Below are 56,900 nucleotides of genomic sequence, written 5' to 3'. Positions count from 1 at the left end.
TCGCGCCGAGCCCGGCCAGGGTCTCCACGACCAGGTCTCCGCCGCCTCGCCCGGCGGGAGGGTTCAGCGCGGCGGCGGTCTGCGCCTCCGTCGGGCGGAGCACCAGGTCGTGGTCGTGAGTCACTGCGCGCGAGCCTCGGCAATCTGTCGGGACATGATCGTGGTCAGTTCGTACGCCGTGTGGGACGCGGCCACCGACGTGATCTCCGCGTGATCGTACGCGGGGGCCACCTCGACGACGTCCGCCGAGACCAGGTTGCACGAGGCCAGGCCGCGCAGGATCTCCAGGAGCTCGCGCGAGGTCATGCCGCCCGCCTCCGGGGTCCCGGTGCCGGGGGCGTGCGCCGGGTCCAGGCAGTCGATGTCGATGGAGATGTAGAGGGGGCGGTCTCCGATGCGCTGCCGCAGCTGGTCGGCGATCTCGTCGGCGCCACGCCGGTACACGTCCGCCGAGGTGACGATGCCGAAGCCCATCTTCTCGTCGTCGGTCAGGTCCTGCTTGCCGTACAGCGGGCCGCGGGTGCCGACGTGGGAGAGGGCCTCGGTGTCGAGGATGCCCTCCTCCACGGCCCGGCGGAACGGCGTGCCGTGCGTGTACTCCGCGCCGAAGTAGGTGTCCCAGGTGTCGAGGTGCGCGTCGAAGTGGAGCAGGGCCACGGGTCCGTGCTTGCGCGCCACCGAGCGCAGCAGCGGCAGCGCGATGGTGTGGTCGCCGCCCAGGGTCATCAGGCGGGCTCCGGTGCCCAGCAGGTCGTCGGCCGCCGCCTCGATGGTCTCCACGGCCTCGTGGATGTCGAACGGGTTCACCGCGATGTCGCCGCCGTCCGCCACCTGGGCGAGGGCGAACGGGGAGGCGTCCTGCGCCGGGTTGTACGGCCGCAGCAGCCGGGACGCCTCGCGGATCGCGTTGCCGCCGAAGCGGGCGCCCGGGCGGTAGGAGACACCCGAGTCGAACGGCACGCCCACGACGGCGACGTCGGCGCGGCCGACCTCGTCGAGGCGGGGCAGCCGGGCGAAGGTCGCGGGGCCGGCGTACCGCGGGATGCGCGAGGAGTCGACGGGGCCGCGGGGCGTCTCGTTGCCGCTCATGGTTCGTATGCCTTCTTTCCTACGCTTCGTCGCGTATGTACCGCTTCCTGTCCGACTCTACCGGGGAGCCGGATCGGGTCCGGACGCGCGTTCGGGTCGCGGGGCCGGAGATGCGCCAACGACCCTAGGCGTCAGGCGAGCGGCTGCGAAGTGTACGTTTCATCCATCCGACGAGGCACGAGTGGAGGGAACGCACACCCCATGCCCGAACCGACCACCCCCGCCGACCCCGCCACCCCTCCCGTCCCGACCACCCCCGCCCCACCCACCGCCCCTTTCGTTCCGAACACGCCTCCCACCCCGCCGGTCCCGCTCGCCGCCCTGCTCGCCCGCGAGGATCTCGCCCTGCGGCAGATCGCGGGGCCCGCCGGTCCCGGCATCGTGCTGCACGCGGCCCACACCTCGGAGATGGCCGACCCGTACCCGTATCTGCTGGGCGGCGAGCTGCTGCTGACGGCGGGCGTGCACATCCCGGAGGCGGCGGCGGGGCCGGAAGGGGACGCCCACGGCCGGGCGAAGGCGGGTCCCGGGAGCTTTTTCGAGGACTACGTCTCACGGATCGTCGCGTCGGGCGGCGCGGCCCTCGGGTTCGGGGTCGCGCCGGTGCACGACACCGTGCCCAGGGCGCTGGTCGCCGCCTGCGAGGCGTACGGGCTGCCGCTCCTGGAGGTGCCGCCGCAGACGACGTTCTCGGCCGTGGCCCGCGCGGTGTGGCAGCTGATGGAGCGGGCCCGCACCGCCGAGCTGCGCCGGGTGACCGAGGCCCAGCAGAGCCTCGCGGCCGCCGCCTCCCGGCCGGACCCGGTCCCGTCCGTCCTGCGCCGGCTCGCCCAGCGGGTCGGGGGGCGCGCGGTGCTCTACGGGCCGGAGGGGACGGAGATCGCGGCGGCGGGACAGGCCTCCGCGGCGGACGTGCCCCTCGCCGGGCTCGCCCGGCTCCTGCTCTCCCGGGCGTCCGCCACCGCCGGCGACACCGCCCCCGACGGGACCCACCTCGCCGCCTACGCGCTCGGAGCCGGCCGGGGATTCGTGCTCGGGGTGGCGACGCCCCGGCGCGACCCCGGGGACCACACCATCGCCTCCGTCGCCGCCGTCCTGCTCTCCCTCCTCACCGGCGAGCAGCAGAGCGGCTCGGGGGCGGCCCGTTCCTCGGCGCTCGTACGGCTGCTGCTGGGGGCCGCGCCCGCCGAGGTGGCCCCGCTGCTGGGCGGCGAGCGGTGGCTCGTCGTGCACGGCAGGCCGGACGCGCCGGCTCCCGGCCCGGTGGCGGCCTCCGCGCTCGGCGCCGGTCTCGGATCGCCGCTGGTCGACCTCGCGGACGACGTCGTGCGGGTCCTCGTCCCGGCCGACGGCGCGCCGCAACCGCAGCCGCAGCCGGGCTGGACGCTCGGCGTCAGCGCGGACGCGGTCCCCGCCGACTGGCCGGCCGCCGACGCGCAGGCGGCCCGCGCGCTGGCCCGGGCCCGCGCCACCCGCACGGCACTCGTCCGCCACGGCTCGGGGTCCGCTCTGCTGGACCTGGTGCCCGACGACGCGGCCCGGGCCCACGCCCGGGCGCTGCTCGCCCCGCTCCGGGCGGGCACAGCGAGCGCCGCGCTCGTCGAGACGCTGCGCACCTGGCTCTCCCTGCACGGCAGTTGGGACCGTACGGCGGTGGCCCTGGCCGTGCACCGCAACACCGTGCGGCAGCGGATCACCCGCTGCGCGGCCCTGTTGGGCACGGACCTGGACGATCCGGACGTCCGGATGGAGCTGTGGTTCTCGCTGAAACACACGGAGTGACGCGTGTCCCAGCGTCCGGAACAGCACGGACGCGCACAGCCCGCTGCCTCACAATGGAGACCATGCCGATACCCGGGACGCCCAGCCGCGCCGAACTCGTCGACCACCTCGTCAGAACCCGTATCGCCGGGGACGTCGCCACTCCCCGCGAGAACAACCTCTCCCACTACCGCCAGCTCGCGAACGGTGTGCGCAACTTCTGGCTCGGCCTGGAACTCGGCGACCGCTGGACCGACGAGCAGGACGTGCTCGCGGTGATGGCGGAGCGGGTGGGCGTGAACGACGATCCCGAGTTCCGCTACGGCCAGGACACCATCGACCCCGAGCTGACGGTCGACGGCCTGGACCGGCTCGCGGCCCGGCTGCGCAAGGCGGCCGAAGGACGGCAGCGGGTCCTCTTCGCCACCGGCCACCCGGGCGGTCTCCTCGACGTGCACCGTGCCACCGCCGCCGCCCTGCGCGAGGCCGGCTGCGAGATCGTCGTCATCCCGGAGGGGCTCCAGACGGACGAGGGGTACGTCTGGCAGCTGGCCGACGTGGCGGTCCTCGAACACGGCGCCACGCTCTGGCACACCCACTCGGGCGAACCGATGAAGGCCATCCTCACCGCGCTCGAACGCGAGGGCAGGCCGCTGCCCGACCTGGTCGTCGCCGACCACGGCTGGGCGGGCTACGCCGGGCAGCACGGCGTCGACTCCGTCGGCTACGCCGACTGCAACGACCCGGCGCTGTTCATCGCCGAGTCGGAGGGCACCGTCCAGGTGGCGGTCCCCCTCGACGACCACGTGGTCAGCCCGCGCCACTACGACGTGATGACGGCGTACCTGCTGGCGGCGGCGGGACTGACCGAGTAGGCGACGGACGAACCCCGAAAGGGGCGCCGCACTCGCGGGTGCGGCGCCGGGCGCTCAGCCGCGCCGGGGGGCGCGGACCACACCCTCCTGGATCACCGAGACGGCGAGCCGCCCGTCCTGCGTGTAGATGCGGGCCTGGCCGAGGCCGCGGCCGCCGTGCGCGGACGGCGACTCCTGGTCGTAGAGCAGCCACTCGTCGGCGCGGAACGGACGGTGGAACCACATCGCGTGGTCCAGGGACGCTCCCACCACGTCGCCGACCGCCCAGCCACCGCGCCCGTGCGCGAGGAGCACCGAGTCGAGGAGCGTCATGTCGGAGACGTACGTGGCGAGGACGACGTGCAGCAGCGGATCGTCGGCCAGCTTGCCGTTGGCGCGGAACCAGACCTGGGAGTGCGGCTCGCGCGGCGCGCCGTAGCTGCCGTACGGCGGCTCGTCGACATAGCGCAGGTCGACCGCCTCGCGGGCCTCCAGGAACCGCTCGACGACCTCGGGGTCGAGGTGGGCGTAGCCGCGCAGCCGTTCCTCGGAGGTGGGCAGCGTGGCCGGGTCCGGGGCGGGCGGCATGGGCGCCTGGTGGTCGAAGCCCTCCTCGTACCGCTGGAAGGAGGCGGACAGCGCGAAGATCGGCTGTCCGTGCTGGACGGCGACGACCCGGCGCGCGGTGAACGACCGGCCGTCGTTCATCCGGTCGACCGTGTAGACGATGGGCGCGCCCGGGTCGCCCATGCGCAGGAAGTACGCGTGCAGGGAGTGGGCGAGACGGTCCTCGGGGACCGTCCGTCCGGCGGCGACCAGCGCCTGCGCCGCCACCTGCCCGCCGAAGACGCGCGGGACGACGGCGGAGCGGGACGCGCCGCGGAAGATGTTCTCCTCGATCTGCTCGATGTCGAGCAGATCGAGGAGATCCTGTAGTGCCTGGCTCATGGCATCCGGTTGTAGCGGCCCGTCGTTGCGGACTGCTTACAGACCCATGTCCTTCGCGATGATCGACTTCATGATCTCGCTGGTACCGCCGTAGATGCGGTTCACGCGGTTGTCCGCGTACAGGCGGGCGATCGGGTACTCGTTCATGAAGCCGTAGCCGCCGTGCAGCTGGAGGCAGCGGTCGATCACCCGGTGGGCGACCTCGGTGCAGAACAGCTTGGCGCTGGCGGCCTCGGCCGGGGTCAGCTCGCCCGCGTCCAGGGCCTCCGTGGCGCGGTCGGCGACGGCCTCGGCCGCGTCCACCTCGGCCTGGCAGGCGGCCAGCTCGAACTTGGTGTTCTGGAAGTGCGCGACCGGCTTGCCGAAGACGACGCGCTCCTGCACGTACTGCTTGGCGAACCGGACGGCGGCCTTGGCCTGCGCGTACGCGCCGTAGGCGATGCCCCAGCGCTCGGAGGCGAGGTTGTGGCCGAGGTAGTAGAAGCCCTTGTTCTCCTCGCCGAGCAGGTCCTCGACGGGCACCTTGACGTCGACGAACGCCAGCTCGGCGGTGTCGGAGGTCTTCAGGCCCAGCTTGTCCAGCTTGCGGCCGACCGAGTAGCCCTCGGCCTTGGTGTCCACCACGAAGAGGGAGATGCCGTGGCGGCGGTCCTCGGCGGTGGGGGCGGAGGTGCGGGCGCAGACGATCATGCGGTCCGCGTGGACACCGCCAGTGATGAAGGTCTTGGAGCCGTTGAGGACGTAGTGCGTGCCGTCCTCGGAGAGCTTGGCGGTGCTCTTCATGCCCGCGAGGTCGGAGCCGGTGCCCGGCTCGGTCATCGCGATCGCCCACATCTCCTCGCCGGAGACGAACTTCGGCAGGAAGCGCTTCTTCTGCTCGTCGGTGGCGAGCAGCTTGAGGTACGGCAGACCGAGCAGCACGTGCACACCGGAGCCGCCGAAGGAGACACCCGCGCGGGCGGTCTCCTCGTAGAGCACGGCCTCGAACTTGTACGAGTCGATGCCGGCGCCGCCGTACTCCTCGTCGACGCGGATACCGAAGACGCCGAGCTCGGCGAGCTTGTAGTAGAAGTCGCGCGGCGCCTGGCCGGCCGCGAACCACTCGTCGTAGACGGGAACGACCTCGGCCTCGATGAAGGCCCGGAGGGTCTCCCGGAACGCCTCGTGGTCCTCGTTGAACACCGTACGGCGCACCGCCGGCCCCTCTCTGCGCCTAAGCCGGCGCCGCTCTCGCGGATGTGGTTGCTCGCCGTCGGGGTTGCGCGATGCGTGGTGGGCATGGTCGCGGGCCGATGGCTAAGCGCTTGCTCAGAGAACAACCGTACCGGCGAGTACGAAGAGCGTCCAGGGTGGGGCGGGGGTAACGCTCGTCACTCCGCGGCCGCCGCGAAGGCGCCCCTGGCCATCCGGTGCAGCAGCGCCGCGGTGGCCGCGCGGCCCGGCAGGGAACCCGGTCGGCCGAGGTGCGGCGTGGAGTTCAACAGACCGAAGACGGAGTGCACCGCCGAGCGGGCGGCCGGCTCGGCGAGGCCCGGATACACGGCACGCAGGGCCTCCACCCACAGCTCGACGTACTGCCGCTGGAGCTGGCGGACCATCTTGCGGTCGCTGTCACGGAGGCGGTCCAGCTCACGGTCGTGCAGGGTGATCAGGGGACGGTCGTCGAGGGCGAAGTCGATGTGCCCCTCGACGAGCGAGTCGAGGAACGCCTCGGGCGGCACGCCGTCGGCCTCCGCCAGGCGCCGTTTCGCACCGGTCAGCAGCCGGCCGCTGATGCCCACCAGCAACTCGGCGAGCATCGCGTCCTTGCCCGGGAAGTGCCGGTAGAGCCCCGGCCCGCTGATGCCGACGGCGGCGCCTATCTCGTCCACCCCCACGCCGTGGAACCCGCGCTCGGCGAACAGCCGCGCGGCCTCCCTGAGGATCTGCTCGCGACGGGTGGGGGCGTCGGTTCTGGTGGCCATGAAGTCGATTCTAGACAGGGAGGTTAGCGGTCGTTAACCTGATGGAAATGGTTAACGCTCATTAACAGTCGATCACTGGGCGAGGGGACCGCAAGGATGGAGCAGGCACCGGAGCTGACGAGCGCGGCTGATCCCGCGTCGGAGGCCTGGCGGGCCAACGAGGCGGCACACCACGCACTCGTCGAGGAGCTGCGCGGCAAGCTGGCCGCGGCCCGGCTGGGGGGTGGGGAGAAGGCGAGGGCACGCCACACCGCGCGCGGGAAGCTGTTGCCCCGGGACCGGGTCGACGCCCTCCTGGATCCGGGGTCGCCCTTCCTGGAGCTCGCCCCTCTCGCCGCCGACGGCATGTACGAGGGGCAGGCCCCGGCGGCCGGGGTCATCGCCGGGATCGGACGGGTCGGCGGGCGCACCTGCGTGATCGTCGCCAACGACGCCACCGTCAAGGGCGGCACGTACTACCCGATGACGGTGAAGAAGCATCTGCGGGCCCAGGAGGTCGCCCTCGAGAACCGGCTGCCCTGCCTGTACCTCGTGGACTCGGGCGGGGCCTTCCTGCCCATGCAGGACGAGGTGTTCCCGGACCGGGAGCACTTCGGGCGGATCTTCTACAACCAGGCCCGGATGTCCGGGGCCGGGATCCCGCAGATCGCCGCGGTGCTGGGCTCGTGCACGGCCGGCGGGGCCTACGTCCCGGCCATGAGCGACGAGGCCGTCATCGTCCGCGGCCAGGGCACGATCTTCCTGGGCGGGCCCCCGCTGGTGAAGGCCGCCACCGGCGAGGTCGTCACCGCCGAGGAGCTGGGCGGCGGCGAGGTGCACGCGCGGGTGTCGGGCGTGACCGACCACCTCGCGGAGGACGACGCGCACGCGCTGCGCATCGTCCGCAACATCGTCGGGACACTCCCCGCGCGCGGGCCCCTGCCCTGGGAGGTGCGGCCGTCCGCCGAGCCCAAGGTCGACCCCTACGGGCTGTACGGCGCGGTGCCCGTCGACTCCCGCACCCCCTACGACGCGCGCGAGGTCATCGCGCGCGTGGTCGACCGCTCGCGCTTCCAGGAGTTCAAGGCCGAGTTCGGGCAGACCCTGGTCACCGGCTTCGCCCGGATCCACGGCCACCCGGTCGGCATCGTCGCCAACAACGGCATCCTGTTCTCCGAGTCGGCCCAGAAGGGCGCCCACTTCATCGAGCTGTGCGACCAGCGCGGGATCCCGCTGGTGTTCCTCCAGAACATCTCCGGGTTCATGGTCGGCCGCGACTACGAGGCCGGCGGCATCGCCAAGCACGGCGCCAAGATGGTGACGGCCGTCGCGTGCACGCGCGTGCCGAAGCTGACGGTCGTCGTCGGCGGGTCGTACGGCGCCGGGAACTACTCCATGTGCGGCCGGGCCTACTCGCCCCGCTTCCTGTGGATGTGGCCGGGCGCGAAGATCTCCGTCATGGGCGGCGAGCAGGCCGCCTCCGTCCTCGCGACCGTCAAGCGGGACCAGCTCGAGGCGCGGGGCGAGGAGTGGCCCGCGGACGAGGAAGAGGCGTTCAAGGCGCCGGTCCGGCAGCAGTACGAACGCCAGGGCAACGCCTACTACGCCACCGCCCGCCTCTGGGACGACGGCGTCATCGACCCGCTGGAGACCCGGCAGGTACTGGGCCTCGCCCTGACCGCCTGTGCCCATGCGCCGCTGGGTGACCCCCAGTTCGGCGTCTTCCGGATGTGAGGAGGGGAGCCTTGATGTTCGACACCGTGCTTGTGGCCAACCGGGGCGAGATCGCCGTCCGCGTCATCCGCACCCTGCGCGCGCTGGGCGTGCGCTCGGTCGCCGTCTTCTCCGACGCCGACGCGGACGCCCGGCACGTCCGGGAGGCGGACACGGCCGTACGCCTCGGTCCGCCGCCGGCGGCCGAGAGCTATCTGTCGGTGGAGCGGCTGCTGGCGGCCGCCGCCCGGGCCGGCGCCCGGGCGGTCCACCCCGGATACGGCTTCCTCGCGGAGAACGCCGGCTTCGCGCGCGCCTGCGCCGACGCCGGACTGGTCTTCATCGGGCCGTCCGCGGACGCCATCTCCCTGATGGGGGACAAGATCCGGGCCAAGGAGACCGTGCAGACGGCCGGGGTGCCGGTCGTCCCCGGGTCGAGCGGCAGCGGGCTCGGCGACGCCGAACTCGCCGACGCGGCCCGCGAGATCGGCGCGCCCGTCCTGCTCAAGCCGTCGGCCGGCGGCGGCGGCAAGGGCATGCGCCTGGTACGGGACCTGGCCGTGCTGGGCGAGGAGATCGCCGCCGCCCGCCGCGAGGCCCGCGCCTCTTTCGGGGACGACACGCTGCTCGTCGAGCGATGGGTGGACCGGCCCCGGCACATCGAGATCCAGGTGCTGGCCGACGGCCACGGGAACGTGGTGCACCTGGGCGAGCGCGAGTGCTCCCTCCAGCGCCGGCACCAGAAGATCGTCGAGGAGGCGCCCTCGGTCCTGCTGGACGAGAAGACCCGCGCGGCCATGGGCGAGGCGGCGGTCCAGGCGGCACGCTCGTGCGGGTACCGGGGCGCGGGCACGGTGGAGTTCATCGTGCCGGGCAACGACCCGTCGTCGTACTACTTCATGGAGATGAACACCCGTCTCCAGGTGGAGCACCCGGTCACCGAACTGGTCACCGGCCTGGACCTGGTGGAGTGGCAGCTGCGGGTCGCGGCCGGTGAGCGGCTGTCCTTCGGCCAGGAGGACGTCCGGCTGACCGGGCACGCGGTCGAGGCGCGGATCTGCGCCGAGGACCCCGCGCGCGGCTTCCTGCCCTCCGGCGGGACGGTGCTCCGGCTGCGCGAACCCCAGGGCGACGGTGTCCGCACCGACTCCGGGCTGAGCGAGGGCACCGAGGTCGGCAGCCTCTACGACCCGATGCTGTCCAAGGTGATCGCCTACGGACCGGACCGGGAGACCGCGCTGCGCAGACTCCGGGCGGCGCTCGCGGAGACGGTCACGCTGGGCGTGCAGACCAACGCCGGGTTCCTGCGGCGGCTGCTGGCCCATCCGGCGGTGGTGGCCGGCGAGCTGGACACCGGCCTGGTGGAGCGGGAGGCGGTGACGCTCGTCGCGGCCGACGTCCCGCGGGACGTCTACGCGGCGGCGGCGCTGCTGCGCCAGGCCGCGCTCGCCCCCGCGCCCGGCGAGGCCGGCTGGGTGGACCCGTTCTCGGCCGCGGACGGCTGGCGGCTGGGCGGCGAGCCCGCCTGGACGGCACACCATCTGCACGTGCCGGGACACGACCCGGTGACCGTCCGCGTGCGCGGCACGGCGGACGGCACGGCCGAGGTGCTGCTCGACGGGGCGGACGCCCCGCTGCGGGGCGCCGCGGGTCCGCTCCCGGCGGGAGCGCGGTCCCGGTTCGGCTGCCGCCTCGACGGCGTCGCACAGTCCTTCGCCGCACTGCCGGACGGCAGCTGGCTCGGCCGTGACGGCGACGCCTGGAACGTCCGCGACCACGATCCGGTCGCCGACTCCCTGTCCCGCAGCGCCCACGCGGGTGCCGACTCGCTCACCGCGCCCATGCCCGGCACGGTCACGGTGGTCAAGGTCGCCGTCGGCGACGAGGTGACCGCGGGCCAGAGCCTGCTGGTCGTCGAGGCGATGAAGATGGAGCACGTCATCTCCGCCCCGCACGCCGGCACGGTCGCCGAACTGGACGTGACGCCGGGCACGACGGTCGCCATGGACCAGGTGCTGGCCGTCATCGCACCGGCGGAGGAGGACCAGTGACGCTTCCCATGGCGGTACCGGCCCCGGGCCTGCCCACGCGGGTGCGTATCCACGAGGTGGGCGCGCGCGACGGCCTCCAGAACGAGAAGTCGACCGTACCGACGGCCGTCAAGGCGGAGTTCGTGCACCGCCTCGCCGACGCGGGGTTGACCACCATCGAGGCCACCAGCTTCGTCCACCCCGAGTGGGTGCCCCAACTCGCGGACGCCGAGGAGCTGTTCCCGCTGGTGAGCGGTCTCGGGGTGGCGCTCCCGGTGCTGGTGCCGAACGAGCGCGGCCTCGACCGCGCCCTCTCCCTGGGCGCCCGCCGGGTCGCCGTCTTCGTCAGCGCCACCGAGTCCTTCGCCAAGGCCAACCTCAACCGCACGGTGGACGAGGTGCTGGCGATGTCCGAGCCGGTGGTGGCCCGGGCCAAGGCACAGGGCGTGCATGTGCGCGGCTACCTCTCCATGTGCTTCGGCGACCCGTGGGAGGGCGCGGTCCCGGTCGACCAGGTCGTCCGGGTCTGCCGGGCCCTGCTCGACCTGGGCTGCGACGAACTGAGCCTGGGCGACACGATCGGCGTGGCCACCCCGGGTCACGTCCGGGCACTGCTGACCGCGCTGAACGAACAGGGTGTGCCCACGGACGTGCTGGGCGTGCACTTCCACGACACGTACGGCCAGGCGCTCGCCAACACCTTCGCCGCGCTCCAGCACGGCGTCACCACCGTCGACGCCTCGGCGGGCGGCCTCGGCGGCTGCCCGTTCGCCAAGTCCGCCACCGGCAATCTCGCCACCGAAGACCTCGTGTGGATGCTGCGGGGCCTCGGCATCGACACCGGGGTCGACCTCGGCCGTCTCGTCGCCACGAGCGAGTGGATGGCCGCCCGACTGGGCCGACCCAGCCCTTCCCGCACCGTCCGAGCACTCGGCACGGCACAGCCCCACAAGGAGCAGTGACCCGACATGGACCACCGTCTCTCCCCCGAACTGGAAGAACTCCGCCGCACCGTCGCGGAGTTCGCGCACGACGTGGTCGCGCCCAAGATCGGTGACTTCTACGAGCGGCACGAGTTCCCGTACGAGATCGTCCGCGAGATGGGCCGCATGGGCCTGTTCGGGCTGCCGTTCCCCGAGGAGTACGGCGGCATGGGCGGCGACTACCTCGCCCTCGGCATCGCCCTGGAGGAACTCGCGCGCGTCGACTCGTCCGTGGCGATCACCCTGGAGGCGGGCGTCTCGCTGGGCGCCATGCCGATCCATCTCTTCGGGACGCCGGAGCAGAAGCGTCAGTGGCTGCCGAGGCTGTGCTCCGGCGAGATCCTCGGCGCTTTCGGGCTGACCGAGCCGGACGGCGGCTCCGACGCGGGCGGGACGCGCACGACGGCCCGGCTCGACCCCGAGACGGACGAGTGGGTGATCAACGGCAGCAAGTGCTTCATCACCAACTCGGGCACGGACATCACGGCGCTGGTCACGGTCACGGCGGTGACCGGCCGCAAGCCGGACGGCCGGCCGCTGATCTCCGCGATCATCGTCCCGTCCGGCACGCCGGGCTTCACGGTCGCGGCGCCCTACTCGAAGGTCGGCTGGAACGCCTCCGACACCCGTGAGCTGTCCTTCTCCGACGTGCGCGTCCCGGCGGCGAACCTGCTGGGCGAGGAGGGCCGCGGGTACGCGCAGTTCCTGCGGATCCTCGACGAGGGGCGGGTCGCCATCGCGGCACTCGCGACGGGCCTCGCGCAGGGCTGTGTGGACGAGTCGGTGAGGTACGCGAAGGAGCGGCACGCGTTCGGCCGTCCGATCGGCGCCAACCAGGCCATCCAGTTCAAGCTCGCCGACATGGAGATGAAGGCCCACACGGCCCGCCTCGCCTGGCGGGACGCGGCCTCGCGGCTGGTGGCCGGGGACCCCTTCAAGAAGGAGGCGGCCCTCGCCAAGCTCTACTCGTCGACGATCGCCGTCGACAACGCCCGCGACGCCACCCAGGTGCACGGCGGCTACGGCTTCATGAACGAGTACCCGGTGGCCCGGATGTGGCGCGACTCCAAGATCCTGGAGATCGGGGAGGGCACGAGCGAGGTGCAACGGATGCTGATCGCCCGCGAGTTGGGGCTGCCCGGGTGAGCCCGGCGGCGCGCCCGTCGGCCGTGGCCGCGGCGGCGCGCTCACACGATGGCCGGAAGTCGGCCTGACATCAGGGGCCGCCGCGCACAGGAGGTCGCCGCACCGCTCGATCCGGGCCGTACGGCGGCCTCACCGGCATGCCCCGGGGCCGTCCGACGGCCCCGCACGCGCTCTTCGCATCCTCGGAGCGAGTGGCAACTCCGGTTGTGATGCGCCCTCCTGACGTTCCGTACACCTTCGATCCACAGGAGGGGCACAGAAGGCGGGCATGCGTCGCCGTGGGCGCTCCGGGACCCGGAACCACCCTCTGGACACGAGCTGAGGTTAGGCTAACCTACGTTCGAACCGTCCTCGGGTGATCCGCCCCGTCCGAAAGTAGCCAGAGACATGTCCAACGTCAGAGCCGCCCGTCCCACCCGCCGCGGCATCCTCGCCGCCGGTGGCGCCCTGGGCCTCGGTGCCGCCCTCGCCGCCTGCGGGGACGACGACGCGAGCAGCAGTGGCTCCTCGTCGTCGGAGAGCGCCTCGGCCAAGTCCGGTTCCTGGACCTTCAAGGACGACCGCGGCACCACGGTGAAGCTCGACAAGATCCCCGCGAACATCGTCGCCTTCACCGGCGTCGGCGCCGCCCTGTACGACTACGGCATCCAGGTCAAGGGCGTCTTCGGCCCGACCAAGACCGCCGCGGGCAAGGCCGACGTCCAGGCCGGCGACATGGACATCACCAAGGTGACGGTCCTCGGCAACGTCTGGGACGAGTTCAACGTCGAGAAGTACGCGGCCCTCGCGCCCGACGTGCTCCTCTCCACGATGTTCGACAACGCCGGCACCCTCTGGTACGTCCCCGAGGCCTCCAAGGACAAGATCGCCAAGCTCGCCCCGAGCGTCGGCATCTCCGTCTACGACCGTCAGCTGACCGCTCCCCTCCAGCGCATGTGGGAGCTGGCCGAGTCGCTCGGCGCCGACATGACGGCGGCCGCGGTCACCGACGCCAAGAAGAAGTTCGAGGACGCGGCCGCCCGGCTGCGCGCCGCCGCCAAGGCCAAGCCCGAGATCAAGGTGCTGGCCGGTTCCGCGAGCGAGGCGCTCTTCTACGTCTCCGGCACCAACCTCTCCATCGACCTCGAGTACTTCAAGGCCCTCGGCGTGAACTTCGTCGAGCCGCCGGAGAGCGCGAAGGCGGAGGGTGGCGGCTGGTACGAGTCGCTGAGCTGGGAGAACGTCGACAAGTACGCGGCCGACATCATCATGATGGACGACCGGTCCTCGACGATCCAGCCCGCCGACATCACCGAGGCGACCTGGAAGAAGCTGCCCGCCGTGAAGGCCGGTCAGGTCATCGCGCGGTCGCCGGAGCCGATCCTGTCGTACGCGAAGTGCGTGCCGCTGCTCGTGAATCTCGCCGAGGCCCTCGAGAAGGCGAAGAAGGTTTCCTGACCAGGGGACTTGATGTCGCGGGTGAACCGCGGGTCCGGCCGTGGCCGGTCGCGCGGTTCACCGCGCCCCTGAAAGAAGCACGCCGGTCCTCCCTCCCCACGTCCACAGGAGCGCCCCCCGTGACCACTGCCGTCGTCGCGCCCTTCCGGTTCTTCTCCCTCCACGTCGCGCGGGCCCGCCGGGTCGGGTCGTCGCTCGTCCGGGTCACCTTCACCGGGCAGGATCTCGAACACTTCTTCTCCGACGGGCACGACCAGTCGCTGTCGCTGTTCCTGCCGCACCCGGGGCAGTCCACCCCGGCCATCCCCTACGAGCTGGGCGACGGCTGGTGGCATGCCTGGCGTGAACTGCCGGACGACGTAAGGGCGGTGATGCGTTCGTACACGCTCCGGGCCCATCGCCGGGACACCCTCGGGCGCACCACCGAGATCGACATCGACTTCGTGCTGCACACCCCGGCCGGCCCCGCTTCCGTCTGGGCGGCGGGCGCCGGCGCCGGGGACCGGGTCGTCCTGCTGGGCCCGGCCCTGGCCGACAACCGGGCGATCCGGTTCCGGCCGCCCGCCGACACCGATCTGGTCGTGCTCTGGGGCGACGAGACCGCCCTTCCGGCCATCGCGTCGATCCTGGAGTCCCTGCCGGCGGGACAGCGCGTCCGGGTCTGGCTGGAGACGCACGACGCCGTGAACGTACGGGAGTTGGCGACCATGGCGGATGCCGAGGTCACCTGGGTGGTCGGGGAGAGCTCCGTGGACACCCTCCGGGAGGCGCGGCTCCCGGCCGCCGGGCACCCGTACGTGTGGATCGCGGGCGAGTCGGGACGCGTGAAGGCGCTGCGCCGCCACTTCGTCGGCGAACGCGGGATCGACCGGCGACGCATCACCTTCGTCGGGTACTGGCGCCAGGGCATGAGCGAGGAGCAGCTCCGCGCCGCGGAGTAGTCCGCACCCTCACCAGCCCTGCCCCCGCGGCCGGTTGGACACATGCGCCGACGTGATCACGGTCACGGCAGAGGCCGACCCTCGTTCATCTAACTTAGGTTAGGCTAACCTAAGTTGATCCGAGGCTCCGTCCCCTAGCCCGTTCCGCAGCAGACCTCGTCCCCACCCCCCGGAGGACCCCCACCATGCGCTCGCACCTGCTCAATGACACGACCGCGGAGCAGTACCGCCGCTCCGTGACCGAAGGAGTAGAGCGGGTGGCCGCCAAGATCGCCGCCACCGACCGTCCGTTCACCGGCGTCTCGGTTGACGCTCTCGCGCCCCGCATCGACGGGATCGACCTGGACAAGCCGCTGCACGACACCACGGCCGTCCTGGACGAGCTGGAGGAGGTCTACCTCCGTGACGCGATCTACTTCCACCACCCGCGCTACCTCGCCCACCTCAACTGCCCGGTCGTCATCCCCGCCGTGCTGGGCGAGGCGGTCCTGTCGGCCGTCAACTCCTCCCTCGACACCTGGGACCAGTCGGCCGGCGGCACCCTCATCGAGCGCAAACTGATCGACTGGACGACGGACCGCATCGGCCTCGGACCGGCCGCCGACGGCGTGTTCACCTCCGGCGGCACCCAGTCCAACCTCCAGGCGCTGCTGCTCGCCCGCGAGGAGGCCAAGTCGCAGACTCTCGCCGAACTGCGCGTCTTCGCCTCCGAGGTCAGCCACTTCAGCGTGAAGAAGTCCGCGAAACTCCTCGGCCTCGGTCCCGACGCGGTGGTGTCCGTCCCCGTCGACAACGACAAGCGGATGCAGACCGTCGCGCTCGCCCGCGAGCTGGAGCGCTGCAAGGAGGCCGGTCTGACGCCCATGGCCGTGGTCGCCACCGCCGGCACCACCGACTTCGGCTCCATCGACCCGCTGCCCGAGATCGCCGAGCTGTGCGACCGGTACGGCACCTGGATGCACGTCGACGCGGCCTACGGCTGCGGCCTGCTCGCCTCCGTGAAGTACCGGGATCGCATCGAGGGCATCGAGCGCGCCGACTCCGTCACCGTCGACTACCACAAGTCCTTCTTCCAGCCGGTGAGTTCGTCGGCCGTACTGGTCCGTGACGCGGCCACGCTCCGGCACGCCACCTACCACGCCGAGTACCTCAATCCGCGCCGCATGGTGCAGGAGCGCATCCCCAACCAGGTGGACAAGTCCCTGCAGACCACCCGCCGCTTCGACGCGCTCAAACTGTGGATGACCCTGCGGACCATGGGCGCCGACGGCATCGGGCAGCTCTTCGACGAGGTCTGCGACCTGACCGCCGAGGGCTGGCACCTGCTGGCCGCCGACCCGCGCTTCGACGTCGTCGTCCAGCCGTCGCTCTCCACCCTCGTCTTCCGCTACATCCCGGCCGCCGTCACCGACCCGGCCGAGATCGACCGCGCCAACCTCTACGCCCGCAAGGCCCTGTTCGCCTCCGGTGACGCGGTGGTCGCGGGCACGAAGGTCGGCGCCCGCCACTACCTGAAGTTCACCCTGCTGAACCCCGAGACGACGACCGACGACATCGCCGCCGTCCTCGACCTGATCGCCGGCCACGCCGAGCAGTACCTGGGAGAGTCCCTTGACCGCGCTTCCTGAAGCCAGCCACACCTATGACTTCGTGGGGATCGGGCTCGGCCCCTTCAACCTCGGTCTCGCCTGCCTCACCGAGCCCATCGACACGCTCGACGGTGTCTTCCTGGAGTCCAAGCCCGACTTCGAGTGGCACGCCGGCATGTTCCTCGACGGCGCCCACCTCCAGACGCCGTTCATGTCGGACCTGGTCACCCTCGCCGACCCGACCTCGCCTTTCTCCTTCCTCAACTACCTGAAGGAGAAAGGCCGGCTGTACTCGTTCTACATCCGCGAGAACTTCTACCCGCTGCGGGTCGAGTACGACGACTACTGCCGCTGGGCCGCGAACAAGCTGAGCAGCGTGCGTTTCTCGACGACGGTCGCGGAAGTGACGTACGAGGACGACCTGTACGTCGTGCGGACCACCGCCGGCGAGCGGTTCCGCGCCCGTCACCTGGTCCTCGGCACCGGTACGCCCCCGCACATCCCCGAGGCCTGCGCGGACCTGGGCGGCGACTTCGTGCACAACTCCCGCTACCTGCGGCACAAGGCGGAACTCCAGAAGAAGGAGTCGATCACGGTGGTCGGCTCCGGCCAGTCGGCCGCCGAGATCTATCACGACCTGCTCGGCGAGATCGACGTCCACGGCTACCGGCTGAACTGGGTCACCCGTTCCCCGCGCTTCTTCCCGCTCGAATACACCAAGCTCACGCTGGAGATGACCTCCCCGGAGTACATCGACTACTTCCGCGAGCTGCCGGAGCAGACCCGCTACCGCCTGACGGCCGAGCAGAAGAACCTCTACAAGGGCATCGACGGCGATCTCATCAACGAGATCTTCGACCTGCTCTACCAGAAGAACCTCGGCGGCCCGGTGCCCACCCGTCTGCTCACCAACTCCTCGCTGAACAGCGCCACCTACGCCGACGGCACCTACACCCTCGCCTTCCGGCAGGAGGAGCAGGGCAAGGACTTCGAGCTGAGCTCCCAGGGGCTGGTCCTGGCCACCGGCTACCGGTACGTGGAGCCGGAGTTCCTCGCCCCCGTCCGGGACAGACTGCGCTACGACTCCCACGGCAACTTCGACATCGCCCGCAACTACTCCATCGACACCACCGGCCGGGCCGTGTTCCTCCAGAACGCCGGCGCGCACACCCACAGCATCACCTCCCCCGACCTCGGCATGGGCGCGTACCGCAACAGCTCGATCATCCGTGACCTGCTCGGCAGCGAGTACTACCCGGTCGAGAAGACCATCGCGTTCCAGGAGTTCGGTATATGAGCACGACCACGGCCGCCGTCGGCCGTCTCACCCTGCGGCCCCTCGACCTCGTCGAGGACGCCGAGCTGCTGCACGGCTGGGTCACGCATCCCAAGGCAGCGTTCTGGATGATGCAGCACGCGAAACTCGTCGACGTCGAGCGCGCCTACATGGACATCGCGGCCGACGAGCACAGCCACGCCCTCATCGGCCTGCACGACGGCGAGCCCGCCTTCCTGATGGAGTACTACGACCCCGCCCACCGCGAGCTGGTCGGCCTGTACGAGCCGCGGCCCGGTGACGTCGGCATGCACTTCCTGGTCGCCCCGACCGACCGGCCCGTGCACGGGTTCACCCGGGCCGTGATCACCGCCGTGCTGGCGCGTCTCTTCGAGGACCCGGCCACCTCCCGGGTCGTCGTCGAGCCCGACGTCTCCAACACGGCGGTGCACGCCCTCAACGAAGCCGTCGGGTTCGTGCCCGAGCGGGAGATCCAGAAGCCGGAGAAGCGGGCGCTGCTGAGCTTCTGCACGCGCGAGCAGTTCGTCGCGGCGACGGGGGTGACGGCATGAGCCTCGCCGACGCCGTCGCCCACCTCTCCCCCGAGCGCTGGGAGAAGGCCAACCGGCTGCTCGTGCGCAAGGCCCTCGCGGAGTTCGCGCACGAGCGCCTGATCACCCCCGAGGAGAAGGACGGCCGCTACGTCGTCCGCAGCGACGACGGGCTGACCTACTACCGCTTCACGGCCGTCCGCCATGCCCTCGACCACTGGCAGGTGGACGCCGACTCGATCACCCGCACCCGCGACGACGCCGAACTCCCGCTCGCAGCCCTGGACTTCCTCATCGAGCTGAAGAAGACGCTGGGCCTGAGCGAGGAGATCCTGCCGGTCTACCTGGAGGAGATCTCCTCCACCCTCTCGGGCACCTGCTACAAACTGACCAAACCGCAGATCACATCGGCGGAGCTGGTCGAGAGCGGCTTCCAGGCGATCGAGACCGGGATGACCGAGGGCCACCCCTGCTTCGTCGCCAACAACGGGCGGCTCGGCTTCGGCATCCACGAGTACCTGTCGTACGCCCCGGAGACGGCGAGCCCGGTCCGGCTGGTGTGGCTGGCCGCGCACCGCTCGCGGGCCGCGTTCACGGCGGGCGTCGGCATCGCGTACGAGTCGTTCGTGCGGGAGGAGCTGGGCGAGAAGACCGTCGAGCGGTTCGCCGCGATCCTGCGCGAGCAGGACCGGGACCCGGACGACTACCTCCTCATCCCCGTCCACCCCTGGCAGTGGTGGAACAAGCTCACCGTCACCTTCGCGGCCGAGATCGCGCGCGGGAACCTGGTCTGCCTCGGCGAGGGCGACGACGAGTACCTGGCGCAGCAGTCCATCCGGACGTTCTTCAACTCCTCGCACCCCGAGAAGCACTACGTGAAGACGGCCCTGTCCGTCCTCAACATGGGCTTCATGCGCGGCCTGTCGGCCGCCTACATGGAGGCGACCCCGGCCATCAACGACTGGCTGGCCCAGCTCATCGACAACGACCCGGTGCTGAGGTCGACGGGCCTGTCGATCATCCGGGAGCGGGCGGCCGTCGGCTACCGGCACCTGGAGTACGAGGCGGCCACGGACCGCTACTCGCCGTACCGCAAGATGCTGGCCGCGCTGTGGCGGGAGAGCCCGGTGCCGACGCTCCGGGACGGCGAGTCGCTCGCGACCATGGCCTCCCTGATCCACGTGGACCACGAGGGCCGCTCGGTGGCCGGCGCGCTGATCGAGCGGTCGGGCCTGACGCCGACCCAGTGGCTGCGCGGCTACCTCCAGGCGTACTACACCCCGCTCCTGCACAGCTTCTACGCCTACGACCTGGTGTTCATGCCGCACGGCGAGAACACCATCCTGGTCCTGAAGGACGGGGCGGTACAGCGGGCGATCTACAAGGACATCGCCGAGGAGATCGCGGTCATGGACCCGGACGCGGTGCTGCCGCCCGAGGTCCGGCGCATCCGCGTCGAGGTGCCCGAGGACATGAAGCTCCTGTCCCTCTTCACCGACGTCTTCGACTGCTTCTTCCGCTTCCTCGCGGCCGGCCTCGCCACCGAGGGGATCCTCGAGGCGGACGACTTCTGGCGCACGGTCGCCGAGGTCACCCGCGCCTACCAGGAGGCGAACCCCGAACTGGCCGACAAGTTCCGCCAGTACGACATGTTCGCCCCCGAGTTCGCCCTGTCCTGCCTCAACCGTCTCCAGCTGCGCGACAACCGGCAGATGGTGGACCTGGCGGACCCGGCCGGCGCCCTCCAGCTGATCGGGACCCTGCGGAATCCTGTCTCGGGGTTCTGATCCGGGTTCCGGTCCAGGCGACGGGCGCCCCCGAGTACGGTCCTCGGGGGCGCCCGTCGCCGTCTTTGGGAGAATCCCCCCATGGCGGAAATCATCCAGAAGGACGGCACCTGGGTCTTCGACGGCGATGCCCTGCGGCTCACCCCGGGCCGGGACAGGAACGTCAGCCCGCTCCGCAGGGAACTGGGTGAACTGGTCGTCCCCCTGGGCGCGTTGGCGGGCCTGTCGTTCGAGCAGGGGAAGCGGACCGGACGGCTGCGGCTGCGGCTGCGCGACGGCGCCGATCCGCTGCTCCAGGCGACCGGCGGACGGCTCACCGAGCCGCACGATCCGTATCAGCTGCTCGTCGACTCCGACCGGTACGGGGTCGCCGAGTACCTCGTGGACGAGGTGCGCCGGGCGCTGCTCCTCGACGAGGTGCCGGGCGACCCGGTGGACGCGTATCTGCTGCCCGGCCCGTCCGTGCCGCTGTCCGCCTCCGCCGGGGACGGCACGGCGAGCTTCGACGGTGAGCGGGTGCGCCTGGAGTGGAACTGGAAGACGGAGGAGTCCAAGGCCTCCGCCGGCGCCCGCAGTCTCGGCATCGCGGAGATCGAGGCCGTGGAGTGGCAGCCCGCGGTCGGCCTGGAGAACGGCTGTCTGCGCTTCCGGCTGCGGCACGCGCCGACGAAGGCCCCGGCCAAGTACGACCCGAACGCCGTGGAGCTGTGGGGGTTCAAGAGGGATCCGCTGATGGCGCTCGTCGCGGCGGCCGTGCAGGCCAGGCTGCCCCATCCGGCCGCCGCTCCCCGGGACACCCCCGCCCTGCCCGCACAGCGCGAGCCGGACTCCGCGGCCGGGGACGACCACGACGCGCTGCTGCGCCGGCTGCGCGAGCTCGGCGAACTGCGCCGCGACGGCGTCCTGACCGACGAGGAGTTCACGAGGGCCAAACAGGCGGTCCTCAGGCTGCTGTAGCCGCCGAAGCCGCTGTAGCGCGACGAGGACCGCCTGCCGACGTGGGCGGGGTGCCGGGCGGTTGTGCGGGTGGGGCGCGTGTGCGAGTGGGGCGGGTGTGCGGGTGGGGCGCCCCGCCTTCCGGGCGCCGCACCCGCGCGCGGTGCCCGGCGGCGCTACTTCGCCCTGCGGGCCACCGTGAAGTGGTCGACCTGGTCACCGGTCTCGGCGATGCCGCGCACGGTCAGCGTGGCCGTCCGGCCCTTCGCGGCAGGGGTGACGTCCACCCGCAGGAACGAGTAGTCGAGGTAGCGCACCCGCGACCAGGTGACCGTCTCGTTCACCTTGCCGGCCTTGGTGTTGACGAAGGAGGCGACGGAGTCGACCTCGCTCTCGTGGCCCTCGTAGGTCTGCGGGGCGGTGAACGCGTACAGGCTGCGGCCGGCCGCGCCCGCGGTCACGTAGACCACGCCCTCGGTCTCGGGGTAGGCGGTGCCGCCGATCGGCAGCTTCCTGGCGACCGCGCCCCCCTTGATGACGTCGGTGCGCTCGTACTGGTGGTTGTGGCCGTTGATGACGAGGTCGACCGTGTACTTCTCGAACAGCGGCACCCACTCCTGGCGCACGCCCCCCTCCGAGGCGTGCGCGGTGGAGGTGCAGTAGGCGCAGTGGTGGAAGAAGACCACGACGAAGTCGACGTCCTTCGACGCCCGGTACCTCTTGAGCTGCGTCTCCAGCCAGGTGGTCTGGGTGCCGCCCGAGATGCCGAGGTTGGCCGGGATCTCGAAGGAGACGTCGTTGGCGTCGAGCGAGATCACCGCCGTGTTGCCGTAGACGAAGGTGTAGACGCCGGGGAGGTTCTTCGCGTCGGGCCCGTTGTCCGGGAGGTTCCAGCGGGCGTCCTCGCCGCCGTAGCCGTTGGGCGAGTACCAGGCCTCCATGTCGTGGTTGCCGTAGGCCGGCATCCACGGGACGGACTTGGCGACGGACTCGGTCTGGGCGAGGAACTGGTCCCACACGCGGGAGTCGAAACCGGTGTCGGCCGTCTTGCCCGCGCCCGAGGGGTCGGCGTAGGCGATGTCGCCGGCGTGCAGGTGGAAGGCCGGGTTCTGGCCGAGGAGGAGGCTGTTGTTGGCGAGGCCGTGGTAGCCGACGCCCTCGTCGCCGAAGGCCGTGAAGGTGAACGGCGTCTTGTGGTCGGGGGCGGTGGTGAAGGTGCCGAGAGTGCCGAGGAGGTGGGCGGCGGCCGGGTCGAAACCGGTGTGGCCGACGCCGTAGTAGTAGGTCCTGCCGGGCTTGAGGTGGGTGAGTTCGGCGTGCAGGTAGTACTGGGTGTGGTCGCCGCCGGCGCCGACCCCGGCAGGGGTGTAGAGGGTGCGCACCTCGGCCTCGATCTTGCGGGAGAGGTCCCAGGGGTGGGCGCCGATCCGGATGAAGGGCTTCTTCACCGCGACCGGGACCTGCCAGGAGACCGTGATCTCGGTGCGCGGGTCCTTGCCGAAGGCGAGGTGGCGGCCGAAGGGGGCGACGAGGGCACCGTCGACGTGCTCGGCGGCCGGCGTGGTCTTCGGGGTCCGCGCCGGCACGGCGGCCTGTGCCGGGGCGCCCGTCACGAACGCGCCACCCGTGACGGCGCCCAGCGTGACGGCGCCGCCTCTGATCATCGTGCGCCGGGAGAACTTGGCGCGCAGGTACTCGTGCTGCTCGGCCATGCTCATGCGGTCGGCGAGCTGCTCGGGTACGCCCATGCGAGGAGTGTCCATGACGTCTGAAAATGGTCGCCTCGGGCGACGGGCCGCAGGACGCCATATGGACGGTGCACGAACAGCGGCTCATAACACATTCAATGTTCTCCCAAGGCTCCTTAACAGGTGCCTGCCCGAAATCGGGCACGTTTCTTGCGAAACCGGCTCGCGTACCCCAGGATCTACCGGGTGCACGACGAACTCGTTGATCACCTGACGCGCTCCACGCCCCTCCAGCGGGGCGAGGCACTAAGGGTGATCCAGGACGTGCTCGCCTACTTCGACGAGACGACCGAGGACTACGTCCGTCGCCGCCACCGCGAGCTCCAGGCCCAGGGCCTGGTCAACGCGGAGATCTTCGAACGGGTCGAGGCGGACCTGAAATACCGTGCGGTGGCGCCGCCCGAGCTCACGCTCAGGCAACTGCGGCGCATCGTCTACGGGTGATCGAAAGCTTGGGGATACCTATATATGTGCGGAATCGTCGGATACATCGGCAGGCGTGACGTGGCCCCGCTGCTGCTCGAAGGCCTTCAGCGGCTCGAGTACCGCGGCTACGACTCGGCGGGCATCGTCGTCACCTCACCGAAGACGGCCGGCCTGAAGATGGTCAAGGCCAAGGGCCGCGTCCGCGACCTGGAGGCCAAGGTCCCGGCGCGCTTCAAGGGCACCACCGGCATCGCCCACACCCGCTGGGCCACCCACGGCGCCCCCTCCGACGTGAACGCCCACCCGCACATGTCGGCCGACCTCAAGGTCGCCGTCGTCCACAACGGCATCATCGACAACGCCTCCGACCTGCGCAAGAAGCTCGAGGCCGACGGCGTCGAGTTCCTCTCCGAGACGGACACCGAGGTCCTCGTCCACCTCGTCGCGCGCGCCCAGGCCGACAAGCTCGAGGACAAGGTCCGCGAGGCGCTGCGCGTCGTCGAGGGCACCTACGGCATCGCCGTCATGCACGCCGACTTCAACGACCGGATCGTCGTCGCCCGCAACGGCTCCCCGGTCGTCCTCGGCATCGGCGAGAAGGAGATGTTCGTCGCCTCGGACATCGCCGCGCTGGTCGCCCACACCCGCCAGATCGTCACCCTCGACGACGGCGAGATGGCCACCCTCAAGGCCGACGACTTCCGCACCTACACGACCGAGGGCACCCGCACCCAGGCCGAGCCGACCACCGTCGAGTGGGAGGCCGCCTCCTACGACATGGGCGGCCACGACACGTACATGCACAAGGAGATCCACGAGCAGGCCGACGCCGTGGACCGCGTGCTGCGCGGCCGCATCGACGACCGCTTCTCCACCGTGCACCTCGGCGGCCTGAACCTGGACGCCCGCGAGGCGCGCCAGATCCGCCGCGTGAAGATCCTCGGCTGCGGCACCTCGTACCACGCGGGCATGATCGGCGCCCAGATGATCGAGGAGCTCGCCCGCATCCCCGCGGACGCCGAGCCCGCCTCCGAGTTCCGCTACCGCAACGCGGTCGTGGACCCCGACACCCTGTACATCGCCGTCTCGCAGTCCGGTGAGACCTACGACGTGCTGGCGGCCGTCCAGGAGCTGAAGCGCAAGGGCGCCCGGGTGCTGGGCGTGGTCAACGTGGTCGGCTCGGCGATCGCCCGCGAGGCGGACGGCGGCGTGTACGTGCACGCGGGCCCCGAGGTCTGCGTCGTCTCCACGAAGTGCTTCACCAACACCACGGTCGCCTTCGCGCTGCTCGCCCTGCACCTGGGCCGCACCCGCGACCTCTCCGTGCGCGACGGCAAGCGGATCATCGAGGGTCTGCGCAAGCTGCCCGCGCAGATCGCCGAGATCATGGAGCAGGAGGCGGAGATCGAGAAGCTGGCCGAGACGCTCGCCGAGGCCCGCTCGATGCTCTTCATCGGCCGCGTCCGGGGCTACCCGGTCGCCCGTGAGGCCTCGCTGAAGCTCAAGGAGGTCTCGTACATCCACGCCGAGGCCTACCCGGCCTCGGAGCTCAAGCACGGTCCGCTGGCCCTCATCGAGCCCGCGCTCCCGACGGTCGCGATCGTCCCCGACGACGACCTGCTGGAGAAGAACCGCGCCGCCCTGGAGGAGATCAAGGCCCGCAGCGGAAAGATCATCGCGGTCGCCCACCGGGAGCAGGAGAAGGCCGACCAGACGGTCGTCGTCCCCAAGAACGAGGACGAGCTCGACCCGATCCTGATGGGCATCCCGCTCCAGCTCCTCGCCTACTACACGGCGAAGGCCCTGGGCCGGGACATCGACAAGCCGCGCAACCTGGCGAAGTCCGTCACGGTGGAGTAGTCCTCCCGCCGATCGCGGAACGGACCCCCACGTGGTACCACCGACCACGTGGGGGTCCGCTCCGTTCGCCGGGGACGCCCGACTCCCCGGCGGTGGCTGCCGGTCAGCCGGTGGCCGTCACGCCTCGGCCGGCAGCACGCCCGGGAAGTGCCGTGGGCCAGTGGGCCAGCGCCGCGGTCGCCGCGTACCAGGCCACCGCGCCCGCCGCGACGGCGAACCAGCCGCCGGCCTTGGTGAGCACGTCGCTGTCCGCGAACCGGGCGACAGCCATCAGGACGAGCCCGGCGCAGAACAACCCGTAGACGCCCTGGCCGAGTTGGTCGCCGCCGGCGACGGTCAGGGAGAGCGCCACGAGGGCGAACAGGAGCAGGAAGAGCCCCGCGGCGTTGTCGGAGACCTGGGCACCGGCGGAGACCGCCCAGGTGAACCAGAAGGCGCCGAGGACGGTGTAGGCGGTGCCGGTGGCCGCGTCGCGGTCCCGGAGGGCGAACAGGCCGGCGACGAACAGCGCGACGCCGCCGACGTAGTGGGCGATGGATACGGCGTCCGCAGCCGTCACGCCGTCGATGAGGTCGGTGTACCCGAGCCCGAACGCCAACAGGGTGACCCCCAGGGCGAGTCGGCCGGCGATCGAGGTGGTGCTGCTTCCCGCAGAGACGTCGTTGTCCACGGCGGGCTCCCTTCATGCATGTGCAGTTGTGTGAGCGATATATGCCCTTCACAAAGGCACAAACACCCCTACGCGCCAGTAGATTCATCTGTGCGGCACGGAGGGCGGAGCATACCCGGATCTCATCTCACCTGGGAGAACGGCGAGTTACGGAATGACAACGACGGGCCGCTTGGCCCGCTTGGCGAGCCGTCCCGCGACCGAGCCGAAGATCCGGCCGACGAGGCCGTGGGTCGAGCCGACGACGATCGCGTCGGCCTCGTACTCCCGGCCGACCTCTTCGAGTTCGTGGCAGATGTCGCCACCGCGCTCGACCAGGATCCAGGGCACCTCGGCGAGGTACTCCGCGCAGGCGAGCTCCAGACCGAGCACCTCGGTGCGGTGGTCCGGCACGTCGACGAAGACGGGCGGCTCGCAGCCGGCCCACACCGTGGTGGGCAGCCGGTTGGCGACATGGACGATGATCAGGCCGGAGCCCGAGCGGTGCGCCATGCCGATGGCGTACGCGAGCGCGCGCTCACTGGACGTGGAGCCGTCGAAGCCGACCACCACACCGTGCTTGAAAGCTGGATCGCAGGAGTGGCGTGCGTCTTCCGCCGCCAGGGGCTCGGCCGCCGTAGGGTCGGCGACGGGCCGCTTGCGGTCCGCGGGTTCGAAGAATTCGTGACCGGCCATGGCTGTCTCGGCGTATTGATCCTTATACGGAGGGGACGCGGCGGTGAGCGACGGAGCTGTCCGGGAATCATCTTCCCAACCCCATACCCTCAAGGGTACGGCTGCACGCCTCCTGGGCCCAGTTCCCGCACGCCCCCGGTGGGGGTTCCAGGGAGCATGCACGAGCGGACGCCCGTAACGCAATGGTTGCTGCCCCGTACAGGCGGTTTGCACAGGATTCACTGACGCCGGACCCCCGCCGGCAGTGACCGACCGCTCGAACAGGCGTTGAACCCCGTGCACCACCGCCACCCCGAGACGCCCCGCCGCCCCGCCGCCCCGCCGCCCGGGAAGGAGCCCACTCCGTGCCCTCGCCCCACGCCGCCCCCGAGACGCGCCCCGGCGACGACCGGTCGACCGACCTGATCCGCTGGGCGGCCTTCAGCTGTCTCCTGGTCCCGGTGGTCCTCCTCTGGTACGGCACCTCGCTGGCCGGCACCACCGGCACCGCCCTCGGTCTCGCCGCCGTCACGGCGGTCTGCCGGGTGCTGCTGCGCCGGTCCGAGCGATGTGCGGCCCGGCTGCTCGACGAGGAACCCGCGCCGCAGGCGCACCACCGGGGACGCCATCAGCGCGGCGGAACGGGGTCCCACCGTGGTGGTCGTCACTCCGGGGGAAACTCACCGGTCGGTTGACCGGTTTTCACGCACGGACCCGCTTCTTTTCAGCCAACTTCCGGTGATGGCGCATCCCTTGCCCTCACCACCCCCCACCCCCCGTTCCACCTGCACGGAAAGGGCCTCAGGGGTCCTGCGCACCCTACGGGGATTGGCCACCGCACCGAGGCGCACTTCCCTGCACGGCCCACGAGTGCAACGCTTCGTGATCGAATGCTTCACGCCAAGTTGCCATGTCGACAATCCGCCGGGTGGTGAACTGGCCACGCTGGCATTGTGCGACACGTTAGATTCGATCTTGACTGTCTACGGCGGGGGACTCGTGCAGGACCGAGGGGAAACGTGCAGGAGCGACACAACCGAGGAGCCGCGACCACCGAGGGGGGCTTAGCAGGATGAGCCACGACTCCACTGCCGCGCCGGAAGCCGCGGCCCGGAAACTTTCCGGGCGACGCCGCAAGGAGATCGTCGCGGTGCTGCTGTTCAGCGGCGGCCCCATTTTCGAGAGTTCCATTCCGCTGTCGGTGTTCGGGATTGACCGCCAGGACGCCGGCGTACCGCGCTACCGCTTGCTGGTGTGCGGTGGCGAAGAAGGCCCGCTGCGGACCACAGGGGGCCTGGAACTCACCACGCCACACGGCCTCGAGGCGATCTCACGGGCGGGCACGGTCGTCGTACCCGCCTGGCGTTCGATCACCTCGCCGCCGCCGGAGGAGGCGCTCGACGCACTGCGCCGGGCGCACGAGGAGGGCGCCCGCATCGTGGGCCTGTGCACCGGCGCGTTCGTGCTGGCCGCCGCGGGCCTGCTGGACGGCCGCCCGGCCACGACCCACTGGATGTACGCGCCGACGCTGGCCAAGCGCTATCCGTCGGTGCACGTGGATCCGCGCGAACTGTTCGTCGACGACGGCGATGTGCTGACGTCGGCGGGGACGGCGGCCGGAATCGACCTCTGTCTGCACATCGTGCGGACGGATCACGGTAACGAGGCGGCGGGCGCGCTGGCCCGGCGGCTGGTCGTCCCACCGCGCCGGTCGGGCGGCCAGGAACGCTACCTCGACCGGTCTTTACCCGAGGAGATCGGCGCCGACCCGCTCGCCGAGGTCGTCGCCTGGGCGCTGGAGCATCTCCACGAGCAGTTCGACGTGGAGACGCTGGCGGCACGCGCCTACATGAGCCGCCGCACCTTCGACCGCCGCTTCCGGTCCCTGACCGGCAGCGCGCCGCTCCAGTGGCTGATCACCCAGCGGGTACTCCAGGCGCAGCGCCTGCTGGAGACGTCGGACTACTCGGTGGACGAGGTCGCGGGGCGCTGCGGCTTCCGCTCGCCGGTGGCCCTGCGCGGCCACTTCCGCCGGCAGCTCGGCTCGTCCCCGGCGGCGTACCGGGCGGCCTACCGGGCCCGCAGGCCACAGGGCGAACGGCAGACGGACAACGAACCGTCGCCACCGCCGCCCCTTGCGGCACTGCACCCGGACGCTCCGGGACCGGTGCCGCCGCAGCTGCGGCGCACGGCCTCGGCCGGCGCGATGGGCTCGTCGGCGTCCCTGCCGTCCGAGCACGCGCGCGACGCGTACGCGACCTCGCGGGCGAGTCTGCCGGGGCAGCGCAGCGGCACCTGAGCACCTGAGGCGACACCACGAGCGCCGGCCGGGCCCCACGGCCCGCCCGGCGCTCACCGCTCTCCGCGGCCGGGCTCGGCGACGAGCCCCCGCAAGGTCCACACGGACACAGGGCACCGCAAACGCCGACGTCAGCTTTAGGGTGGTCGCATGAACGATCGCATGGTGTGGATCGACTGCGAGATGACCGGCCTCTCGCTGTCGGACGACGCTCTCATCGAGGTTGCCGCCCTCGTCACCGACTCCGAGCTGAACGTGCTCGGCGACGGCGTCGACATCGTCATCCGCCCGCCGGACCGGGCACTGGAGACGATGCCGGACGTGGTGCGCGAGATGCACACCACGTCCGGGCTGCTCGAAGAGCTGGCCGGCGGGACGACCCTCGCCGAGGCCGAGGCCCAGGTGCTGGCGTATGTCAGGGAGCACGTGAAGGAGCCCGGCAAGGCGCCGCTGTGCGGCAACTCCGTCGGCACGGACCGCGGCTTCCTGGCGCGGGACATGACCGCCCTCGAGGGTTACCTCCACTACCGGATCGTCGACGTGTCGTCGGTCAAGGAGCTCGCCCGGCGCTGGTACCCGAGGGCGTACTTCAACAGCCCTCCGAAGAACGGCAACCACCGCGCCCTGGCCGACATCCGCGAGTCCATCGCGGAACTGCGCTACTACCGCGAGGCCGTCTTCGTACCGCAGCCCGGGCCGGACTCCGACACCGCCAAGGCCATCGCCGCGAAGCACGTCGTGTCCGGCAGCTGACGGGGCCCCGAGAAAGGCGTGCGCGAGCACCCCTTCGGACCCTGTACACTTTTTCTCGGCCGGTAGGGAGACCGCAAAGTCCAACTGCCGGGCGTGGTGGGTGTAGCTCAGCTGGTAGAGCACCTGGTTGTGGTCCAGGATGCCGCGGGTTCAAGTCCCGTCACTCACCCTGAGTCATCAGCCGGTGACTTCCCGCGAGGGAGGTCACCGGCTGATGTGTTTTCCGGGAGGGGCCATGCGCTCGACCGTCCCCGCCGAGCCGTTCGCGACCGCCCGGCTCCGGGTGCGGGACACCGGCCGGCCGGGACCGTCCAGGCCACCGTGACCGGGCGGGATCACGCCGGGATCGCCTGGGTCGTCGGCACCCCCTGGCAGGGCCGCGGCCTCGCCTCCGAGGCGGCCGCGGGACTCGTCGGCCGGCTGCGGGCACAGGGGGTCCGCACGATCGTCGCCCACCTCCACCCCGACCACCACGCGTCGGCGGCCGTGGCCCGTTCCGCCGGGCTCTCGGCCACCGCGGAGCGGCAGGACGGCGAGGTGCGCCGGCGGCCGGCCTTCACTCCGTGAACGCACGCCACGCCCGGCGGCGCCACGCTCAGGAGGACGAGCGTCCCACCAGCTCCGTCGCCAGCACGACCTTCCGTCGCTCCAGGCCGCGGGAGACCGCGGGACGGCGGTCCGCGATCTCCGTGAGGAGCAGGTCGAGCATCCTGCGGCCCATCTCCTCGATGGGCTGGCGGACGCTCGTCAGCGGCGGGTCCATGTGCCGGGCGATCGCCGAGTCGTCGTAGCCGACCATCGCCACGTCCTCCGGGAGACGCAGCCCCGCCTCGCGCAGGGCCCGGCGGGCCCCGGCCGCCATGACGTCGGAGCCCGCGAAGACCGCGTCGAGGGAAGGGTTGCGGGCGAGCAGCTCGCCCATCGCGCGGTGACCGCCCTCCTCGGTGAAGTCGCCCGGCGCGATCAGACCCTCGTCCGCCGGGTATCCCGCGTCGAGCAGGGCGTCCCGGTAGCCGTCGACGCGCCGCTGGGCTCCGTAGACGTCCAGGCGCCCCGTGATGTGGGCGATGTGGGTGCGCCCCCGGGACAGCAGGTGTTCCACCGCGGAGCGGGCACCGCCGTAGTTGTCGGAGTCCACGGATGGGAGGGTCTCCGCGGCGGAACGCGGGCCGCTGATCACCGCCGGGATCTCCAGCTGGGCCAGCAGATCGGGCAACGGGTCGTCCGCGTGGACCGAGACCAGGAGCACCCCGTCGACGCGGTGCGCCGCCAGGTACTGGGCGAGCCGGCGTCGTTCGCGATCGCTACCCGCGAAGATCAGCAGCAGCTGCATCTCGGTGTCGGAGAGCTCCGCGCCCACGCCCCGCAGCATGTCCGAGAAGTAGGGCTCGGCGAAGAAGCGGGTCTCCGGCTCGGGGACCACCAGCGCGATCGCGTCCGTGCGGTTGGCGGCCAGGGCGCGGGCCGCGGTGTTGGGGACGTAACCGAGCTCGGCGACGGCCGCCTCGACGGCCGCGCGGGTCGCGTCACTGACTCTCGGGGAGCCGTTGATCACCCGGGAGACCGTGCCGCGGCCGACACCGGCGCGTGCGGCCACCTCCTCGAGAGTCGGCCGCCCTCCGCTCCGGCTCCGCGCTCCGTGGCTTGCCATGAGCCCCGCCTTCCCGCCGTCGTTCACGCTGGCCTGGAATCTAACAGCCCAGTCCGTTCAGCCCATCTTCACCGATGGCCACAGCCCGCGGGGGCCCGCTTCGGTCCTGAAGCAGCCTTGCCCTCGGACGCCGGACGGGTCTCGCCCCGGGAGCCGAAAAGCGCCCAACTCCCGGACACCGGAGGGTCCGAGCGTCATCGCGCACGGCCGGAAAGCGCTGTCCCCGCGAGTTAGCTAACAGCCCGATAACTGAACGCATCTCTCCGCGCCCCCACCCTTGACACCCCCGCCCGAACCGACGACTCTTCAACACATCACCTGTGGGAGCGCTCCCACGGTACCTGACACATACACATCCCGCACGTTCCCCGCCCGAGCCGCAGCGAGTAACTAACGGGCCCAACAATGCAGTTGGCCGGGGGGTCGGCACGTCAGGGCAACAGGAGGACGCAATGCGAGCACGTACCCGAACCACCCGCCGGGTGGTGGTCCTGGCGGCCGTGGCGTCGCTGGGCGCCGGGCTGCTGGCCGGCTGTGCCGACGACGGCAACGACGACGCTTCCGACGGTTCGTCGTCGGGCAGCGGCAAGGGCAAGACGACGATCACGATGGGCCTGTTCGGCACGATGGGCTTCAAGGAGGCCGGTCTCTACGCCGAGTACGAGAAGCTCCACCCCGACATCAAGATCGCCGAGAACGTCACCGAGCGGAACGAGAACTACTACCCGGCGCTCCTCAACCACCTCACGACCAACAGTGGTCTGATGGACGTCCAGGCCATCGAAGTGGGCAACATCGCCGAGGTCGTCGCCACCCAGGCGGCGAAGTTCGAGGACATGTCCAAGGTCTCGGGCGTCGACAAGACCAAGTGGCTGGACTGGAAGTGGTCGCAGGGCACCACCAAGGACGGCCAGACGATCGCTCTGGGCACCGACGTCGGCCCGATGGCCCTCTGCTACCGCAAGGACCTCTTCGAGGCGGCCGGTCTGCCCACCGACCGCACCGAGGTCGGCAAGCTGTGGGCCGGCGACTGGAACAAGTTCGTCGCCACCGGTGAGCAGTACAAGAAGAAGGCCAAGGCCGGCACGTTCTTCATGGACTCCCCCGGCGGCCTGATCAACGCCATCCTCAGCAGCGAGAAGGAGAAGTTCTACGACTCCTCCGGCGAGATCATCTACAAGACGAACCCGGCGGTGAAGGACGCGTTCGACCTGACCGCGAAGGCCGCCGAGGAGGGCCTGGTCCAGGCCCAGACACAGTTCCAGCCGGCCTGGGACACCACGATCGCCAACAGCAAGTTCGCGACCATAGCCTGCCCGCCGTGGATGCTCGGCACCATCAAGGGCAAGGCCAAGGCCGAGGACGCCGGCAAGTGGGACGTGGCCGTCGCGCCCAAGTCCGGCAACTGGGGCGGCTCCTTCCTGGGCGTCCCGAAGAGCGGCAAGCACGTGAAGGAGGCCGAGGCCTTCATCACCTGGCTGACCGCGCCCGAGCAGCAGGCGAAGCTGTTCAAGGTGCAGGGGTCCTTCCCCAGCACGCCGAGTGCGTACACGATGGCCGAGGTCACCGGTGCGAAGAACGACATGACCGGTGACTCGCCGATCGGCACGGTCTTCTCCGAGGCCGCCAAGACCGCGCCGGTGCAGGTGATCGGCCCGAAGGACCAGATCATCCAGCAGGGCCTGACCGACAACGGCGTCATCCTCGTGACGAAGGGCAAGTCGGCGGCGGAGGCCTGGAAGACGGCCACCAAGACCATCGACAACAACCTGGACAAGTGACCCGAATGGCCACCCGCCACGACACCGCCGCGCCCCCCACCAAGGAGGGGGGCGCGGCCCCGGGCCGCCCGGCCGCCGTTCCCACGGAGGCGGAGCAGCGGCATCGGGCCCGGCTCTCCCGCCGCTGGCAGCGCGACAAGCGCTGGAGCCCGTACGCCTTCGTCTCGCCGTTCTTCCTGCTGTTCCTCGCGTTCGGCCTGTTCCCGCTGATCTACACCGGCTGGGCGTCGCTGCACCAGGTGGAGCTGACCGCGCCCACCGACATGGAGTGGGTGGGGATGCGCAACTACACGCGCATCTTCGACGACGACTTCTTCTGGAACGCGGCGAAGAACACCCTGACGATCGGGATCATCTCGACCGTTCCGCAGCTGCTGATGGCGATGGGCCTCGCCCACATCCTCAACTACAAGCTGCGCGCCTCGACCTTCTACCGCGTCGCGATGCTCGCGCCGTACGCGACCTCGATCGCGGCCGCCTCGCTGGTCTTCGTGCTGCTCTTCGGGCGCGACTACGGCATGATCAACTGGGCGTTGCACTTCGTCGGGATCGACGCGATCGACTGGCAGAACGACAAGTGGCCTTCGCAGATCGCCGTCTCGTCGATCGTCGTCTGGCGGTGGACCGGCTACAACGCGCTGATCTACCTGGCCGCGATGCAGGCGATCCCGCAGGACCTGTACGAGTCGGCGGCGCTGGACGGCGCCAGCCGCTGGAAGCAGTTCCTGCACGTGACGCTGCCGTCGCTGCGGCCGACGATCCTGTTCACGGTCGTCGTCTCGACGATCGGCGCCAGTCAGGTCTTCGGTGAACCGCTGCTCTTCGACGCCAACAAGGGCGCGTCGGGCGGCGCGGAACACCAGTTCCAGACGCTGGGCCTGTACCTGTACGAGCAGGGCTGGGTGAACCAGCACCTGGGCCGGGCCTCGGCGATCGCCTGGACGATGTTCCTGATCCTGATCGTGATCGGCATCGTCAACTACGTCATCTCGCGCCGGCTGCGCGCCAGTAGTTAGGAGTACCGGCCGTGACGACGACGACAACGACCGTGAAGTCCGCGGAACCCGAGGACGCCGTGCCGACCGCCCGCAAGGTGCGCCGGCCGAAGTCCGCGCGGGCCGGCGGGCAGATGCACGGCGGCCCGATCGCCTACATCATCCTGGGCGTGTTCACCATCGTTTCGCTGTTCCCGCTGGTGTGGACGGCGATCGCGGCGTCCCGCGACAACAACCGGCTGGCGCAGAACCCGCCCCCGTTCGTGTTCGGCTCGAACCTCTTCCACAACCTGGACGTGGCCTGGAACGACGCGAACCTGGGCAAGGCGTTCGTCAACACGACGATCGTGGCGGGGACTTCGGCGGCGACGATCGTCTTCCTGTCGACGATCGCCGGGTTCGCCTTCGCCAAGCTCCGGTTCCGGGGCCGGGGCGCGCTGATGCTGATCGTGATCGGCACGATGATGGTGCCGCCGCAGTTGAGCATCATCCCGCTGTACATGATGGTCGCCAAGCTGGAGTGGACGGATCAGCTCCAGGCCGTGATCCTGCCGTCGCTGGTGAGCGCGTTCGGTGTGTTCTTCATGCGGCAGTACCTCATCCAGGCGCTGCCCGACGAGATCATCGAGGCGGCCCGGGTGGACGGCGCGAGCAGCTGGCGCGTGGTCTGGCACGTGGTGTTCCCCGCGGCGCGCCCGGCGATGGCGGTGCTCGGCATGCTGATGTTCGTGCAGACGTGGAACGACTTCCTGTGGCCGTTCCTGGTGCTGAGCCAGACCGGCAACCCGACCGTGCAGGTCGCGGTCGCGGGCCTCGGCCGCGGGTACACCCCGGACCAGTCCCTGATCATGGCGGGCGCGCTGCTGGGCACGCTGCCGCTGCTGCTGGTCTTCGCGATCTTCGGCAAGCAGATCGTGGGCGGCATCATGCAGGGCGCCGTGAAGGGCTGACGACGCGACGCGACACACGTCGTACGACGTCTCCCGACGCCCTCCCGCCCGTCAGTCCGTGACTTCGCGGGGGCCGGGTCACCGCCGCCCCGGCCCCCCTCCGCACCACTTCCCCCCCCGACCTCGTCGGTCTCGACGACCATCATGGGAGCGCTTCCATGCCTGAGCCCATTACCTTTCCACCCGCCTTCCTCTGGGGTGCCGCGACCTCCGCGTACCAGATCGAGGGGGCGGTGCGCGAGGGCGGCCGCACCCCCTCGATCTGGGACACCTTCAGCCATACGCCCGGTAAGACGGCCGGTGGCGAAACCGGTGACATCGCTGTCGACCACTACCACCGCTACCGCGACGACGTGGCGCTGATGGCGGAGCTGGGCCTGTCGGCGTACCGCTTCTCCATCTCCTGGTCCCGGGTCCAGCCGACCGGCCGCGGCCCCGCGGTGCAGGTGGGCCTCGACTTCTACCGCCGTCTCGTGGACGACCTGCTGGAGAAGGGCATCAAGCCGGCCGTCACCCTCTACCACTGGGACCTCCCGCAGGAGCTGGAGGACGCGGGCGGCTGGCCGGAGCGGGACACGGCCCTGCGGTTCGCGGAGTACGCGCAGATCGTCGGCGAGGCGCTCGGCGACCGCGTGGAGAACTGGATCACCCTCAACGAGCCGTGGTGCAGCGCCTTCCTGGGCTACGCGTCCGGCGTGCACGCGCCGGGCCGTACCGAGCCGGTGGCGTCGCTGAAGGCGGCGCACCACCTGAACCTGGCGCACGGCCTGGGCACGTCGGCGCTGCGCGCGGCCATGCCGGCCCGCAACTCGGTGGCGATCAGCCTCAACTCCTCGGTGGTGCGCCCGCTCACCCCGGGCGACCCGGCGGACCTGGCCGCGGTGCGGAAGATCGACGACCTGGCCAACGGTGTCTTCCACGATCCGATCCTGCGGGGCGCCTACCCGGAGACGCTGCTGGCGGCGACCTCGTCGCTGACGGACTGGTCGTACGTCCTCGACGGCGATCTGCGGGCCATCCACCAGCCGTTGGACGCGCTGGGTCTGAACTACTACACGCCCACGCTGGTCTCGGCGGCGGACGCGTCGGTGCGGGGCCCCCGCTCGGACGGTCACGGCGCGAGCGACCACTCGCCGTGGCCGGGCGCGGACGACGTGGCGTTCCATCTGACGCCCGGCGACCGTACGGAGATGGGCTGGTCCATCGACCCGACCGGCCTGCACGAGCTGATCATGCGTTACACGGCGGAGGCGCCGGGTCTGCCCCTCTACATCACGGAGAACGGCGCGGCCTACGACGACAAGCCCGACTCCGACGGCCGCGTCCACGACCCGGAGCGCATCGCCTATCTGCACGGCCACCTCTCGGCGGTCCGGCGGGCGATCGCGGACGGCGCGGACGTGCGGGGCTACTACCTCTGGTCGCTCCTCGACAACTTCGAGTGGGCGTACGGCTACGAGAAGCGGTTCGGCGCGGTGTACGTCGACTACGCGACGCTGACCCGTACGCCGAAGTCGAGCGCGCTGTGGTACAGCCAGGCGGCCCGCACGGGCACCCTGGCGCCCACCGAGACCACCTGACCCGGGGAGCGGGGAAGGGGCGCGGCACGCAGAGGGGGCGTGCCGCGCCCCGTCGTTCCCCGGGGCGGCCACCGGGCGGTGACCGTGCCGAGGTCGTGCCGTGTCACCGCCGGGACGCCCGCCGCGGGACCTTCCGTCTACGAGGCCACTCGGCCGGAGTGGACGTTCGGCTCGCGAGGGGTCATCGGTCGCCTCCCGACAGCAGGCGGCGGGTGGTGTCCACGCCCCAGATGTCGAGTGACAGCAGGCGGTCGCTGGACGCCATCAGGCCGCCGGTCGCCTCCACGTGCGCGGCCCACCGCTCACGGGTCTCCACCGCCGGGCGGGCCATCAGGCAGTCGGGGTCGTTGGTCCAGAGCCTGCCGTGCTGCCACTGGCGGCCGGCGCCGGTGAACTCCGCCGGGTCCTGGCCGGGCTGGCTGTAGTCGTCGGCCTCGGGGCGGCGGTGCGGGGCGGTGTCGGGGCTGACCCGCATCGCGTCGAAGAGGCCGAGGGAGGGCAGGATCGGCGCGCCGCAGCCGAGCAGGTACGCGTCGGGGCCGAGCGCCGCACGGATCAGCTCGACGCCCGCGCGGTACGCCGTCAGCGCGTCCACCGTGGCGTCGTGCCGTACGCCGTCCAGCGCGCCCGCGTACAGGAAGTCGACCTTGAAGTAGTCGTAGCCCTCGGCGCGCAGCGTGCGGAAGACGTCCGTCAGGTACGCCGCCGCCTCGGGGTGGGTGGTGTCGAGGATCCGCAGGTCGTGGTCCCAGTTGTGGCCGGCGTGCGCGAAGCCGCCGTCGGCGGAGCGGACCAGCCAGTCGGGGTGCCGGGCGGCGAGTTCGCTGCTCGGGTCGACCAGGAAGGGTGCCGTCCAGATGCCCGCGCGGCGGCCCCGGGCGCGGATGGCGTCGGCGATGCCGGCACGGGAGCGGAAGCGGCCCGAGAGGACGAGCCAGTCGCCCAGGGCGCGCTGGTAGCCGTCGTCGATCTGGACGACGTCGACGGGCAGGTCGAGGGTGTCCATCGCGCGGAGGTTCTCGTGGATGTCGTCCTCGGTGACGGTGGTGAAGTACTCGTACCAAGAGCACCAGACGGTCGGCGCTGGGCGGGGGGCCGGGAGGCCGAGTCCGGCGGCCCAGTCGGACAGGAGCGCCTGGACGCCGGTGCCCGTGTACTCCTTCACCGGGCCGTCGGCGCTGATCTCCGCCACGGATCCGGCCGGGGTGAGGCGGATGGACGGCACCTCCCGCGTCGGGTCCGGCGCCGCCCACAGGCGTACCGGCGAGCCGTCGCCGGGGTCGAGGGCCAGCAGCCCCTCCCCCTGGAAGGCGCCCGCGGGGACGGTGGTCCCCGGGCGGTAGCAGACCGTCGCCCAGTTGTCGTTCGTCGGGCGGTACGGGGTGTCGTGGAGCGCGTAGGTGCCGCTCGGGCTCCAGGACTGCCAGCCCTCCTCGTGGACGCGGGCACGACGCGGGTCCACGGGAACGGCGGCCACCGGGGTGAAGGGGTGGTGCACGGGGATCTCTTTCACGGGGAGGGGCTCGCGGGGAGGCGCGCGCCGGGAAGGGCGCGGGCAGGGGTGGCCGTCAGCCCTTGCTGGCGCCCAGGGTCAGGCCGCTGACGAACTGGCGCTGGAGGACGAAGTAGACGATCAGTGTGGGGATGGCGGTGAGCAGGGCGCCGGCGGCGACGAGGTTGGGGTCGGTGAAGTACTGGCCGGAGAGGTTGTTCAGGGCTGAGGTGATCGGCATGTTCTCGCCGGTGGAGATCAGCACGATCGCCCAGAAGAAGTCGTTGTAGATCCAGATGGAGAGCAGGGTCGCCAGGGCGGCCATCGCGGGCTTGCACAGCGGCAGCACGATCTGCCAGTAGAGCCGCCAGACAGACGCGCCGTCGACGAGCGCGGCCTCGGTCAGCTCGTGCGGCAGCGAGCGCATGTAGTTGCTGAGCACGAAGGCGCAGAACCCGGACTGGAACGCGACGTGGATGAGGACCAGGCCGAGCGCGGAGTCGTAGAGCTTGCCGCTGACCGTGATGCCCGGCAGGTCGACCAGGAGGTACAGGCGGTACAGCGGGGTGATGATCACCTGCTGCGGGAGCAGGTTGCCGGCCGTGAACACCAGGAGCAGGAAGAGGTTGACCCGGAAGTCGAAGCGGCTGACGTAGAAGGCCACGCACGAGGACAGGAAGAGGGTCACGAGCACGGCAGGGACCGCGATCAGCAGGGTGTTGCCGAAGTAGTGCAGCATGTCCGACTGCCGGAACGCGTCGGTGAAGTTGTCGAAGCCGAGCTTGTCGGGCCAGGAGACGTAGCCCTTCTCGCTGGTCTCGGCGTAGGGGCGCAGGGCCGCGAACAGGGCCCACAGCAGCGGCGCCAGCCAGGCCAGGGACGTCACGACGAGGAAGGTGTGCAACAGGATCCGGGCGGGGCGCACCGGGGTGCGCTGCTTGGTCGCGAGGGTCGCGCTCATGCTCGCCGCTCCTTGCGGAAGGTCGCGATCAGGTAGGGGATGATCACGGCGAGGGAGATCACCAGCAGGACGACGGCGATGGCCGATCCGTAACCGATGCGGCTGGACTCGCCGATGATGTTGTTGGTGACCAGGATCGACAGCAGTTCGGTGCCCTGGGCGCCCTTGTTGAAGACGAAGACCAGGTCGAAGGCGCGCAGTGCCTCGATGATCGTCACCACGAGGACGACGGTGTTGGTGGGGCGCAGGGTGGGGAAGATGACGTTCTTGAACGTCTGCCACTCGTTCGCGCCGTCCAGCGCGGACGCCTCGCGCAGGGCGGGGTCGACGCTCTTCAGACCGGCCAGGTAGAGGATCATCATGTAGCCGGCGTGCCGCCAGGAGGCGGCGATCAGGATCGCCCACAGGTTGAGGTGCGGGTCGCCGATCCAGTCGATGTAGTGGCCTGGCTCGTTGGCCCCGATGAGGCTGTTGATCAGGCCGGTGTCGGGGTTGTAGACCAGCTGCCAGACGAAGCCGATGACGGCCATGGAGACCACGACCGGCAGGAAGAACGCCGTCTGGTAGACCCGGCTGAACCGGATCTTCTTGTCCAGCTGCACCGCCAGGAAGAGCCCGAACGGCGTCGGGACCAGGATCAGCACGACGAACCAGATGACGTTGTGCTGCACGGCGGGCCAGAACTGCGGGTTGTTGCCGAACAGCTCACGGAAGTTGTCCAGCCCCACCCACTTGATGGAGCCGAAGCCGATGCCGTCCCAGGTGGTGAAGGCCAGCGCGACCGAGGCCAGGGCGGTCGCCCAGACAAGGGCCACGTGCAACAGCGTCGGCACACCCGCCATCAGGGCGAGCGTGAGCCGGTCGCGGCGGGTCAGCAGGCGCCGGTGGCCCTGCGCGGCCCGCTTCTTCGAGAGCGCGGTGCCCGCGGTCGGCTCGACGGCCGCCCGCGGGCTCTTCGTGGTCGTTTCGGAGCTCATGGTGTCGGTGCTCATCCGCTTCGGAAGGGAGGTCGGTCTCAGCCGGACGCGAAGATCGTCTTCTTCTGGCGCTCGATCGACGACAGCAGGCTGTCGATCCCCTTGGGGTCGCGGACGAACTTCTGCAGCGCGGGCTGCATCACCGTGGACGTGAAGTCCGGCCGGCTGTCACGGTCCATGAACTGCGTGAGGTGCTTGGCGCCGCTGATCATCTCGTACGCCTTCTTCTGCAAGGCGGTGTACGAGGAGGTGTCGGCCTTGGAGGAGGCGGCGACGACGCTCGGGTCGGCCTTGAGGTAGGTCGCCTCGGCCTCCGGCGTGCCCAGGTACTCCAGGAGCTTGACGGCGGCCGCCTTGCTCTTCGGGGCCTTGGAGAGCATGAAGCCGTCGGTGGGCGCCTCGACGGTGTCCTGGCCGTAGGCCGGGTCGATCTCGGGGAAGGCGAAGAAGTCGAGGTCGTCGGCGTCGGCCTGGTTCGTGAACTGCTGCGCGACGAAGGTGCCCAGCAGATACATGCCGGCCTTCTTGGAGACGAGGGTCTGGGCGGCGTCCTGCCAGGTGCGGCCCACGGCGCCGTCCTGGTGGTACGGGAGGATCTCGGCCCAGTGGTCGAAGGTCTTGCGGACCTTGGCGTCGGTCCAGGAGGCCTTGCCCGCCATCAGCTCGACGTGGAAGTCGTAGCCGTTGGTGCGGAAGTTGATCTGGTCGAAGGTGCCGAGCGCGGGCCAGGCGTCCTTGTCGCCGAAGGCGATCGGGACGAGCCCGTCCTTCTTCATCTGCTTGCACAGGGCGACGAGCTGGTCCCAGGTGGTGGGGACGGTGTAGCCGTGCTGCTGGAAAACGCTCTTCCGGTAGAAGAGCGCCCAGGGGTACGTGTACAGCGGCACGAAGTAGTACTTGCCGTCCTCGCCCTTGCTGAGCGCCTTCATCGCGTCGGGGAAGTTGTCGCCGATCTTCTGCCACACGTCGTCGATCGGGGTGGCGAGCTTCTTGGCCGCGAAGAACTGCATGCGGTAGCCGGCGAACCAGTTGAACACGTCGTCCGGGGTGCCCTGGAGGTAGGAGTTGATCTGCTCCTGGAACGTGTTGTGGTCCTTGGTGTTCACGTCGACCGTGATCCCGGACTGCTTCTTGAAGGCCGCGTAGATCTCCGCGAAGGCCTTCTTCGGTACGGCGTCGGAGGCGTTGGAGCCGAGGGTGACGGTCTTCGGGTCGGCCGCGGTACCGCTGCCGCCGCAGGCGGAGAGCAGGGGTATGCCGGCGCCGAGGACGGCCGCGCCGCCCATCCCGCGCAGGAGGGTGCGACGGGTCGGGGAGGGGAGAGCGAGGCGGCCGGAGGGGGAGAGGTGGTGCATGAACGGCTCCTGACGCGAGGTTCGGCCACGAAGTGGCTGAAAGCCAGTCGCAATCGACCAGAAATCAACTTGACCGAACACGGGGTGGCGCAATAACAGCCGTATGTCCGGTCATGCGTCAAGAGCCGTCGGCTCCATTTGTCGAAACGTAATCGACACACCTTGATCGTTTACGTGATCGTTTTCCCGCTCCGTCCCCCTCTCCCGTCCGGCCGTTCCATTGATCACTTGTAGGCGGCGAACGCCTTCGAGAAAGCGGAGTCGGCCTGGACGATCGAACTGCACGTCGCGTCCGCGTAGTTCTTCGCCCCGCCGGCGCACTGCTTGTCCCGGGTGGCCGACCACATCGACAGCGGGCCGAGCCCCTTGGCCTTGGCGAAGGCGACCAGCTGGGTGGCGTCCTCGACCTTGAAGATCTCGGACGTGACGTCATTCACACCGATCATCGGGGTGACCCCGACCGTCTTCCAGGCCGCGCTCTCACCGAGCCCGAGGACGCTCTTGACCTGCGCCTGGGTGGCCGTGGCGGCCTGCTCGGCATAGGTCCCCATGTCGCCGCTGTACGCCGGCCCGTAGTCCATCGCCATGATGTTGACGGTGTTGATCTTCACGCCGGCGGACTTCGCGCCGGCCAGCAGGTTCACGCCGTCCTGGGTGAGCCCCTCGGGCATGACGGGAAGGGTGAAGGACACGTCCAGGTCCGGGTGCTGCTGCTGGAGCCCGGCTATCGCCTGGGCGCGGCGGGCGTTGGCCGCGGTGTTCGGCAGCGCTCCGCCCTCGATGTCGAAGTCCACCTTGGTGAGCCCGTAGGCGTCCACCGCCTTCCCGTACGCCGCCGCCAGCGCGTCCGCCGAGGAGCAGGTCGTCGCCAGCTCGGAGCCGGAGGCGCCCCCGAAGGAGACCCGGACGTCACCGCCCTTGGCCCGCAGGGCACCGATCTGCGCGGCCACGCCGTCGCTCGCGAGGTCGGTCACGCCGCCCCACTTGGGCGTGCAGCCGCCGCCGTCGGTGACGAACGCGAGGTTGTAGTCCTTCACCCCGGTCGCGCTCGTGCTCGCCAGGAGGTCGAAGGCGGGATAGAGGGAGGTGTCGACGTACGGGGCGAACCCGGCGGCGGCGGTGGTGCCGGTACCGGTGCTCGCGCTGGTGCTCGGTGCAGGAGAGGAGGGGGTGGCGGGAGTCGAGGGCGAGGAGGTGGCGCTCGGGCTCGGGGCCGTGGAGGGACTCGCGCTGCCCGTCGGCCGGCCGCTCGGCTCGGGCGTGGCGCCGCCGTCGGCGGAGCACCGGGCACCGTCGACCAGACAACCGGCGGGATCCGCACTGCCGTTGACGACGAAACCGATGGTGACGGACTCCCCGACGGCGAGCCCGTCGGTGTCCCACTTGGGCGGCGAGACGGTGACGTGCTGCCCGCTGACGGCGGACTCCCCGTTCCACAGGGAGCTCAGCTTCGCGCCGGCCGGCAGATCGAACTCGAGCTTCCAGGCCGCCTTCGCCTGACCGCTGTCGTTCGTCACGACGTACTGCGCGGTGTACCCCGTCGACCAGTCGCTGGTCCTGGTGTAGGCCGCCCCCACCCCGGCCGCCTGCGCGGTACCGCCGAGCAGAACGGCCCCGCCGCCCACCACGGCCGCGGCGACCGCGCCGCCGATCATCTTGTTCCTGCGACTGACCTTGCGCCGATGCGTGCTCATCACGTGCCTGCCTTCACTGCTCACGGGGGGTCCCGGGGTGGGTGCGGCAGCACGCTAGCGATCCCGAACCGGGCAAAACGCCTGAGAGGGACGGCCGTCGAGGTTCTTAGGGAGCGCTTAAGGAACACATCGGGGGTGGTTAAAGGTCGAGACCAATTCGGCCCTCAGGAGCGGCCGGCGACCGCGCGTCGCCGTCGGCGGACCGCCCCCCTGTGCCCCCGGCGCACCGGCTCGCGCCCGTCGAGCTGGATCCAGAGCCGCACCTCGGTACCGCCCAGCACCGAGGAGCCGATCCGGACGTCACCCCCCGTCGCCTCGGCGAGCCGGCGGACGATGTCCAGGCCGAGGCCGGTCGAGCCCGCCTCGCCCGAGCCCCGGCCGCGCGCCATCGCCGCCTCGGGGTCACGGATGCCCGGTCCCGCGTCCGAGACGAGGACGATCACCGCGTCCTCGCCGTTGTGGACGTCGACCGCGAAGGCCGTGCCCTCCGGGGTGTGCCGGAAGACGTTGCCGAGCAGGGCGTCCAGGGCGGCGGCGAGATCGGGACGGGCCACGGGTATGCGGACCGGGCGGTCCACGCCGGCGGTGCGCACCTTGCGGCCCTCGTCCTCCGCGAGCGCCGACCAGAACGCCATCCGCTCCCGGACCACCTCCGCCGCGTCGCAGCCCGCGCCCGGACCGGCCGCCGCCGTCTGCGGCTTGGCCTCCCGCGCCGTCCGGATGATCGTGTCCACCTCGCGCTCCAGCTGGGCGACGGCGGTCCTCGTCTGCTCGGCGGCCGCGGACTCGCCCAGGGAGGCGGCGTTGAGCCGCAGGACGGTCAGCGGGGTCCGCAGCCGGTGGGACAGGTCAGCCGCCAGCTCCCGCTCGTTGGCGAGCAGTTGGACGACCTGATCCGCCATCGAGTTGAACGCCACCGCCGCGAGGCGCAGTTCGTTCGGACCCTCCTCCGGCACCCTCGCGCCGAGTTTGCCCTCCCCCAGTTCGTGCGCCCCCTCGACCAGCCGTCTCGCCGGCTGCACCATCCGTACGCCCAGCCGGTCGGCGACGGCGACCGAGCCGACCACCAGCGCGGCCCCGACCGCCGCCAGCACCGCCCAGGCCGTGCCGACGCCGTTGCTCACCTCGGACTCGGGGACGAACACCTCGATCACCACGGTCCCCAGGCTCAGCGCGACCGGCTGGAGCAGCGCGGAGCCTCCGTCGACCTCGGTGGTGGAGGCGCGGCCCAGCTTCCGTACGGCCGCGATGTCGCCGTCCGCGGCGCGCTGCCGGCCGAGGTCGACGGCGGCCCGGCCGTCGCTCGCCGGCAGGTGCACCGCCATGCCGTCGTCGGAGCCCGCCGAGGCGACGACCCGCTCCAGCTGGTCGCGGTCGGTCGTGATGGACAACGCCGGGACCACCACCGCGGCCTCCCGCTCGGCGTTGGAGAACGCGCGGTCGCGGGCCATCTCCTTGATGACGAGCCCGAGCGGCACCGCGAAGGCGACCACGACCATCGTGGTGACCGCCAGACAGACCTTGACCAGTGCCCATCTCATCGGATCGGTCCCGTCCCCCCGGAGTCGCCCACGGGCGGCTCCAGCTTCACGCCGACGCCCCGCAGGGTGTGCAGATAGCGCGGCCGGGCCGCCGTCTCGCCCAGCTTGCGGCGCAGCCAGGACAGATGCACGTCGATGGTCTGGTCGTCGCCGTAGGACTGCTGCCACACCTCGGCCAGCAGTTCCCGGCGCGGGACCACGACTCCCGGCCGGCCGGCGAGAAAGGCCAGCAGGTCGAACTCGCGGCGGGTGAGGTCGAGCCGTACGCCCTCCAGTTCGGCCTGGCGGCGCAGCGGGTCGACGGTCAGACCGCCGACGTGGATGACGCTGGAGGGCGCGGCCTCCGGGGCACCGGACCGGGCCCGGCGCAGCACGGCCGCCATCCGTGCCGACAGGTGCTCCACCGAGAACGGCTTGGTCAGGTAGTCGTCCGCGCCCGCGTTCAGCAAGCGCACGATCTCCGTCTCGTCGTCGCGCGCGGTGGCGATGATGACCGGCACGTCGGTGATGCCGCGCAGCATCTTCAGGGCCTCGGAGCCGTCCAGATCGGGCAGTCCCAGGTCGAGGATGACCACGTCGAAGCGGAAATGGGCGACCTCGCGCAGCGCCTCCAGTGCCGTACCGACGCTGCGCACGAGGTGCGAGGCGTCGGTCAGCTGCCGGATGAGCGCCGAGCGGACGAACTGGTCGTCCTCGACCACGAGCACACTTGCCATGCGCCGCAACCTACGCCATGCGGACGGGCGTCATTCGGGCCTGTGGACAACTCGGCTCCTGTGGACGACCGGTGAGGCGACCGTGCGCGGCCGGGGGAACAGCCGAGGAGACATCCGTGCGACACGGGTGAGGCGGGTGGGGCAAGATGGCCCGCGATGCGCAGAGGACTCGTACACGTACTGGCCTGGTCGCTCGCCACGGGCGCGGCGGTCACGCTGTCGTGGTGGGGTGTCCACACGGTGATGGCGGGCACGGCCTACGACCCGCCGCGCGCCCTCCCGCTCACCGCGGGCGAGGCGATCACCCAGGAGACGAAGCCGCCGTCCTCGCCGCCGAGCAGCCGGTCCGCGTCGCCGAGCCCGTCCCCGACCCCGAGCCGGACCTCGGCGTCCCCGTCCCCCTCGCGGACGGCGACGGACACCGGCCCCTCCCCCAGCGCCTCCGGCACGCCCCGGAGCACCTCCCAGGGCACGGTGAGGAGTTACGACACCGACGGCGGGCTGGTCGTCTTCGACCTGGGCAAGGTCTCCGCCTCGCTGGTCTCGGCGACGCCGGGCGCGGGCTGGTCGATGCAGGTGTGGAAGACGGAGTCGTGGATCCGGGTGGAGTTCAGCTCCGGCACGGACCGGGTGTCGGTCTTCTGCACCTGGCACGACGGGCCGCCCCGGGTCGAGGTGGGCACGTACTGACGCGCGGTGCTCCGGCCGGGCGGCCGATCGGCCGGCTCAGCGGAAGACCGACGGCGGCGGGGCCGGCGAGGCCACCGCGGACGCGTCCACGACCGGAACCGCGCCCCCGGTGAAATCGGTGAGCGCCCTGCCGTGCTCGACCCGCCCGGGGTGGGGGTCGGAGGCGGCCCTGCGGGTCAGTTCGGCGGTGGGCAGCGGCAGGTCGGAGGCGACGAGTACCGCGTTGCCGAACCGTTTGCCACGCAGCACGGTCGGGTCCGCGACCAGCGCGAGTTCCGTGAACCGGGCGGCGGCGGTGGCGATCTGGCCGCGCAGGTGCGCGAGCGGCGGGCCGTCGGCGAGGTTGGCGGCGTAGGCCCCGCCGGGCTTGAGGGCCCTGCGGACCTCGTCGAGGAACTCGGTCGAGGTGAGGTGGGCGGGGGTCCGGGCGCCGCTGAACACGTCGGCCAGCACGAGATCGGCCCACCCGTCGGGAACCTTGCCGAGACCTTCGCGCGCGTCGACGGACCTCACCCTGATGCGCGCCCCCGGGTCCAGCGGCAGCTCCCGGCGCACCAGTCGGACGAGGGCCGCGTCCCGTTCGACGACCTGCTGGGTGGAGCGGGGGCGAGTGGCGGCGACGTACCGGGCGAGGGTGAACGCGCCCCCGCCGAGATGCACGACGTGCAGCGGCTTGCCGGGCGGAGCGACGAGGTCGATGACATGACCGAGGCGCCGCTGGTACTCGAAGGAGAGATGAGCGGGGTCGTCGAGGTCGACGTGCGACTGGGGGGCTCCGTCGATGAGCAGCGTCCAGGCCCGCGCCCGGTCCCGGTCGGGTACGAGCTGGGCGAGGCCGCCGTCGACGGGTTCGACGACCGCTTCGGCGTCCCGCTCGCGCCGGGTGTTCCTGGACTTTGCCATGACAGCATTTTCGCAGCCCGCGCCCGCTCTCCGCGCTCACCGGCCGAACAGGCGCCGGACGGGGTCCGCGCACCCGGGACCCGGGGCGCCTCGCGAACGGCCGGGCGCCGCACCTCGGGGGCCGGCGGGCGCCTGGCGGGGGCGGACGCCGCACACGGTCACGGAGTTCGCCGGCGGGTGCCGCGCCGGTCACACCGAAGGCGTCCTCACCGGCAGCTGTCCGCCGCCTCGATCAGCCGGGCCGCCTCGCCCAACGCCCGCCGCAGCACCGCCGGATCCGTCGCGAGGTCCGCCTCGCCGGGAGGCACCAGCCACTCAGGGCCCTCGACCGGCGGCTCGGGGGCGAGTCGCAGTCCCCTGCCGTCGGTCCTCGTACAGGTACTGCCCGGCATGTCCCATGCCGCCGCCGTCCCGGGCGGCACCACGAAGCCGAGCGTGTCGTCACCGTCGTCGTGCAGAACGGGCCCCACCCCGTCCCCCGTCGACCCCCTTCGCAGGATGTCGACCGCCTCCAACCCCTGACGGGTCGGCACCGTCACCAGGTCGCACGCCGGCACCGACGTCATAGAAGGAACGTTGCTCTGCCTGGTCTCCATCCCGGCCTCCACCGCGCAGCCCGCCCGTAGTCCGCAAGGCTCAACGCCTCACGGCGTCAAGGGCTACGGCGGAAGTCCGCCGCAAAGGATGGCAGTTCATGGCAGATCGCGGATGAGATATCCGTTTTGTAGCCAAACACCGCATGGCGGCCCGAGCACAGCAGGTACGTTCTTGCCCGCCGGGAACAAGGGTGCCACACGGACAACTCATCCCTATTCCGGCATGGTTCGACGGTTCGCACGAGAGGACCCGGCCATGGCGTCGTCAACGGTGACCCCATCTCGGCCCGACCGGCCGGCACGGCCCAACCTCGCCTTCCGCCACCTGCGCGGACATCGCTCACCGGCTGAGTTCGCCGCACTCGTGCGGCGGGCCGCGCGCGAGATCGGCGAGCGCGTCAGCTGTGACGCGCGCTACATCGGGCGGGTCGAGGCGGGCGAGATCCGCTGCCCCAACTACGCGTACGAGCGGGTGTTCCTGCACATGTTCCCCGGCCGCACGCTCACCGATCTGGGGTTCGCTCCCCGCTCGTCCGTGCGCGGACGAGGGGCGCGCACCCTCGACGACGCGCCCTGCACGCACACCACAAGACCGGAGCGCACTACCAGTGACGAGCGGAACACGGGTGAGACGGGTAGTGCGCCCAAGCCGTATGACACGCAGGACCCGTACGACACGCACGACAACGACGAGGAGAGCGACGTGCTGCGTCGCGCATTCATGACCCGCGGAGGTGCCACGATGGCCGCCGCCACGCTGGGCCCCCTCGGGCTCGTCCACGACGCGTCCGCGGATCGGCCCGTGGGCCGCGCGGGAGCGAGCGAGGCCGGTGCCCTCGAAGAAGCGGTCCGCAGGATCCGGTTGCTGGACGACCGGCACGGGGCCGACGGCCTCTACCGGCGCGCGGCCGCTCCGCTGCGCGCCGCCTACGCGCTGCTGGACGCCGGGACGAGCCGGCAGACCACCGCCGACAGACTCCACTCGGGGGCCGGGGAGCTCGCCATCTCGGTGGGCTGGCTGGCCCACGACTCGGGCCGGTTCGACGACGCGCGCTCGCACTACGCGGAGGCGCTGGCGACCGCCCGGATGACCGGGGACCAGGGACTGGAGGCGCACGCCTTCTGCAACACGGCGTTCCTGGCACGCGACACGGGACGGCCCCGCGAGGCCGTCCGCGCCGCCCAGGCCGCCCAGCGCGTCGCCCGTCCCCTGGGCTCGCCCCGCCTGATGTCGCTGCTGGCGCTGCGTGAGGCGGGCGGCTGGGCGGGGCTCGCCGACCGCACCGGCTGCGAGCAGGCCCTGGTCCGCGCACAGGCCCTCTACGACCGGGGCCCCTGCGACAGCGACCCCGAGTGGATGAGCTTCTACGGGGAGGCCGAGCTGGAGGGACTCGAGGCGCAGTGCTGGTCGACTCTCGGCGACTGGCCGCGCGCGGCCCGGCACGCGAAGCGGGCGGCCGACCTCCAGGATCCGCACTTCTCCCGGAACATCGCCCTGTACACCGCCGAGCTGGCGGACGACCTCGCGCGCGGGGGCCACCCCGACGAGGCGGCCCTGGCCGGGATGCGGGTCCTGGACCTGCTGGACCAGGTCCAGTCGTCCCGGATCCAGACGATGCTGGCGGGCACGGCCCGGGTGCTGCTGCCGCACCGGCGGGCGGGCGGCGTCTCCACGTTCTTGGAGCGGCACGCCTCGACCCCGCGGATGGCGTGAGAGCTCGGCGGGAGAGACCGCGGAGGGTGTGCGACCGCTGACGGTGTGAGCCGGGGGCCGGTGCGAGAACCGGTTCGCCGGATCCGCCCGCGACGACCGCGGCTACCCGAGGTGCCCGAGGTCGTTCCAGCTCTCGATCGCCGGTTCGCCGTAGGCCCAGCCCAGGACCGACAGGGACGTCGGGTTCAGCCGGATCCGGGCCGCGAAGTCGAGCGGCAGCCCCAGCCAGCGGGCCCCGATGGAGCGGAGGATGTGCCCGTGGGCGAAGACCAGCACGTCCCGGTCGGCCGAGCGGGCCCAGGCGACGGCCTCGTCCGCGCGGGCGGTCACCTCGGCGAGCGTCTCGCCCTCGGGGACGCCGTCGCGCCAGATGAGCCAGCCGGGCCGGGCGGCCTGGATCTCGGCCGGGGTCATTCCCTCGTAGGCGCCGTAGTGCCACTCCATGAGGGTGTCCCAGGTGGTGGCCCGCTCACCGAAGCCGGCGAGTTCGCAGGTCTCACGCGCGCGTACCAGCGGGCTGGTACGTATCTCCACGTCCTTCAGGCCGTCGTACGGCGCCCTGTGCAGCCGTTCGCCGAGCAGCTCGGCACCGCGCCGGCCCTCCTCCAGGAGGGGCACATCGGTCCGGCCGGTGTGCTTGCCGGACAGCGACCACTCGGTCTGTCCGTGCCGGGCCAGCAGGATGCGCGGTGCCATGGGGGACCTTTCCGGGGAGACCCTGAGAGAGACCAGGGGAGAAATCAGGGGCGGATCCCCTCCATCATCGCTCACCCTGAACAGGGGCAACCCGACGGGCGATCTCAGCGTCTTTGAGAGCCGGGGCGCCCGTGAAGGGGCGCCTGCGTACGCCGTAAAGTGGCCCGTCCCGAGCCACCGGCAGAGCAGCAGCCACGAGACAGCGACCAGAAGGGGGAGGCGATCGGATGCCGCAGACCGAGACACCAGGCACCGAGGCGGCCCCGCGGACACGGTTGCGCTGGTGGACCGAGCTGCCCCTGCTCCTGTTGGTGTACGCCTGCTACTCCGGGGGCCGGCTGCTCGCGCGGGGCGATGTGACGACCGCCGTCGACCACGGCCTGGCGATCCTGCGCATCGAGAAGTTCCTGCACATCAACGGCGAGCACCCGCTGAACCGGCTGTTCCGGACCCAGGCGTGGATCGGCGTGCCGGCCGACTTCTGGTACGCGTCGCTGCACTACCTGGTGACGCCCGTGGTCCTGGTCTGGCTGTTCCGGTCGCGGACCGTGCGCTACCGGGCGGCCCGCACCTGGCTGATGACGTCCACGTTCATGGGGCTCATCGGCTTCACGCTGCTGCCCACGTGCCCGCCCCGGCTGCTGTCGGCGGGCCACGGATTCGTGGACACCATGGCCCAGTACAGCTCGTACGGCTGGTGGGGCGGCGAGGCGAGCGCGCCGCGCGGCATGGGCGGCATGACCAACCAGTACGCGGCGATGCCCAGCCTGCACGTCGGCTGGGCCCTGTGGTGCGGCGTCATGCTGTGGCGGTACGGCGGCACGCGTACGGCGAAGACGGCCGGTGTCGTCTACCCGCTGGTGACGACGCTCGTGGTGATGGGCACCGCCAACCACTACTTCCTCGACGCGGTCGCGGGTGCGGCCGTGATGGGCGTCGGACTGCTGCTGACGCCGTTGGTGATGCGCGGCGCGGACCGTGCCCGGGTGTGGTTCGCGGCCCGTGTCCCGCTGGTCGCGACCGCCTCCGCCGGCACATCGGCCCCGATTGTCAGTGGCGGATGCCAGACTTCGACGGGTGAGCGAATTCCACGGCAGCGCGAGTCACGGTTCGGCCCCGGAGCCGAGCCGGGTGCCTCCCCCTCGGACGCGGGGGACGGCGCTCCGGCAGCGGCTCGCTGAGCTGCGCGGGCCCGACGTACCGGCCAAGGCGCTGGACGCCCGCGCCCTCGCGGCGCTGGCGGCGAACCCGGGCTGCGAGCGGCGCGCGATCCTCGACGGCGCCGGGGTGGACAAGGCGACGCTGGCGGACGCGCTGGGCTCGCCCTCGACTTTCGGGCAGTCCCAGTTCGCCCTGACGCGCGGCAACGCCTTCGAGGCGAAGGTGAAGGCGGACGGCGGCGCGGAGCTGCTGCGGCTGGTGCACGAGCGGCTGGATCCCGGCGCCGCGCCGCCTGTCGAGGCGGCCCTGCCCGACCTGTCCGCGATCGGCCCCGAGGGCCGTACCGCGCGCACCGCGCTGGCGCTGCGCGAGGCCACCGGGGCGAGCGGGACCTGGACGCTCCTCGACCACCCGATGATCGCGCTCGACGTGGCGGGCTCCCCCGCCTTCCTGGAGCCGGACGCGGTGGTGGTGCACCCGGACGGCAGCTGGACGGTCGTGGAGATCAAGTCCTTCCCGATGCTGGACGGCTCGGCGGACCCGGCGAAGGTCGGCGCCGCCGCCCGCCAGGCCGCCGTGTACGTGCTCGCCCTCGAAGCGGTCGCCGAACGGCTCGACCCGGCCCCGCAGGTGCGCCACCGGGTGCTCCTGGTCTGCCCCAAGGACTTCTCCAACCTGCCCACCGCCTCCGCCGTGGACGTGCGCAAGCAGCGCGCGGTCACCAGGCGCCAACTGGCCCGCCTCACCCGCATCCAGGACATCGCCGACGCCCTCCCCGACGGCACCTGCTTCTCTCCCGAGCTGCCCGCCGAGCGGCTCACGGCGGCCGTCGAGGCGGTCCCGGCGACCTACGCGCCGGAGTGCCTGGCCGCCTGCGAGCTGGCGTTCCACTGCCGTGAGCGGTCCCGCGCGGCCGGCGCGGTCACCTCCCTGGGCCGTTCCGTGCGGGCCGAACTGGGCGGGCTGACCACCGTCGAGGACGTCCTCTCGGCGGCGCGCGGCGAGAGCGGTGATCCGCGGGATCCGGCGGTGGCCGCCCTGCGCCGGGCCGCACGACTGCGCGCCGACGCCCTGGGGGCGATGTGTCACTGATCACCACCCTCGCCCGCCTCGAGGCCGTCACCACCGGCCGCGCCCAGCCCACCGCCACCGTGCGGCACCGGCATCTGTCCGAGCGGCCGCTGGTCTTCGTGCCGCTGACCACGGCCGGTGAGGCCGGTGCCCCGCTGGGCGCGCTGGTCGGCACCGACCGGGAGGCGCCGCGGCTGCTGGTCGTACCGCAGCCGCGCGACCGCGACCTGAGGTTCGCGTTCCTCGCCGAACTGGCCGACGTCGTCCTGCCGTACCTCGACTCCTACGCCGACGCCGTCGAGGCCGCCGAGCGCAGCGAGACCGACCCGGAGACCGGCAAACGCGTCAAGGTCGAGGTCGAGCTGTGCGCCGACGCGCCCCAGCTGATCGTTCCGAGCCGCGCGGGCGTCGAGTTCGTACGCCTGCTGGGCCGCTCCATGCGCTTCAGGCGTACGGCGGAGCAGGACCCGGAGACGCCGTACCCCGCGCCCCCGCGCGTGCCGTTGCTCGGACGCTGGCTGACCCACTTCGGGGAGCGGTCGCGGGTGCCCGGATCCTCGCTGCTCCTGGCGATGACGGAGGTCCTGGGCCGGCACTGGGCGACCGGGCAGTCCAGCCTGGAGGACCAGCACCTGGGGGCACAGCTCGCCTGGATCTCCCCACCGCCGGGCGAGACGGGCGCCGAGGCGGCGCTGCGCGCGGAACTCGCGCGGGACGCCGCCGGGCAGCTGTGGTGCCCGCCGGCCGGTCCGGCGACCGACCCGGCGTTCGACAACAAGCTGCTCGCACCGGCCCTCGAACGCTACGACCGCGCGCGTACCGCCCTGGCGGCCGCCGAGGACGGCCTCCAGGCCGACGACCGGCTGGGCGCGCTCACCGCGGCCGAGCGGGAGATCCGCGAGCTGGTGCGCAGCCGGACGCTGCCCACCTGGGACAGGGTGTGGGAGGGCCTGGACCTGTTGCGGGCGCTGCCGGAGGGCGCGCACGTCGAGGAGCGGTGGACGCGCGACCGCTGGTCGTTCACCGGACACCGCGACCGGGTCGTGGCCGGCGAGCCTCCGCAGCCGCGCCGCGACGACGCGGTCACCGCGGCCAACAAGCTCGCCACCCGCGAGCGGGAGCAGGCCCGGCTGGAGGCGCAGGAGGCGCTCGACGACCCGCTGGTGATGGCGGGGCGGCGGCTGGCCGGGGAGGCGTTCGCGGGCGAGGTCGTCGACGTGGTCATGGCGTACAGCGAGAGCAAGCGGCCGAGTCCGCGCCCGCTGGTCACCGTACGGACGGACGACCGGCCGCATCTCGGCGAGCGGGCGAAGGTGTTCCGGTCGCTGGGCGGGAAGCCGCAGGCGGCCGAGTTCGTGGGGCGGGACGGCGAGGAGGAGGACGGCCTGCTGGTGCTGCGGATCGTCGACAAGATGGGCCGTGGCAAGGAGCCCGAGACGGGGTCCGTGCCCGAGAAGGGCGACCGGCTCTGCTTCACGCTCTTCGAGCACGAGCAGCGGGGCGGCGCGAAGCTGCCCGACCCGGAGGACACGCCGTGGACGCACGGCGGGCCGCCGGGTGAGCAGGTGCCCGAAGTTCCCGATTCCGTCACCCGGGAGGATGTGCTGTGACCACCGAGGCCGTCTTCGACCCCGGTACCGCCGCCGCTCGCGCCACCGACGCGATCCTGCGCGACACGCTGCACGGCACCGCGCGCGGGGTGGTCGTCGACTCCCCGCCCGGCGCCGGCAAGTCCACGCTCGTCGTCCGCGCGGCACTGGAACTGGCCGACGCGGGGCGGCCGTTGATGGTGGTCGCGCAGACCAACGCGCAGGTCGACGACCTGGTCGTGCGGCTCGCCGTGAAGAACCCCGAGCTGCCGGTGGGCCGGCTGCACAGCAGCGACACCGACCCCTACGACAAGGTGCTCGACGAGCTGCCGAACGTACGGAAGTCGGCGAAGGCCGCGGAGCTGGCGGGTCTGCCGGTGGTGATCTCCACCGCGGCCAAGTGGGCGCATGTGAAGGTCGACGAGCCGTGGCGGCACGCGATCGTGGACGAGGCGTACCAGATGCGGTCGGACGGGCTGCTGGCCGTGGCCGGGCTGTTCGAGCGGGCGCTGTTCGTGGGCGATCCGGGGCAGCTGGACCCCTTCTCGATCGTGGGCGGCGAGCAGTGGGCGGGCCTGACGTACGATCCGTCGGCCTCGGCGGTGAGCACCCTGCTCGCGCACAACCCCGAGCTGCCCCAGCACCGGCTGCCGGTGTCCTGGCGGCTGCCGGCGTCGGCGGCGCCGCTGGTCTCCGACGCGTTCTACCCGTACACCCCGTTCCGCAGCGGCACCGGTCACGGCGACCGGCGCCTGTCCTTCGCCGTGCCCCCGGACGGCTCGGGCACCGACCGGGTGATCGACGAGGCGGCGGAGTCGGGCTGGGGACTGCTGGAGCTGCCCGCCCGGCACACGCCCCGGACCGACCCCGAGGCGGTGCGGGCCGTCGCGACGGTCGTCCGGCGGCTGCTGGACCGGGGCGGCGCGGCCACCTCGGAGCTCTCCCCCGATCCGACCCCGCTGACCGCCGACCGGGTCGCCGTCGGCACGGCGCACCGCGACCAGGCGGCGGCGGTGCGGGCCGCGCTGGCGGAGCTGGGTGTGGCGGACGTGACCGTGGACACCGCGAACCGGCTCCAGGGCATGGAGTTCGACGTCACCGTGATCCTCCACCCGCTCTCCGGCCGTCCCGACGCCACCGCCTTCCACCTGGAGACGGGCCGTCTGTGCGTCCTGGCCTCGCGCCACCGGCACGCGTGCGTGGTGGTGTGCCGGGCGGGCGTGGGCGACCTCCTGGACGCCTACCCGTCGACGGAACCGGTCCAGCTGGGGACCCTGGTGAAGTTCCCGGACGGCTGGGAGGCGAACCACGCGGTGCTGGCGCATCTCGCGGAGCACCGGGTGGCGTGGAAGCCGTGACCGGGACCCGGATCCGGCGGGAACACCGGGGCGGCCGGGAGCCTTGAGAATGCGGGGCCGAGGGCCCCTTGCGCGACCGGGGGACAATGGAGGGTGGTCCACTCCGGTCCGCTCCATCGGCGCCGTGCCGGTGGAACCATCCGAACCGTACGAGGAGGAGAAGACATGGCGGAGCCCACGCCGCGTCGGAACGAACCGCGGCTACGCCCCGCGCCCCTGCTCTTCGAGCCCGCCGAGGCGGCCGGTGATCCGGAGCACTTCTTCGACCTGGAGTCGATAGACGATCCGGCCGCGTTGCTCGCGCGGGCCACGGAGTTGACGCTCGCGTTCCGGGCGGCCGCCGACCGGGCGGTGGAGTTCCAGGCCATGGCGGCGGCGCAGCTCGCCGATCCGCGCCGCTTCGACCGGCTGACCCCGGCGGACATCGGCGAGCGGGCCGAGTGGACCGAGGACTACGCGAAGAAGATGGTCGAGTTCGGCCGGGATCTGCTGCGGGGCGACACCGAGGGGCGGGGGCACGCCGACCCCGTCTGAGCGCCGCGCCGCCCGCGCCGACGGCACCGGTCCCCCCGCGCCCGCCCGGGCGCCTGGCATATGCCGGGCGGGCAAGATACTCCTCCCCGTCCCCTCCCGTCCCGGTTTCCCGCAACCCTGTGAATTCGTCCGCTCACCCCCGGTACACCTGGAGGTATGAGCAGCGCATGCGACGAACCCATCGGCGTCACCCCGGACGGCGCCGCCTGGCTGGCCTCCGCCGGGACGTATCCGCGCAGCACGCTCGCTTTCTGGGAGGAGCGGCCGCAGGCCCCGGTGGTGCTGCCCTGCGGCTCGGCGTTCGACATCGTCAGCGCGCCGGCGTTGTTCGGGCGCCTGATGCTCGACCGGCTGTGGGGCGAGGGGCCGGGCTCCGGGCCGGTGGCCGCGTTCCGCGGGCGGACGCTGCTGTTCGCGGCGCCGGGCACGGCCCAGCGGCTGCCCTCGCTGCTGGAGTGGGAGGAGTGGAGCGCCGAAGGCCGCCGGGACGGCCGTGCCGCGACGGTGCCGCCGCTGCTCTGCCACGGCACGGGCGACGCGGTGACCGTGCCCGCGCTCACCCCGGCCGGGGACGGCTCGTCGACGCGCTGGGTGGTCGCCCCGGACACCCGTCAGCCCTGGCTGCCTGGCCCGGAGATCCTGCTGTGGGCGGCCGTCCGGGCGGCCCGTTCGGCCGTGCGGATTTCGATTTCTCCTCCCCAGGATCAGGATGCTAAGGTCTACGACGTCAGCAGGCGCCGCTAGCTCAGTTGGTTAGAGCAGCTGACTCTTAATCAGCGGGTCCGGGGTTCGAGTCCCTGGCGGCGCACGACGGTGAAAGGCCCCTCGCGAGAGCGAGGGGCCTTTCACGTACCGGAAAGCGGTCGCCCTGGACCGGTCACCCGAGGCGGATCAGCCGGGGCCCGTCACCCCGCACCGGCCGGGGTCACAACTTCGTGCCCGGGGTGATCTGCACCGTCCACTCCCCCGAGGCCGTGCGCCCCTCCACGTCCACGCGTACGCCGTTGCCCGGCACCGTGAAGCTCTCGCCGAGGGCGACCGGGGCGTCCGCGAGGGGCGGGTAGACGGAGTTCTCCCAGCAGGCCTCGGTGTGCGGGTGGGCGTCGATCACCTCGACCGGGCCCCGGCCGGACCGGGCGCCGCTGCTGATGCGATAGACGAGGACGCCGCTGCGGCAGGCCGCCCGGTCGTTGCCCGCCGGGTCGCGCGCCTCGAAGGCGAGCGCGCTGTCGGGGCCGGTGCGCACCACGGCCAGCTTGGGCCCGTGGCCGAGTCCGAAGGCCGGCGCCCCGGAGGCGCGCGCGACCGGCACGCCCGGTCCGGCGGTCAGCGGTTCCAGGGTCAGCCGGGTCGGACCCGGCCCCCGTACGCACACCACCTGGCGCTCGTCCAGCCAGCCCAGTTTCCACTTGTGCCAGGCGAAGAGGTCGGGGGCGAGACCGAACTGGCTGCCCATCAGGTCCCAGTCGCCGACGTAGGTGTCCCAGTCGCCCTTGCCGTC

The 56,900-nt window shown here is 71.5% G+C and carries 50 protein-coding genes, 2 tRNA genes and 1 pseudogene (2 of these 53 running past the window's edge); 33 read left to right on the top strand and 20 right to left on the bottom strand.

Annotated elements, in window-relative coordinates; all coding sequences use genetic code 11:
• Both OG440_RS23680 and speB read right to left on the bottom strand, forming a co-directional pair.
• On the bottom strand, positions 1 to 124 hold the 5' end (the start) of the coding sequence (locus OG440_RS23680) for a thiamine pyrophosphate-binding protein (RefSeq protein ID WP_406008788.1). It extends 1,574 nt beyond the left edge of the window; the window shows 124 of its 1,698 coding nt (coding positions 1-124); the start codon lies at positions 122 to 124; the stop codon falls past the left edge of the window.
• On the bottom strand, positions 121 to 1,089 hold the full coding sequence (gene speB, locus OG440_RS23675) for an agmatinase (RefSeq protein ID WP_406008787.1): 969 nt from the start codon (positions 1,087 to 1,089) through the stop codon (positions 121 to 123). Before speB ends, OG440_RS23680 begins: the two co-directional genes overlap by 4 nt.
• Positions 1,090 to 1,290: 201 nt before the next feature.
• On the opposite strand from speB, the gene OG440_RS23670 reads away from it, so the two are divergent.
• Positions 1,291 to 2,871: a PucR family transcriptional regulator gene (locus OG440_RS23670; protein ID WP_406008786.1), complete on the top strand. Its 1,581-nt coding sequence runs from the start codon at positions 1,291 to 1,293 to the stop codon at positions 2,869 to 2,871.
• 62 nt (positions 2,872 to 2,933) lie between these two features.
• The gene (locus tag OG440_RS23665; protein ID WP_406008785.1) at positions 2,934 to 3,725 is read left to right on the top strand and encodes a phosphatase; all 792 of its coding nucleotides are present in this window, start codon (positions 2,934 to 2,936) and stop codon (positions 3,723 to 3,725) included.
• 54 nt (positions 3,726 to 3,779) lie between these two features.
• Here OG440_RS23665 and OG440_RS23660 read toward each other — a convergent pair whose 3' ends face one another.
• The 3 genes from OG440_RS23660 to OG440_RS23650 all read right to left on the bottom strand — a co-directional run bounded on the left by OG440_RS23660 (position 3,780) and on the right by OG440_RS23650 (position 6,616).
• Positions 3,780 to 4,652, bottom strand: coding sequence for an acyl-CoA thioesterase (locus OG440_RS23660; protein ID WP_406008784.1), 873 nt, complete (start codon positions 4,650 to 4,652; stop codon positions 3,780 to 3,782).
• Positions 4,653 to 4,688: 36 nt separating this feature from the next.
• Entirely contained in the window at positions 4,689 to 5,846 is a 1,158-nt protein-coding gene (locus OG440_RS23655) for an acyl-CoA dehydrogenase family protein (protein ID WP_171397439.1), read from the bottom strand.
• Between the two features lie 176 nt (positions 5,847 to 6,022).
• On the bottom strand, positions 6,023 to 6,616 hold the full coding sequence (locus OG440_RS23650) for a TetR/AcrR family transcriptional regulator (RefSeq protein WP_406008783.1): 594 nt from the start codon (positions 6,614 to 6,616) through the stop codon (positions 6,023 to 6,025).
• A gap of 96 nt (positions 6,617 to 6,712) precedes the next feature.
• Here OG440_RS23650 and OG440_RS23645 point away from each other — a divergent pair, with 96 nt between their 5' ends.
• The 11 genes from OG440_RS23645 (at position 6,713) to OG440_RS23595 (ending at position 21,005) form a co-directional block, all read left to right on the top strand.
• Complete coding sequence (locus tag OG440_RS23645) at positions 6,713 to 8,329, top strand: carboxyl transferase domain-containing protein (RefSeq protein ID WP_406008782.1); 1,617 nt, start codon at positions 6,713 to 6,715, stop codon at positions 8,327 to 8,329.
• Positions 8,330 to 8,343: 14 nt separating this feature from the next.
• Positions 8,344 to 10,359, top strand: coding sequence for an acetyl/propionyl/methylcrotonyl-CoA carboxylase subunit alpha (locus OG440_RS23640; RefSeq protein WP_406008781.1), 2,016 nt, complete (start codon positions 8,344 to 8,346; stop codon positions 10,357 to 10,359).
• Positions 10,356 to 11,300, top strand: coding sequence for a hydroxymethylglutaryl-CoA lyase (locus tag OG440_RS23635; protein ID WP_406008780.1), 945 nt, complete (start codon positions 10,356 to 10,358; stop codon positions 11,298 to 11,300). The genes OG440_RS23640 and OG440_RS23635 overlap by 4 nt, the downstream gene beginning before the upstream one ends.
• A 6-nt stretch (positions 11,301 to 11,306) precedes the next feature.
• Complete coding sequence (locus OG440_RS23630) at positions 11,307 to 12,467, top strand: acyl-CoA dehydrogenase family protein (protein ID WP_406008779.1); 1,161 nt, start codon at positions 11,307 to 11,309, stop codon at positions 12,465 to 12,467.
• A gap of 387 nt (positions 12,468 to 12,854) precedes the next feature.
• Entirely contained in the window at positions 12,855 to 13,904 is a 1,050-nt protein-coding gene (locus OG440_RS23625) for an ABC transporter substrate-binding protein (RefSeq protein WP_406008778.1), read from the top strand.
• Between the two features lie 119 nt (positions 13,905 to 14,023).
• Complete coding sequence (locus tag OG440_RS23620; protein WP_406008777.1) at positions 14,024 to 14,845, top strand: siderophore-interacting protein; 822 nt, start codon at positions 14,024 to 14,026, stop codon at positions 14,843 to 14,845.
• 185 nt (positions 14,846 to 15,030) lie between these two features.
• Positions 15,031 to 16,473, top strand: a complete 1,443-nt coding sequence (gene desA / locus OG440_RS23615) for a lysine decarboxylase DesA (protein ID WP_406008776.1) — start codon at positions 15,031 to 15,033, stop codon at positions 16,471 to 16,473.
• Positions 16,457 to 17,731 (top strand): lysine N(6)-hydroxylase/L-ornithine N(5)-oxygenase family protein, encoded by a 1,275-nt coding sequence (locus OG440_RS23610; protein WP_406008775.1) that lies wholly within the window; start codon positions 16,457 to 16,459, stop codon positions 17,729 to 17,731. Before desA ends, OG440_RS23610 begins: the two co-directional genes overlap by 17 nt.
• Positions 17,728 to 18,282 (top strand): GNAT family N-acetyltransferase, encoded by a 555-nt coding sequence (locus OG440_RS23605; RefSeq protein ID WP_406008774.1) that lies wholly within the window; start codon positions 17,728 to 17,730, stop codon positions 18,280 to 18,282. Before OG440_RS23610 ends, OG440_RS23605 begins: the two co-directional genes overlap by 4 nt.
• Entirely contained in the window at positions 18,279 to 20,048 is a 1,770-nt protein-coding gene (locus OG440_RS23600) for an IucA/IucC family protein (protein WP_406008773.1), read from the top strand. Before OG440_RS23605 ends, OG440_RS23600 begins: the two co-directional genes overlap by 4 nt.
• A gap of 81 nt (positions 20,049 to 20,129) precedes the next feature.
• Positions 20,130 to 21,005: a DUF4429 domain-containing protein gene (locus OG440_RS23595; RefSeq protein ID WP_406008772.1), complete on the top strand. Its 876-nt coding sequence runs from the start codon at positions 20,130 to 20,132 to the stop codon at positions 21,003 to 21,005.
• Positions 21,006 to 21,160: 155 nt separating this feature from the next.
• Here the strand turns inward: OG440_RS23595 and OG440_RS23590 are convergent, their stop codons facing one another.
• On the bottom strand, positions 21,161 to 22,732 hold the full coding sequence (locus tag OG440_RS23590; RefSeq protein WP_406008771.1) for a fibronectin type III domain-containing protein: 1,572 nt from the start codon (positions 22,730 to 22,732) through the stop codon (positions 21,161 to 21,163).
• 186 nt (positions 22,733 to 22,918) lie between these two features.
• Here OG440_RS23590 and OG440_RS23585 point away from each other — a divergent pair, with 186 nt between their 5' ends.
• Positions 22,919 to 23,176, top strand: coding sequence for a hypothetical protein (locus tag OG440_RS23585; RefSeq protein WP_189918144.1), 258 nt, complete (start codon positions 22,919 to 22,921; stop codon positions 23,174 to 23,176).
• 24 nt (positions 23,177 to 23,200) lie between these two features.
• Positions 23,201 to 25,018, top strand: coding sequence for a glutamine--fructose-6-phosphate transaminase (isomerizing) (gene glmS, locus OG440_RS23580; RefSeq protein WP_406008770.1), 1,818 nt, complete (start codon positions 23,201 to 23,203; stop codon positions 25,016 to 25,018).
• 103 nt (positions 25,019 to 25,121) lie between these two features.
• On the opposite strand, the gene OG440_RS23575 is transcribed toward glmS, so the two are convergent.
• Both OG440_RS23575 and OG440_RS23570 read right to left on the bottom strand, forming a co-directional pair.
• Positions 25,122 to 25,688, bottom strand: coding sequence for a GPR1/FUN34/YaaH family transporter (locus tag OG440_RS23575; protein WP_406008769.1), 567 nt, complete (start codon positions 25,686 to 25,688; stop codon positions 25,122 to 25,124).
• 147 nt (positions 25,689 to 25,835) lie between these two features.
• Positions 25,836 to 26,363, bottom strand: a complete 528-nt coding sequence (locus OG440_RS23570; RefSeq protein ID WP_406008768.1) for a universal stress protein — start codon at positions 26,361 to 26,363, stop codon at positions 25,836 to 25,838.
• 344 nt (positions 26,364 to 26,707) lie between these two features.
• Here OG440_RS23570 and OG440_RS23565 point away from each other — a divergent pair, with 344 nt between their 5' ends.
• The 5 genes and pseudogenes from OG440_RS23565 to OG440_RS23545 form a co-directional block, all read left to right on the top strand.
• Positions 26,708 to 27,037 (top strand): hypothetical protein, encoded by a 330-nt coding sequence (locus OG440_RS23565; protein ID WP_406008767.1) that lies wholly within the window; start codon positions 26,708 to 26,710, stop codon positions 27,035 to 27,037.
• 377 nt (positions 27,038 to 27,414) lie between these two features.
• On the top strand, positions 27,415 to 28,641 hold the full coding sequence (locus tag OG440_RS23560; RefSeq protein WP_406008766.1) for a helix-turn-helix domain-containing protein: 1,227 nt from the start codon (positions 27,415 to 27,417) through the stop codon (positions 28,639 to 28,641).
• Positions 28,642 to 28,791: 150 nt separating this feature from the next.
• A complete protein-coding gene (gene orn / locus OG440_RS23555) occupies positions 28,792 to 29,394 on the top strand; it encodes an oligoribonuclease (protein WP_406008765.1) in 603 nt (200 codons plus the stop codon).
• Between the two features lie 96 nt (positions 29,395 to 29,490).
• Positions 29,491 to 29,563 (top strand) — tRNA-His (locus OG440_RS23550).
• Positions 29,564 to 29,688: 125 nt separating this feature from the next.
• A pseudogene (locus OG440_RS23545) lies at positions 29,689 to 29,961 on the top strand (GNAT family N-acetyltransferase); the annotation flags it as partial.
• A gap of 28 nt (positions 29,962 to 29,989) precedes the next feature.
• Here OG440_RS23545 and OG440_RS23540 read toward each other — a convergent pair.
• On the bottom strand, positions 29,990 to 31,045 hold the full coding sequence (locus tag OG440_RS23540) for a LacI family DNA-binding transcriptional regulator (RefSeq protein WP_406008764.1): 1,056 nt from the start codon (positions 31,043 to 31,045) through the stop codon (positions 29,990 to 29,992).
• A 452-nt stretch (positions 31,046 to 31,497) separates the two neighbouring features.
• On the opposite strand from OG440_RS23540, the gene OG440_RS23535 reads away from it, so the two are divergent.
• The 4 genes from OG440_RS23535 to OG440_RS23520 all read left to right on the top strand — a co-directional run bounded on the left by OG440_RS23535 (position 31,498) and on the right by OG440_RS23520 (position 36,351).
• Positions 31,498 to 32,826 carry an ABC transporter substrate-binding protein gene (locus OG440_RS23535; protein ID WP_406008763.1) on the top strand — a complete coding sequence of 443 codons (1,329 nt, stop codon included), beginning with the start codon at positions 31,498 to 31,500 and terminating at the stop codon, positions 32,824 to 32,826.
• Between the two features lie 5 nt (positions 32,827 to 32,831).
• Positions 32,832 to 33,842 carry a carbohydrate ABC transporter permease gene (locus OG440_RS23530; RefSeq protein ID WP_406011437.1) on the top strand — a complete coding sequence of 337 codons (1,011 nt, stop codon included), beginning with the start codon at positions 32,832 to 32,834 and terminating at the stop codon, positions 33,840 to 33,842.
• 32 nt (positions 33,843 to 33,874) lie between these two features.
• A complete protein-coding gene (locus OG440_RS23525) occupies positions 33,875 to 34,771 on the top strand; it encodes a carbohydrate ABC transporter permease (RefSeq protein ID WP_406011436.1) in 897 nt (298 codons plus the stop codon).
• Between the two features lie 158 nt (positions 34,772 to 34,929).
• Positions 34,930 to 36,351, top strand: coding sequence for a GH1 family beta-glucosidase (locus OG440_RS23520; protein ID WP_406008762.1), 1,422 nt, complete (start codon positions 34,930 to 34,932; stop codon positions 36,349 to 36,351).
• Between the two features lie 181 nt (positions 36,352 to 36,532).
• Here OG440_RS23520 and OG440_RS23515 read toward each other — a convergent pair whose 3' ends face one another.
• The 7 genes from OG440_RS23515 to OG440_RS23485 all read right to left on the bottom strand — a co-directional run bounded on the left by OG440_RS23515 (position 36,533) and on the right by OG440_RS23485 (position 45,087).
• Positions 36,533 to 37,849 carry a glycoside hydrolase family 36 protein gene (locus tag OG440_RS23515; RefSeq protein WP_406011435.1) on the bottom strand — a complete coding sequence of 439 codons (1,317 nt, stop codon included), beginning with the start codon at positions 37,847 to 37,849 and terminating at the stop codon, positions 36,533 to 36,535.
• A 70-nt stretch (positions 37,850 to 37,919) separates the two neighbouring features.
• Positions 37,920 to 38,804 (bottom strand): carbohydrate ABC transporter permease, encoded by an 885-nt coding sequence (locus tag OG440_RS23510; RefSeq protein WP_406008761.1) that lies wholly within the window; start codon positions 38,802 to 38,804, stop codon positions 37,920 to 37,922.
• The gene (locus OG440_RS23505; protein ID WP_406008760.1) at positions 38,801 to 39,781 is read right to left on the bottom strand and encodes a carbohydrate ABC transporter permease; all 981 of its coding nucleotides are present in this window, start codon (positions 39,779 to 39,781) and stop codon (positions 38,801 to 38,803) included. The genes OG440_RS23510 and OG440_RS23505 overlap by 4 nt, the downstream gene beginning before the upstream one ends.
• Positions 39,782 to 39,819: 38 nt before the next feature.
• On the bottom strand, positions 39,820 to 41,136 hold the full coding sequence (locus OG440_RS23500; RefSeq protein WP_406008759.1) for an ABC transporter substrate-binding protein: 1,317 nt from the start codon (positions 41,134 to 41,136) through the stop codon (positions 39,820 to 39,822).
• A gap of 224 nt (positions 41,137 to 41,360) precedes the next feature.
• Positions 41,361 to 42,830, bottom strand: a complete 1,470-nt coding sequence (locus tag OG440_RS23495) for a cellulose binding domain-containing protein (RefSeq protein ID WP_406008758.1) — start codon at positions 42,828 to 42,830, stop codon at positions 41,361 to 41,363.
• Between the two features lie 164 nt (positions 42,831 to 42,994).
• The gene (locus OG440_RS23490) at positions 42,995 to 44,371 is read right to left on the bottom strand and encodes an ATP-binding protein (protein ID WP_406008757.1); all 1,377 of its coding nucleotides are present in this window, start codon (positions 44,369 to 44,371) and stop codon (positions 42,995 to 42,997) included.
• Positions 44,368 to 45,087 (bottom strand): response regulator transcription factor, encoded by a 720-nt coding sequence (locus OG440_RS23485; RefSeq protein ID WP_406008756.1) that lies wholly within the window; start codon positions 45,085 to 45,087, stop codon positions 44,368 to 44,370. Before OG440_RS23485 ends, OG440_RS23490 begins: the two co-directional genes overlap by 4 nt.
• Before the next feature lie 156 nt (positions 45,088 to 45,243).
• Between OG440_RS23485 and OG440_RS23480 the strand changes: the two genes are divergently transcribed.
• Positions 45,244 to 45,777, top strand: coding sequence for a hypothetical protein (locus tag OG440_RS23480; protein ID WP_406008755.1), 534 nt, complete (start codon positions 45,244 to 45,246; stop codon positions 45,775 to 45,777).
• Between the two features lie 36 nt (positions 45,778 to 45,813).
• Here OG440_RS23480 and OG440_RS23475 read toward each other — a convergent pair whose 3' ends face one another.
• Positions 45,814 to 46,680, bottom strand: a complete 867-nt coding sequence (locus OG440_RS23475) for a spermidine synthase (RefSeq protein WP_406008754.1) — start codon at positions 46,678 to 46,680, stop codon at positions 45,814 to 45,816.
• Positions 46,681 to 46,886: 206 nt separating this feature from the next.
• A complete protein-coding gene (locus OG440_RS23470; RefSeq protein ID WP_406008753.1) occupies positions 46,887 to 47,276 on the bottom strand; it encodes a hypothetical protein in 390 nt (129 codons plus the stop codon).
• Between the two features lie 256 nt (positions 47,277 to 47,532).
• Between OG440_RS23470 and OG440_RS23465 the strand changes: the two genes are divergently transcribed.
• Positions 47,533 to 48,990, top strand: coding sequence for a hypothetical protein (locus OG440_RS23465; protein WP_406008752.1), 1,458 nt, complete (start codon positions 47,533 to 47,535; stop codon positions 48,988 to 48,990).
• A gap of 102 nt (positions 48,991 to 49,092) precedes the next feature.
• Here OG440_RS23465 and OG440_RS23460 read toward each other — a convergent pair whose 3' ends face one another.
• Positions 49,093 to 49,686, bottom strand: coding sequence for a histidine phosphatase family protein (locus OG440_RS23460; RefSeq protein WP_406008751.1), 594 nt, complete (start codon positions 49,684 to 49,686; stop codon positions 49,093 to 49,095).
• Positions 49,687 to 49,913: 227 nt separating this feature from the next.
• Here OG440_RS23460 and OG440_RS23455 point away from each other — a divergent pair, with 227 nt between their 5' ends.
• The 7 genes from OG440_RS23455 to OG440_RS23425 all read left to right on the top strand — a co-directional run bounded on the left by OG440_RS23455 (position 49,914) and on the right by OG440_RS23425 (position 56,207).
• Positions 49,914 to 50,867 (top strand): phosphatase PAP2 family protein, encoded by a 954-nt coding sequence (locus tag OG440_RS23455; RefSeq protein ID WP_406008750.1) that lies wholly within the window; start codon positions 49,914 to 49,916, stop codon positions 50,865 to 50,867.
• Positions 50,818 to 51,939: a hypothetical protein gene (locus OG440_RS23450; RefSeq protein WP_406008749.1), complete on the top strand. Its 1,122-nt coding sequence runs from the start codon at positions 50,818 to 50,820 to the stop codon at positions 51,937 to 51,939. Before OG440_RS23455 ends, OG440_RS23450 begins: the two co-directional genes overlap by 50 nt.
• A complete protein-coding gene (locus OG440_RS23445; RefSeq protein WP_406008748.1) occupies positions 51,930 to 53,528 on the top strand; it encodes a hypothetical protein in 1,599 nt (532 codons plus the stop codon). Before OG440_RS23450 ends, OG440_RS23445 begins: the two co-directional genes overlap by 10 nt.
• Positions 53,525 to 54,865, top strand: a complete 1,341-nt coding sequence (locus OG440_RS23440) for an AAA family ATPase (protein ID WP_406008747.1) — start codon at positions 53,525 to 53,527, stop codon at positions 54,863 to 54,865. The genes OG440_RS23445 and OG440_RS23440 overlap by 4 nt, the downstream gene beginning before the upstream one ends.
• A 165-nt stretch (positions 54,866 to 55,030) precedes the next feature.
• The gene (locus tag OG440_RS23435; RefSeq protein ID WP_020132289.1) at positions 55,031 to 55,399 is read left to right on the top strand and encodes a hypothetical protein; all 369 of its coding nucleotides are present in this window, start codon (positions 55,031 to 55,033) and stop codon (positions 55,397 to 55,399) included.
• Positions 55,400 to 55,555: 156 nt separating this feature from the next.
• Positions 55,556 to 56,143: a bifunctional DNA primase/polymerase gene (locus tag OG440_RS23430; RefSeq protein ID WP_406008746.1), complete on the top strand. Its 588-nt coding sequence runs from the start codon at positions 55,556 to 55,558 to the stop codon at positions 56,141 to 56,143.
• Positions 56,134 to 56,207 (top strand) — tRNA-Lys (locus OG440_RS23425). Before OG440_RS23430 ends, OG440_RS23425 begins: the two co-directional genes overlap by 10 nt.
• Positions 56,208 to 56,324: 117 nt before the next feature.
• Here OG440_RS23425 and OG440_RS23420 read toward each other — a convergent pair.
• On the bottom strand, positions 56,325 to 56,900 hold the 3' end of the coding sequence (locus OG440_RS23420) for a M6 family metalloprotease domain-containing protein (RefSeq protein WP_406008745.1). It continues 693 nt past the right edge of the window; the window shows 576 of its 1,269 coding nt (coding positions 694-1,269); the start codon falls outside the window, past its right edge; the stop codon is at positions 56,325 to 56,327.

Origin of the sequence: Streptomyces sp. NBC_00637, assembly GCF_045161545.1 — a bacterium.
Taxonomy (GTDB): Bacteria; Actinomycetota; Actinomycetes; order Streptomycetales; family Streptomycetaceae; genus Streptomyces.
Note: the sequence above shows the minus strand (reverse complement) of the source record. Positions and strands in the feature narration are given on the sequence as shown.

Coding starts and splice junctions, on each gene's coding strand:
- speB (WP_406008787.1), bottom strand. CDS start 1,089: ATGAGCGGCAACGAGACGCCCCGCGGCCCCGTCGACTCCTCGCGCATC.
- OG440_RS23670 (WP_406008786.1), top strand. CDS start 1,291: ATGCCCGAACCGACCACCCCCGCCGACCCCGCCACCCCTCCCGTCCCG.
- OG440_RS23665 (WP_406008785.1), top strand. CDS start 2,934: ATGCCGATACCCGGGACGCCCAGCCGCGCCGAACTCGTCGACCACCTC.
- OG440_RS23660 (WP_406008784.1), bottom strand. CDS start 4,652: ATGAGCCAGGCACTACAGGATCTCCTCGATCTGCTCGACATCGAGCAG.
- OG440_RS23650 (WP_406008783.1), bottom strand. CDS start 6,616: ATGGCCACCAGAACCGACGCCCCCACCCGTCGCGAGCAGATCCTCAGG.
- OG440_RS23645 (WP_406008782.1), top strand. CDS start 6,713: ATGGAGCAGGCACCGGAGCTGACGAGCGCGGCTGATCCCGCGTCGGAG.
- OG440_RS23640 (WP_406008781.1), top strand. CDS start 8,344: ATGTTCGACACCGTGCTTGTGGCCAACCGGGGCGAGATCGCCGTCCGC.
- OG440_RS23630 (WP_406008779.1), top strand. CDS start 11,307: ATGGACCACCGTCTCTCCCCCGAACTGGAAGAACTCCGCCGCACCGTC.
- OG440_RS23625 (WP_406008778.1), top strand. CDS start 12,855: ATGTCCAACGTCAGAGCCGCCCGTCCCACCCGCCGCGGCATCCTCGCC.
- desA (WP_406008776.1), top strand. CDS start 15,031: ATGCGCTCGCACCTGCTCAATGACACGACCGCGGAGCAGTACCGCCGC.
- OG440_RS23605 (WP_406008774.1), top strand. CDS start 17,728: ATGAGCACGACCACGGCCGCCGTCGGCCGTCTCACCCTGCGGCCCCTC.
- OG440_RS23600 (WP_406008773.1), top strand. CDS start 18,279: ATGAGCCTCGCCGACGCCGTCGCCCACCTCTCCCCCGAGCGCTGGGAG.
- OG440_RS23595 (WP_406008772.1), top strand. CDS start 20,130: ATGGCGGAAATCATCCAGAAGGACGGCACCTGGGTCTTCGACGGCGAT.
- OG440_RS23590 (WP_406008771.1), bottom strand. CDS start 22,732: ATGGGCGTACCCGAGCAGCTCGCCGACCGCATGAGCATGGCCGAGCAG.
- glmS (WP_406008770.1), top strand. CDS start 23,201: ATGTGCGGAATCGTCGGATACATCGGCAGGCGTGACGTGGCCCCGCTG.
- OG440_RS23570 (WP_406008768.1), bottom strand. CDS start 26,363: ATGGCCGGTCACGAATTCTTCGAACCCGCGGACCGCAAGCGGCCCGTC.
- OG440_RS23560 (WP_406008766.1), top strand. CDS start 27,415: ATGAGCCACGACTCCACTGCCGCGCCGGAAGCCGCGGCCCGGAAACTT.
- orn (WP_406008765.1), top strand. CDS start 28,792: ATGAACGATCGCATGGTGTGGATCGACTGCGAGATGACCGGCCTCTCG.
- OG440_RS23540 (WP_406008764.1), bottom strand. CDS start 31,045: ATGGCAAGCCACGGAGCGCGGAGCCGGAGCGGAGGGCGGCCGACTCTC.
- OG440_RS23535 (WP_406008763.1), top strand. CDS start 31,498: ATGCGAGCACGTACCCGAACCACCCGCCGGGTGGTGGTCCTGGCGGCC.
- OG440_RS23530 (WP_406011437.1), top strand. CDS start 32,832: ATGGCCACCCGCCACGACACCGCCGCGCCCCCCACCAAGGAGGGGGGC.
- OG440_RS23520 (WP_406008762.1), top strand. CDS start 34,930: ATGCCTGAGCCCATTACCTTTCCACCCGCCTTCCTCTGGGGTGCCGCG.
- OG440_RS23510 (WP_406008761.1), bottom strand. CDS start 38,804: ATGAGCGCGACCCTCGCGACCAAGCAGCGCACCCCGGTGCGCCCCGCC.
- OG440_RS23505 (WP_406008760.1), bottom strand. CDS start 39,781: ATGAGCTCCGAAACGACCACGAAGAGCCCGCGGGCGGCCGTCGAGCCG.
- OG440_RS23500 (WP_406008759.1), bottom strand. CDS start 41,136: ATGCACCACCTCTCCCCCTCCGGCCGCCTCGCTCTCCCCTCCCCGACC.
- OG440_RS23495 (WP_406008758.1), bottom strand. CDS start 42,830: ATGAGCACGCATCGGCGCAAGGTCAGTCGCAGGAACAAGATGATCGGC.
- OG440_RS23490 (WP_406008757.1), bottom strand. CDS start 44,371: ATGAGATGGGCACTGGTCAAGGTCTGTCTGGCGGTCACCACGATGGTC.
- OG440_RS23485 (WP_406008756.1), bottom strand. CDS start 45,087: ATGGCAAGTGTGCTCGTGGTCGAGGACGACCAGTTCGTCCGCTCGGCG.
- OG440_RS23480 (WP_406008755.1), top strand. CDS start 45,244: ATGCGCAGAGGACTCGTACACGTACTGGCCTGGTCGCTCGCCACGGGC.
- OG440_RS23475 (WP_406008754.1), bottom strand. CDS start 46,680: ATGGCAAAGTCCAGGAACACCCGGCGCGAGCGGGACGCCGAAGCGGTC.
- OG440_RS23470 (WP_406008753.1), bottom strand. CDS start 47,276: ATGGAGACCAGGCAGAGCAACGTTCCTTCTATGACGTCGGTGCCGGCG.
- OG440_RS23465 (WP_406008752.1), top strand. CDS start 47,533: ATGGCGTCGTCAACGGTGACCCCATCTCGGCCCGACCGGCCGGCACGG.
- OG440_RS23460 (WP_406008751.1), bottom strand. CDS start 49,686: ATGGCACCGCGCATCCTGCTGGCCCGGCACGGACAGACCGAGTGGTCG.
- OG440_RS23455 (WP_406008750.1), top strand. CDS start 49,914: ATGCCGCAGACCGAGACACCAGGCACCGAGGCGGCCCCGCGGACACGG.
- OG440_RS23435 (WP_020132289.1), top strand. CDS start 55,031: ATGGCGGAGCCCACGCCGCGTCGGAACGAACCGCGGCTACGCCCCGCG.
- OG440_RS23430 (WP_406008746.1), top strand. CDS start 55,556: ATGAGCAGCGCATGCGACGAACCCATCGGCGTCACCCCGGACGGCGCC.